The organism is Salinisphaera sp. T5B8 (assembly GCF_040361255.1).
Lineage (GTDB): Bacteria > Pseudomonadota > Gammaproteobacteria > Nevskiales > Salinisphaeraceae > Salinisphaera.
Map to the genome: position 1 here is coordinate 1 of NZ_APNG01000007.1, position 56,879 is coordinate 56,879.

At 62.8% G+C, this 56,879-nt stretch carries 55 protein-coding genes and 2 pseudogenes (1 of these 57 running past the window's edge); 40 read left to right on the forward strand and 17 right to left on the reverse strand.

The genetic code is table 11. From position 1 onward, the window contains the following. Positions 1-816: IS110 family RNA-guided transposase (locus T5B8_RS07690; protein WP_353177658.1), on the forward strand; the 816-nt coding region annotated here is incomplete at its 5' end. Between the two features lie 751 nt (positions 817-1,567). Here T5B8_RS07690 and T5B8_RS07695 read toward each other — a convergent pair. Both T5B8_RS07695 and T5B8_RS07700 read right to left on the reverse strand, forming a co-directional pair. After that, on the reverse strand, positions 1,568-2,245 hold the full coding sequence (locus T5B8_RS07695) for a DNA-3-methyladenine glycosylase family protein (protein ID WP_353177660.1): 678 nt from the start codon (positions 2,243-2,245) through the stop codon (positions 1,568-1,570). Then, complete coding sequence (locus tag T5B8_RS07700; protein WP_353177662.1) at positions 2,245-2,883, reverse strand: SDR family oxidoreductase; 639 nt, start codon at positions 2,881-2,883, stop codon at positions 2,245-2,247. Before T5B8_RS07700 ends, T5B8_RS07695 begins: the two co-directional genes overlap by 1 nt. A gap of 124 nt (positions 2,884-3,007) precedes the next feature. On the opposite strand from T5B8_RS07700, the gene T5B8_RS07705 reads away from it, so the two are divergent. The 12 genes and pseudogenes from T5B8_RS07705 (at position 3,008) to T5B8_RS07760 (ending at position 10,635) form a co-directional block, all read left to right on the forward strand. Continuing rightward, on the forward strand, positions 3,008-3,703 hold the full coding sequence (locus tag T5B8_RS07705; protein ID WP_353177664.1) for a glutathione binding-like protein: 696 nt from the start codon (positions 3,008-3,010) through the stop codon (positions 3,701-3,703). Between the two features lie 304 nt (positions 3,704-4,007). Then, on the forward strand, positions 4,008-4,637 hold the full coding sequence (locus T5B8_RS07710; protein WP_353177666.1) for a hypothetical protein: 630 nt from the start codon (positions 4,008-4,010) through the stop codon (positions 4,635-4,637). A 129-nt stretch (positions 4,638-4,766) separates the two neighbouring features. Further along, complete coding sequence (locus tag T5B8_RS07715) at positions 4,767-5,942, forward strand: AlbA family DNA-binding domain-containing protein (RefSeq protein WP_353177668.1); 1,176 nt, start codon at positions 4,767-4,769, stop codon at positions 5,940-5,942. A 121-nt stretch (positions 5,943-6,063) separates the two neighbouring features. Next, positions 6,064-6,363: a hypothetical protein gene (locus T5B8_RS07720; RefSeq protein WP_353177669.1), complete on the forward strand. Its 300-nt coding sequence runs from the start codon at positions 6,064-6,066 to the stop codon at positions 6,361-6,363. A gap of 126 nt (positions 6,364-6,489) precedes the next feature. Next, a pseudogene (locus T5B8_RS07725) lies at positions 6,490-6,636 on the forward strand (BrnT family toxin); the annotation flags it as partial. Continuing rightward, positions 6,623-6,826, forward strand: a complete 204-nt coding sequence (locus T5B8_RS07730; RefSeq protein ID WP_353177671.1) for a hypothetical protein — start codon at positions 6,623-6,625, stop codon at positions 6,824-6,826. The pseudogene T5B8_RS07725 and the gene T5B8_RS07730, both read left to right, overlap by 14 nt. 54 nt (positions 6,827-6,880) lie before the next feature. Beyond that, entirely contained in the window at positions 6,881-7,312 is a 432-nt protein-coding gene (locus tag T5B8_RS07735; protein ID WP_353177673.1) for an HNH endonuclease, read from the forward strand. Between the two features lie 130 nt (positions 7,313-7,442). Further along, positions 7,443-7,949 carry a GNAT family N-acetyltransferase gene (locus T5B8_RS07740; RefSeq protein WP_353177674.1) on the forward strand — a complete coding sequence of 169 codons (507 nt, stop codon included), beginning with the start codon at positions 7,443-7,445 and terminating at the stop codon, positions 7,947-7,949. A gap of 75 nt (positions 7,950-8,024) precedes the next feature. Beyond that, a complete protein-coding gene (locus T5B8_RS07745; RefSeq protein WP_353177676.1) occupies positions 8,025-8,342 on the forward strand; it encodes an isochorismate lyase in 318 nt (105 codons plus the stop codon). A gap of 128 nt (positions 8,343-8,470) precedes the next feature. Beyond that, positions 8,471-8,869 carry an NUDIX hydrolase gene (locus tag T5B8_RS07750; protein ID WP_353177677.1) on the forward strand — a complete coding sequence of 133 codons (399 nt, stop codon included), beginning with the start codon at positions 8,471-8,473 and terminating at the stop codon, positions 8,867-8,869. 119 nt (positions 8,870-8,988) lie between these two features. Further along, positions 8,989-9,747, forward strand: coding sequence for a type I methionyl aminopeptidase (gene map / locus T5B8_RS07755; RefSeq protein WP_353177679.1), 759 nt, complete (start codon positions 8,989-8,991; stop codon positions 9,745-9,747). Between the two features lie 144 nt (positions 9,748-9,891). After that, entirely contained in the window at positions 9,892-10,635 is a 744-nt protein-coding gene (locus tag T5B8_RS07760) for a hypothetical protein (RefSeq protein WP_353177681.1), read from the forward strand. A 29-nt stretch (positions 10,636-10,664) separates the two neighbouring features. Here T5B8_RS07760 and T5B8_RS07765 read toward each other — a convergent pair. Both T5B8_RS07765 and T5B8_RS07770 read right to left on the reverse strand, forming a co-directional pair. Next, positions 10,665-11,718, reverse strand: a pseudogene (locus T5B8_RS07765) (lipase secretion chaperone). A 3-nt stretch (positions 11,719-11,721) separates the two neighbouring features. Beyond that, positions 11,722-12,690, reverse strand: coding sequence for an esterase/lipase family protein (locus T5B8_RS07770; RefSeq protein WP_353177683.1), 969 nt, complete (start codon positions 12,688-12,690; stop codon positions 11,722-11,724). 415 nt (positions 12,691-13,105) lie between these two features. On the opposite strand from T5B8_RS07770, the gene arcD reads away from it, so the two are divergent. The 5 genes from arcD to T5B8_RS07795 all read left to right on the forward strand — a co-directional run bounded on the left by arcD (position 13,106) and on the right by T5B8_RS07795 (position 18,342). Further along, on the forward strand, positions 13,106-14,533 hold the full coding sequence (arcD, locus tag T5B8_RS07775) for an arginine-ornithine antiporter (RefSeq protein WP_353177685.1): 1,428 nt from the start codon (positions 13,106-13,108) through the stop codon (positions 14,531-14,533). A 34-nt stretch (positions 14,534-14,567) separates the two neighbouring features. Further along, positions 14,568-15,815 (forward strand): arginine deiminase, encoded by a 1,248-nt coding sequence (gene arcA / locus T5B8_RS07780; protein ID WP_353177687.1) that lies wholly within the window; start codon positions 14,568-14,570, stop codon positions 15,813-15,815. Positions 15,816-15,859: 44 nt separating this feature from the next. After that, positions 15,860-16,870, forward strand: a complete 1,011-nt coding sequence (locus tag T5B8_RS07785) for an ornithine carbamoyltransferase (protein WP_353177689.1) — start codon at positions 15,860-15,862, stop codon at positions 16,868-16,870. Positions 16,871-16,970: 100 nt separating this feature from the next. Further along, positions 16,971-17,900 (forward strand): carbamate kinase, encoded by a 930-nt coding sequence (arcC, locus tag T5B8_RS07790; RefSeq protein WP_353177690.1) that lies wholly within the window; start codon positions 16,971-16,973, stop codon positions 17,898-17,900. A gap of 4 nt (positions 17,901-17,904) precedes the next feature. Then, on the forward strand, positions 17,905-18,342 hold the full coding sequence (locus tag T5B8_RS07795; RefSeq protein ID WP_353177692.1) for a F0F1 ATP synthase subunit epsilon: 438 nt from the start codon (positions 17,905-17,907) through the stop codon (positions 18,340-18,342). Positions 18,343-18,434: 92 nt separating this feature from the next. Here the strand turns inward: T5B8_RS07795 and T5B8_RS07800 are convergent, their stop codons facing one another. Beyond that, complete coding sequence (locus tag T5B8_RS07800) at positions 18,435-19,148, reverse strand: TVP38/TMEM64 family protein (protein WP_353177693.1); 714 nt, start codon at positions 19,146-19,148, stop codon at positions 18,435-18,437. A 385-nt stretch (positions 19,149-19,533) separates the two neighbouring features. On the opposite strand from T5B8_RS07800, the gene T5B8_RS07805 reads away from it, so the two are divergent. Both T5B8_RS07805 and T5B8_RS07810 read left to right on the forward strand, forming a co-directional pair. Continuing rightward, a complete protein-coding gene (locus T5B8_RS07805) occupies positions 19,534-21,120 on the forward strand; it encodes a methyl-accepting chemotaxis protein (RefSeq protein ID WP_353177695.1) in 1,587 nt (528 codons plus the stop codon). 189 nt (positions 21,121-21,309) lie between these two features. Then, on the forward strand, positions 21,310-21,747 hold the full coding sequence (locus T5B8_RS07810) for a hypothetical protein (RefSeq protein WP_353177697.1): 438 nt from the start codon (positions 21,310-21,312) through the stop codon (positions 21,745-21,747). A 180-nt stretch (positions 21,748-21,927) separates the two neighbouring features. On the opposite strand, the gene ilvB is transcribed toward T5B8_RS07810, so the two are convergent. Beyond that, the gene (gene ilvB, locus T5B8_RS07815; protein WP_353177699.1) at positions 21,928-23,772 is read right to left on the reverse strand and encodes a biosynthetic-type acetolactate synthase large subunit; all 1,845 of its coding nucleotides are present in this window, start codon (positions 23,770-23,772) and stop codon (positions 21,928-21,930) included. A 171-nt stretch (positions 23,773-23,943) separates the two neighbouring features. On the opposite strand from ilvB, the gene ilvN reads away from it, so the two are divergent. The 8 genes from ilvN (at position 23,944) to T5B8_RS07855 (ending at position 30,857) form a co-directional block, all read left to right on the forward strand. Beyond that, positions 23,944-24,468, forward strand: a complete 525-nt coding sequence (ilvN, locus tag T5B8_RS07820) for an acetolactate synthase small subunit (RefSeq protein ID WP_353177700.1) — start codon at positions 23,944-23,946, stop codon at positions 24,466-24,468. Positions 24,469-24,534: 66 nt separating this feature from the next. Further along, a complete protein-coding gene (gene ilvC / locus T5B8_RS07825) occupies positions 24,535-25,551 on the forward strand; it encodes a ketol-acid reductoisomerase (RefSeq protein WP_353177969.1) in 1,017 nt (338 codons plus the stop codon). Positions 25,552-25,598: 47 nt separating this feature from the next. Then, positions 25,599-26,255: a phosphatidylserine decarboxylase gene (locus T5B8_RS07830; RefSeq protein WP_353177702.1), complete on the forward strand. Its 657-nt coding sequence runs from the start codon at positions 25,599-25,601 to the stop codon at positions 26,253-26,255. A 46-nt stretch (positions 26,256-26,301) separates the two neighbouring features. Next, on the forward strand, positions 26,302-27,069 hold the full coding sequence (locus T5B8_RS07835) for a CDP-alcohol phosphatidyltransferase family protein (RefSeq protein ID WP_353177704.1): 768 nt from the start codon (positions 26,302-26,304) through the stop codon (positions 27,067-27,069). A gap of 58 nt (positions 27,070-27,127) precedes the next feature. Then, positions 27,128-27,997 carry a uracil-DNA glycosylase gene (locus tag T5B8_RS07840; RefSeq protein ID WP_353177706.1) on the forward strand — a complete coding sequence of 290 codons (870 nt, stop codon included), beginning with the start codon at positions 27,128-27,130 and terminating at the stop codon, positions 27,995-27,997. Next, entirely contained in the window at positions 27,994-28,461 is a 468-nt protein-coding gene (gene rimI / locus T5B8_RS07845) for a ribosomal protein S18-alanine N-acetyltransferase (RefSeq protein WP_353177708.1), read from the forward strand. The genes T5B8_RS07840 and rimI overlap by 4 nt, the downstream gene beginning before the upstream one ends. Positions 28,462-28,471: 10 nt before the next feature. After that, positions 28,472-29,746 (forward strand): MFS transporter, encoded by a 1,275-nt coding sequence (locus T5B8_RS07850; RefSeq protein ID WP_353177710.1) that lies wholly within the window; start codon positions 28,472-28,474, stop codon positions 29,744-29,746. A 232-nt stretch (positions 29,747-29,978) separates the two neighbouring features. Continuing rightward, on the forward strand, positions 29,979-30,857 hold the full coding sequence (locus T5B8_RS07855) for a tetratricopeptide repeat protein (RefSeq protein WP_353177712.1): 879 nt from the start codon (positions 29,979-29,981) through the stop codon (positions 30,855-30,857). A gap of 212 nt (positions 30,858-31,069) precedes the next feature. Here the strand turns inward: T5B8_RS07855 and T5B8_RS07860 are convergent, their stop codons facing one another. Next, entirely contained in the window at positions 31,070-31,687 is a 618-nt protein-coding gene (locus tag T5B8_RS07860; protein ID WP_353177714.1) for a TetR/AcrR family transcriptional regulator, read from the reverse strand. A 211-nt stretch (positions 31,688-31,898) separates the two neighbouring features. Between T5B8_RS07860 and T5B8_RS07865 the strand changes: the two genes are divergently transcribed. The 6 genes from T5B8_RS07865 to T5B8_RS07890 all read left to right on the forward strand — a co-directional run bounded on the left by T5B8_RS07865 (position 31,899) and on the right by T5B8_RS07890 (position 39,047). After that, a complete protein-coding gene (locus T5B8_RS07865) occupies positions 31,899-33,188 on the forward strand; it encodes an efflux RND transporter periplasmic adaptor subunit (protein ID WP_353177716.1) in 1,290 nt (429 codons plus the stop codon). After that, complete coding sequence (locus tag T5B8_RS07870; RefSeq protein ID WP_353177718.1) at positions 33,185-36,391, forward strand: efflux RND transporter permease subunit; 3,207 nt, start codon at positions 33,185-33,187, stop codon at positions 36,389-36,391. The genes T5B8_RS07865 and T5B8_RS07870 overlap by 4 nt, the downstream gene beginning before the upstream one ends. After that, a complete protein-coding gene (locus T5B8_RS07875) occupies positions 36,388-37,806 on the forward strand; it encodes an efflux transporter outer membrane subunit (protein WP_353177719.1) in 1,419 nt (472 codons plus the stop codon). The genes T5B8_RS07870 and T5B8_RS07875 overlap by 4 nt, the downstream gene beginning before the upstream one ends. 48 nt (positions 37,807-37,854) lie before the next feature. Beyond that, positions 37,855-38,517 carry a ferritin-like domain-containing protein gene (locus T5B8_RS07880; RefSeq protein WP_353177721.1) on the forward strand — a complete coding sequence of 221 codons (663 nt, stop codon included), beginning with the start codon at positions 37,855-37,857 and terminating at the stop codon, positions 38,515-38,517. A gap of 122 nt (positions 38,518-38,639) precedes the next feature. After that, positions 38,640-38,777, forward strand: coding sequence for a hypothetical protein (locus T5B8_RS07885; protein ID WP_353177722.1), 138 nt, complete (start codon positions 38,640-38,642; stop codon positions 38,775-38,777). A gap of 18 nt (positions 38,778-38,795) precedes the next feature. Further along, positions 38,796-39,047, forward strand: a complete 252-nt coding sequence (locus T5B8_RS07890) for a RidA family protein (protein WP_353177971.1) — start codon at positions 38,796-38,798, stop codon at positions 39,045-39,047. Positions 39,048-39,099: 52 nt separating this feature from the next. Here T5B8_RS07890 and T5B8_RS07895 read toward each other — a convergent pair whose 3' ends face one another. The 8 genes from T5B8_RS07895 to T5B8_RS07930 form a co-directional block, all read right to left on the reverse strand. Next, positions 39,100-39,657, reverse strand: a complete 558-nt coding sequence (locus T5B8_RS07895) for an NUDIX domain-containing protein (protein WP_353177724.1) — start codon at positions 39,655-39,657, stop codon at positions 39,100-39,102. Beyond that, entirely contained in the window at positions 39,654-41,681 is a 2,028-nt protein-coding gene (locus tag T5B8_RS07900) for a transglutaminase TgpA family protein (RefSeq protein ID WP_353177726.1), read from the reverse strand. The genes T5B8_RS07895 and T5B8_RS07900 overlap by 4 nt, the downstream gene beginning before the upstream one ends. Next, the gene (locus tag T5B8_RS07905) at positions 41,678-42,634 is read right to left on the reverse strand and encodes a DUF58 domain-containing protein (RefSeq protein ID WP_353177727.1); all 957 of its coding nucleotides are present in this window, start codon (positions 42,632-42,634) and stop codon (positions 41,678-41,680) included. The genes T5B8_RS07900 and T5B8_RS07905 overlap by 4 nt, the downstream gene beginning before the upstream one ends. Positions 42,635-42,687: 53 nt before the next feature. Next, positions 42,688-43,587: an AAA family ATPase gene (locus T5B8_RS07910; RefSeq protein ID WP_353177973.1), complete on the reverse strand. Its 900-nt coding sequence runs from the start codon at positions 43,585-43,587 to the stop codon at positions 42,688-42,690. A 503-nt stretch (positions 43,588-44,090) separates the two neighbouring features. Continuing rightward, positions 44,091-44,594, reverse strand: a complete 504-nt coding sequence (locus T5B8_RS07915) for an FxsA family protein (protein ID WP_353177729.1) — start codon at positions 44,592-44,594, stop codon at positions 44,091-44,093. A 21-nt stretch (positions 44,595-44,615) separates the two neighbouring features. Next, positions 44,616-47,567, reverse strand: a complete 2,952-nt coding sequence (locus T5B8_RS07920; RefSeq protein ID WP_353177731.1) for a valine--tRNA ligase — start codon at positions 47,565-47,567, stop codon at positions 44,616-44,618. A 56-nt stretch (positions 47,568-47,623) separates the two neighbouring features. Beyond that, on the reverse strand, positions 47,624-48,058 hold the full coding sequence (locus T5B8_RS07925) for a DNA polymerase III subunit chi (protein WP_353177733.1): 435 nt from the start codon (positions 48,056-48,058) through the stop codon (positions 47,624-47,626). Positions 48,059-48,149: 91 nt separating this feature from the next. Continuing rightward, entirely contained in the window at positions 48,150-49,661 is a 1,512-nt protein-coding gene (locus tag T5B8_RS07930) for a leucyl aminopeptidase (protein ID WP_353177735.1), read from the reverse strand. 204 nt (positions 49,662-49,865) lie between these two features. On the opposite strand from T5B8_RS07930, the gene lptF reads away from it, so the two are divergent. Together lptF and lptG are read left to right on the forward strand one after the other, a co-directional pair. Next, positions 49,866-50,969, forward strand: a complete 1,104-nt coding sequence (lptF, locus tag T5B8_RS07935) for an LPS export ABC transporter permease LptF (protein ID WP_353177736.1) — start codon at positions 49,866-49,868, stop codon at positions 50,967-50,969. Beyond that, positions 50,966-52,030, forward strand: coding sequence for an LPS export ABC transporter permease LptG (lptG, locus tag T5B8_RS07940; RefSeq protein ID WP_353177737.1), 1,065 nt, complete (start codon positions 50,966-50,968; stop codon positions 52,028-52,030). Before lptF ends, lptG begins: the two co-directional genes overlap by 4 nt. A gap of 18 nt (positions 52,031-52,048) precedes the next feature. Here lptG and T5B8_RS07945 read toward each other — a convergent pair whose 3' ends face one another. Further along, positions 52,049-52,474, reverse strand: coding sequence for an RDD family protein (locus T5B8_RS07945; RefSeq protein WP_353177739.1), 426 nt, complete (start codon positions 52,472-52,474; stop codon positions 52,049-52,051). Continuing rightward, positions 52,474-53,967 (reverse strand): amidase, encoded by a 1,494-nt coding sequence (locus tag T5B8_RS07950; protein WP_353177741.1) that lies wholly within the window; start codon positions 53,965-53,967, stop codon positions 52,474-52,476. The genes T5B8_RS07945 and T5B8_RS07950 overlap by 1 nt, the downstream gene beginning before the upstream one ends. A gap of 214 nt (positions 53,968-54,181) precedes the next feature. Between T5B8_RS07950 and pcnB the strand changes: the two genes are divergently transcribed. The 4 genes in view from pcnB to panB are tightly spaced (at most 51 nt apart) and all read left to right on the forward strand, a layout consistent with a single transcriptional unit that may run on beyond the window. Continuing rightward, a complete protein-coding gene (gene pcnB / locus T5B8_RS07955; RefSeq protein WP_502950741.1) occupies positions 54,182-55,441 on the forward strand; it encodes a polynucleotide adenylyltransferase PcnB in 1,260 nt (419 codons plus the stop codon). Further along, on the forward strand, positions 55,428-55,952 hold the full coding sequence (folK, locus tag T5B8_RS07960) for a 2-amino-4-hydroxy-6-hydroxymethyldihydropteridine diphosphokinase (protein ID WP_353177743.1): 525 nt from the start codon (positions 55,428-55,430) through the stop codon (positions 55,950-55,952). The genes pcnB and folK overlap by 14 nt, the downstream gene beginning before the upstream one ends. Continuing rightward, complete coding sequence (locus tag T5B8_RS07965) at positions 55,949-56,590, forward strand: deoxynucleoside kinase (protein WP_353177744.1); 642 nt, start codon at positions 55,949-55,951, stop codon at positions 56,588-56,590. The genes folK and T5B8_RS07965 overlap by 4 nt, the downstream gene beginning before the upstream one ends. A gap of 51 nt (positions 56,591-56,641) precedes the next feature. Then, positions 56,642-56,879 carry the start of a 3-methyl-2-oxobutanoate hydroxymethyltransferase gene (panB, locus tag T5B8_RS07970; protein WP_353177745.1) on the forward strand. The gene runs 596 nt beyond the window's last position, so only the first 238 of its 834 coding nucleotides appear in the window; its start codon is at positions 56,642-56,644; its stop codon lies beyond the right edge, outside the window.

A 56,879-nucleotide genomic window follows, 5' to 3' on the forward strand; every position in this document is an offset into this window, starting at 1 on the left:
GAGAACCGGTCGGTGACGTTGCTGGCGCCGCATCAGGTCAAGCCGTTCAACACCGGCAACAAGAACGATGCCAACGACGCATTGGCCATCGCCGTGGCTGGCACCCAGGCCAAGATTCGCCCGGTGGCGATCAAAAGCTTCGAGCAACAGGATATTCAAGCGCTGCATCGGGTGCGCGAGCAGGTCAAGAAACAGCGCACCGAAGTCATCAACCAGGCCCGCGGCCTGCTGGCCGAGTATGGCCAGGTGCTGCCCGTGGGCGTCTCGGGTTTCCGCCGCGGCGTGCCGGAACTGCTGGAAGATGCCGACAACGGCCTGACCGATCGCCTGCGCGCGCTGGTGGCCGATCTGTACGATCATTTTCATGCGCTCGAAGCGCGCATGCAGCAATACGATCGGGACATCAAGGCGCTGGCGAATCAGATCGACTTCTGTCGCCGGGCGATGGCGGTCGGCGGTATCGGAGCCCAGACTGCGACCGCCTTTTACGCTACGGTCGGCGATGCGGCGTTGTTCGACAACGGCCGGCAGGTCTCGGCGTGGGTGGGACTGGTGCCCAAACAGCATTCCAGCGGCGATCGCCAATGGCTGGGCTCGATTACCAAACGCGGCTCGCGCTATCTGCGCACGCTGCTGGTTCACGGCGCCCGTGCGCTGTTGACCCGGGTTGAGCATTTGCCGGGTCGACGTGGCGACTGGTTACGTCAACGCGTGGCCCGCAACGGGCGCAACAAGGCGGCCGTGGCGCTGGCGAACAAGAACGCCCGCATTCTCTGGGCGCTGATGTACAGCGGCGATCGCTATCGCGCGGCCTGAGCTATGCGCATGCAGACGAACATCAAAGCCACACACAGCAATAGCCAAGGTCTGTGTATGCACTGACACCCGATCACGCGGTGCCCTGAATCGGTCACCGCCACGTGTCGGCAATCGCGACTGATGAACAACAGGTCAAACCGACGCCCTTGAAACGCCGACTAATCCGTAGGCCTGCGAGGCCGATAGGTCGATTGCGCGCTCGGGCGTACGAATACTCATCAAGGCCCGGCACCCAAGGATGTGCCATCACCGAGGCCGAATATACGGACGCCGCCTGCTCTGTTGATTATCGTGGTTGCTTACCGGAGCGGATCCATATACGGATTAGCCGAAGGCGTAATCCGACAAGAACGTAGCCGCGCGCCCTGATTTCGGTTGGTGGCCGCATCGACTCACCGCTACGGGTTACGTGCTGTATCGGCCCCGTGTGAAGCGAACGAGAAGCGCAGGGCCGAAGGGTTTCCGGCGCACGGCGCCGGTGCGCGCAGCCTGTCTGAGGATCTGTGTGCATCCCTTCGGCGCGCCGCGCGCCGACGCGTAACCCGGGTGTCTTTTCCTTTGCCTACTTTCGTTTGGACAAGCAAACGAAAGTGGGTCGCGCAGCAGCGCGAAACCTCGGGTGAGCCAAACGCGTGAGTGCCGAAAGCCCAAGGTGCTAGATTCCTTCGTGATCTGAATCGGCTATGCAGGCGAATTCAGGCTTGAGGCTTTGCTAAAGCCGGCCCGCAACAGCTCCAATCACCCCAACCTACAACTCCAACGCCCGCCACATATACCAACTGCCCACCGACCGATAAGGCCGCCAGATCTCGCACTCGCGCTCCAGCTGTTTCGGCTTGGGCAATTCGTCGCGTCCGTAGGTCATCGCATAGCCCTTGCGTACGCCCAGATCGTGAATGGGCATCACGTCCGGCCGGCCGAGGTGAAACAGCAACAGCATTTCCACTGTCCAGCGGCCAATGCCGCGGATGGCGGAATAGCGCTCGATGAGCTCGGCGTCGTCGTAATCGTCCAGGCGCGATTCGTCCGGCAGTTCGCCGGCCAGCTGAGCCGCTGCAAGCGCTTGCAGGCTGAGCATCTTGCTTTGCGACAAACCCGCCCCGCGCAGCGTGGCGTCATCAGCTGTAGCAATGCGTTCGGCACCCGGCGTATCGCCACCGCCCAGCGCCGTCAGCACGCGCCGGTGGATGGTGCCGGCTGCCTTGCCGGAGAGCTGTTGGTAGACAATGGCCCGCATCAGGGCATGAAATGCGTCGGGTGCGGCGACGGTTTGCGGCGCATACGGGCCGACACGTGCCATGAGTTCGCCCAGCACCGGGTCCACGGCGACGAGTTCGCGTACCGCCTTCGCTGCATCGAAGGCGAGCGGGGTCGGCCGGCCCGTGGTGTAGGCCGTGCCAACCGTATTATCGGGCGAATCCGCCATCAGATACCCAGCAACGCTTTATCGATCGGCGTATCGCCGGCGAGCATTTCGTAATGCCGGCCGATGGTGTTGGGCGAATCGAGCGTGAGCAGCAGCGCCTGTGCCACATCCTCGCGGGCGACCTCGCCATAGCGATTCAAGTCCTTGGCGATATCGGCGGTGCCCGTGCCCTCGTCGTCGGTCAGCCGGCCGGGGCGCACGATGGTGTATTCCAGGTCCGAGGCGCGCAGATGATCGTCCGCGGCCTTCTTGGCTTCGAAATAGTGACGCATCTTCTCGGGGCCGTTTTCCGGCGTATCCGCGTTCATCGACGACACCAGAATGAACCGACGGATACCCGCACGCTCAGCCTGGTCGATGATGGAAATCGCGCCGTTGCGATCCACGTCCTGTGTCTTCTCCGGGCCGGTGTGGGCACCCGAACCGGCGGTGAATACGACGGCGTCGCAGCCGGCGAGTGCTTCGCTGATATCACCCTCGATATCCGCGACTACGACGTCCGTGGCGCCCAGCGTCTGCATTTCCTCACGCTGGGATTCGTCGCGAATCATCGCCCGGGCGGTGTGCTCACTCTTGGCCATTTGGCGTACCAGGCGCTGACCGATCTTGCCGTGCGATCCAACAATCAATACATGCATGGGACTGTTCCGTTGACGCGCGTTCGCCGTCACACGGCGGACGCTTGAATTTATCGCTTCACTGTACAACCTTAGGTTGTGACGACGATTTACAACCAGCCGCGACCGCGGCGAAGGACACGCGATGATCGATCTCTACACCTGGACCACGCCCAACGGACACAAGATTCACATCATGCTGGAAGAAGTGGGGCTGGAATATAAGGCCCACCCGATCAACATCGGCAAGGGCGATCAGTTCGGCGAGGAATTCCTCAAGATCAGCCCGAATAACAAGATCCCCGCGATGGTCGATCAGGACGGCCCCAACGGCAAGCCGTACGCCATGTTCGAATCCGGCGCCATGCTGATCTATCTGGCCGAGAAAACCGGCCGTCTGCTACCGACCGATACGGTCAAACGCAACGACGTCATGCAGTGGCTCATGTTCCAGATGGCCAGCGTCGGCCCGATGCTCGGCCAGGCGCATCACTTCAACAAGTACGCCCCGGAGAAGATCGAATACGCCATCAAGCGCTACGAGAACGAAGCCAATCGCATTTACGGCGTCATGGATCGCCGCCTGGCCGACTTCAAGTTCCTCGCCGGTAACGACTACTCGATCGCTGATATCGCCACCTGGCCGTGGCTGCGCAGCGCCGAAACCCAGGGCGTGAACATCGACGACTACCCGAACGTACGCCGCTGGTTCGAAATGATCGGCGACCGCGAGAACGTGAAGAAGGGGCTACAGGTTCTGGCCGACCATCATACCGATCTGAGCAAGGATAAGGATGCGATGGAGAATATGTTCGGGAACAAGCAGTACGAGAAGCGTTAGTTACCGGCTCAGCGACCGCTGAGTCTTTCCAGGCACAGCGCTATCCATATATCAAAGCCCGCCGAGCACGGGCTTTTTCGTGAGTGGCATACGTGCGATATTCGAGGCTGGGACGCGAGCGGTCCGCTGCCAAAAATAGCGTGTCGATAATTTACGACGCGAATATGTGCCGATCTAATATTTCTGATCGGGCTAAGTAGTTGAATCAGATAAGACCGCTGTGGCGTTAGGTAGACCAAGCTGTTGCGTGTTAAGTAGACGAATGTCGTCGAATTGGCGTTATGTTTAATGGAAAGTGCAATAAATGACCTTACCCGAGAAAACGACTATTCCGCCGACACAGCACACTAAGCCGGAAGTTTTCATTATCGAATCTCTTCGTATAGGGGACGAAGAGAAAGATTATTTCGAGGGCAAGGTGCTATACAAAATACTCCGTATGTGCGGTAAGAACCCAGTTTATTATTACTGCCGTACAAAAGCGGAATTGGAGTTGTTGCTTCTTATGTATCGGGAGTCGGGCTATCGATATTTGCACCTGTCCTGCCACGGCGGGCCAGCGAGCCTGGAGACAACGCTAGATAGTATCCAGTATGCCGAGTTTGCAGAAATGCTCGACGGACTTCTGAAAAACCGAAGACTGTTCGTTTCAGCTTGTGAGGCCGGGAACGAGTTATTCAGTACTGTAGTCTCCGCAAGAAATAAGGGAATGTACTCAATTGCCGCGCCCCGTACACCCATTCGATTTGATCACGCGGTTGCCTTGTGGAGCGCGTTTTACGTACGGATATTTTCGCTCGGCGAGACTGCTATGCGTCGAAAGGGCATCAACAACGAGCTTAAAAAGCTCTGCGGGCTTTTTGAAGTTGAGCTTCATTTGTCTTATTACAACGCAAAATACGATAAGTGGAATCACCAAGTTATTAATGCGTGAAACATAATCGAGCGCTGCAGTTGACCGCCCAAAGCGCTGGCACGCTTTGTTGGGTTCCCTCCGCGCTTCGCGCTCCGGCGGCAACTGAGCTTCGGCGTTATATGACCCCGAGCCTATTAGGGAGCAATTGTGTCTATAGATAAGCCTGACTTTGACTCCGTTACTGAGGAAGACCTTCAGGAACTTGTCGACTCGCAAGTGCCCGAAGGTGTTCGTGTGGAGTATAAGCTCAAAAATTACGGAAACTCTGATTCGGATAAAAGAGAGTTGCTAAAAGATGTAAGTGCTTTTGCCAACTCCCATGGTGGGCATCTAATAATTGGTATGCGGGATAGCGAAGGGGCGGCAGCTGAGGTAACGGGCGTTGATCTTGATGCTGACGCAGAACTCTTGAGGATGGAGCAGATGGTCAGGAATGCGATAGAGCCATCCATATCAGGAATAAGAATGAGGGCTGTGCCTTTATCTAACGGCAACAAGGTTCTTTTGCTCAGAATTCCAAGAAGTTGGAACCCACCACATCGGGTTTCTGCACAAGGGAAGAATAAATTCTTTCTCCGTCACTCTGCTGGAGTTCATGAGCCAAGTATTGAGGAGCTGAGAGCATTGTTTAACCAATCCGCAGTGGCCTTGGAGAAAGCGAGGCAATTCAGAGACGATAGAATCGAAGCCACAATTCGAGGAGAAGGGCAGAGGCCACTTGAAGATGGAGGTCGCCTTTTTGTTCATATCATTTCCACAGCCGCTTTTTCAGGGATGGTCAATCTTGACGTAGAGGCCATCTACCAAAAACACGGGAATTTTTGGCCATTGGGCGCATCGGGAATGTCGCCTCGCTTCAACTTTCATGGATTTATCAATGAGAGAGGCGGAGACAAGAACCATGGATACACTCAGATCTTTAGGGTCGGTGCTCTTGAAGCGACTATGGCTGGTATTGCGCGAGAGCATGGGGAAAGGAAAATTATACCCGGCCTGGGCGTTGAAGAATATATCTTTAAGAATTTAACCCCTTATATCAACGGTTTGAAGGAACTTGGTGTTCCTACCCCGCTAGTTGTCATGTTTACGTTGGAAGGAGTTTCCGGCGCGAAGTACGCTGTCCTTTCCCGGAGATTTTTCGACGAGGATGCGCCGCTCACCGACGACATGTTGCGGTTGCCGGAGTGCATAGTTGAGGAGTATGGATCTGACCTCGATTACCATAAAGCTGTACGATCAGCATTCGACACTTTGTGGAATGCAATTGGCTTCTCGAAATCACAGTATTTTGACGAAGAAGGGAGATGGGTGGGAGACAGGTAATACCTTATCCGCATAACCAGTCATTCCAGTTCGTTCCGGCCCTGAAGGGCCTCCACCGGGCCGCCATTATGTTGAGCTTCAAGGCGGCCGCTGAATATCGGCGTATATCGAAGGGAGCTGAATGCCTGTGCTCATCAGAATTTTAGGAGTCGCTCTGAACACGATCGGCGCGCTTCTTCTAGCGTGGCGCGTCAAAAGCATTCTTGATGCGTTAGTGACGGCTCAGACCGCAAATGACCTGAACTTCCGGCTCCTAATCCGGATGCTCGAAGGGCGCGAACAAGTAGCGCCGCTAGTCGTTGGAATGAATGACCAAGTCGAAAATCAGCAAAAGCGTGGAATTTGGTTACTTGTGGCTGGATTCATCGCAATTGCCGCAGGAAATGTTTTGGTCGGTTGGTCGTTGTATTTAGATTCTTGAAATATAACAAGGCGCTGCAGTTGACCGCCCAAAGCGCTGCCGCGCTTCGGGTTCCCTCCACGGCCTTTGGCCGCGACGGTGTTCGGCGATCCACTCGCGTTAACTTTTTAAGACCCAGATCATTCCGCCGAAGAGGAGCGATTTTTGACCTTCGGTATATCTGGCAGCGGTAAGTTCATTGTCGTTTCGCATACCCCGCGAAACGCTAACGAGCGCATAATAAGCGCAAGGCCCATGACAGCATCCGAGCGTGGTATTTATGAGCAAGTCTGAAGAAATGCGTGCGCAATACCGCCGAGAAGATCTCGGGAAAGGTGTTCGTGGTAAATATTTAGACCGGTTTCAGGAGAGCTCGAACGTCGTTGTGCTTGATGAAGACGTCGCCAAGGCGTTTCCTAACTCTCAAGCGGTTAACGAAGCACTGCGTGGTCTGTTGCAGTTGGCTCATCGAACAGACGTGTAACGATTCGCTGAAGTCGTCCGCGCATGAGCCCTACTAAGTTTGGCGTTAGGTGCTATGTCCATAGACGAAGATTTGGTACGTCAACTTAGTGAGCAGTTGGGATTCTCGCGTTTATTGGCTGTGGCGTACGTCAACGCGGGCGGTCGCTGCGAATATTGCGGCACGGACTTGCTAATGGCCCGTCAAGGCTATGCAATTCAGGAGATCGACCATTTAGTACCCCGCTCCTCGAATCCAGCACTCGCTGATCACCCGCTGAATCAGGTGCTTTGTTGTCGCGTATGCAACGGTGTGAAAGGCCATTTTCACCCCGCTGGTGCGGGGGAAATCGAACGCGAACAGTTTAACGAACAGCAGCGACGTGAGTTTTTGTCGATTGCCCGCGAACATATCGCATCCAAAATGCATCGCTATGACGAATCGTGGCGGAAAGCCACGCAGTTGCTGCAGGAAGTATGGTGGAAGCACGGTAAATACGGCGGCTGAGAGGCCATCCGTCAAAAGCGCTGCCGCGGTTTGCCTATCAGCTGGTTGATCATGCGATCTCTCGCACAGTCAGTAGCCCTTCGCTTGGCATACTGGACTGCCGTATGAGATTCAGCCTGGTGAGAATGCGTTGAAAAGCATAAAAATAAGACACTCGGAAGCGGAAGATATACCCAAGATCAAGGCGGTCTATGAAAACCGCCAACTGTTTGCAGAAACCTTGCAGTTGCCGTTTCCGTCTGTCGAAGTGTGGCGCGAGCGGCTTATGGACCTGCCTCGCGGAACGCATAGTCTCGTTGCGTATGTGGATGATGAGCTTGTTGGCCACTTGCTGTTCGAAGCGAACCAGAGTTCACGACGAAAACACGTGGGTTCGCTGGCCATGGGCGTGAAAGCGTCGCATCAGGGCCAGGGCGTTGGCAGCGAATTGCTTCGGGCCGCGATCGATCTCGCGGAGAATTGGCTCAACATACTGCGCATCGAGTTGACGGTTTATGCGGAGAACGAGCCGGCGGTCGCGCTCTACAAGAAGTACGGCTTCGAGGTCGAAGGGCAAGCGCCGCGCTATGCGTTCCGTGACGGGCGTTATGTAAGCGCTTTGTATATGGCGCGAGTCACCGATGACGTGCCGCGGTAGGCGCATTGACCGTGCCGGTTGCTGTGGCGCTTGGGTTGCGAACCGCGCTCTTACGACGCGTTGAGATAGAGACGTATGGATACAAAAAAGCCCAGACAGCCCGCTGAATGCAGCGATATGTCCGAGATACGGGCGGAGATCGACGCGCTCGACAAGCAGGTCGTGGAACTGCTCGGCCGGCGCTACGAGTACGTCCAGGCGGCGGCCCGATTCAAAAAGGACGAAGAAGCGGTGCGTGCGCCTGAGCGATTTAGACAAGTGCTCGAACAACGGCGCCAATGGGCGACGGAGGTCGGCTTGAATGCTGACGCGATCGAGAAGTTATATCGTGATCTGGTACTGCATTTCATCGAGGAAGAGAAGCGAGCGTGGCACAGTGCGCGTGACGCTTGATCATGCGCTTCGGGTCGCTATCCGATAAGCAGGGCGATTTTGCATGGCGCAGGCTGGCGCAACTGACGACGACGGTCTTGCCGTGGGCGTACGTCGATCTTCAATATACGCATTGGGCTTGAGCGCGTATGAAACCGTTGCGATGTGCTTGCCTGGTGGCAGAGCAGGATGGAAAGCTACTCCTGGTACGTGTTCGCCAGAACGCGTACTGGTATTTGCCGGGTGGCAAGATCGAAGACGATGAATCTCCGGAAGCGACGCTTCACCGTGAGTTGCATGAGGAACTGGGGATAACGCTTACACCGGGCTCGCTACGTTATCTCTACAGTGTTACCGGCCCGGCGTATGGGCAGGCTGGCGAGGTCGAGCTGATTTGTTTCGCGGCCGCCTTTCGTGACGCCCCGCGGCCTTGCAGTGAAATTAGCGCCGTCGATTGGTTGCCGGTCGACGCGTTCGACCAATTCGCGCCCGCGGTACGGATTCTGTGCGAATCATTCCTCGGCGCCACGGGGCGGTCTGTCGAATAGCTCTGGCGACGGGCCAGCGTGGCGTCGCATCTCAGGATTGAACGCAAACTCGTAAGTGAAGGGGCCGCGCCGCGATTCCCTAGGTATCATGCGCATTTATCCAGCGCTCCAGGACGCCCATGACCATCGAAAACCAACGCGACCTCGACGGTATTCTCGCGATCGGCCGGATCGTGGCCGAGATTCGCGACGCCATGCTGGCGGCAGTGAAGCCGGGGATGACCACGGCCGAGCTGGATGAAATGGGCGGGCAGATGTTGTCGCGTCTGGGTGCCATCTCCGCGCCGATGAAGTGCTACGACTTTCCCGGCTTTACCTGCATCAGCGTGAATGAAGAGGCCGCCCACGGGGTGCCGGGCGCGCGGGTGATCGGTGAGGGCGATATCGTGAATGTGGATGTGTCCGCGGAGCGCGACGGTTATTTCGCGGATACCGGCGGCACGATGGTGGTGGCGCCGGTGGCCGATGGCAAGGCCACGCTATGCAAGGCCACGGAGTTGGCGCTGGCGCGTGCGCTGGCCGAGGTCCGTACGGGGGCGGCGATCAACCAGGTCGGCAAGGCGATCGAGGACGTAGCGAAAACGCACCGTCTGAAAATTATCAGGAATCTGGCCGGGCATGGGCTGGGTCGGTCGTTGCACGAGGAGCCCGAGGGCATTCTCGGCTTTTATGATCGTGGGGATCGGCGTTTTTTCGAATACGGCCAGGTGGTTGCCATCGAGCCGTTTCTGTCGACCCGCAGTAGCTATGTCTCGGAAACCGACGATGGCTGGACGCTGGTAGGCGATCCGGCCAGCCGGTCGGCCCAGTTCGAGCATACGGTGATCGTGACCGATGGCGCGCCGATCGTGGCGACGCGTTCGCAGACAGCCGCCTGATCTTTCGCGCCAGCCGCGCCGCAGCGGCACACATGGTGTCGCATGGCGCCGGTGCGCCTCACGCATCAAAATAGATGCTGCATACAGATAAATCCCGCGGTATAGTTCGCGCCTTTCATTTTCTTGAGGCGAGCGCTCGTAACAATGACAGATATGCGTGACAGTCATGTGTCGGCCTGGTTCTGGGTCGGCGTGCCGGTGGTGGTGTATTTCGGCCATTACCTGTTGCGCGTGCTGGCACCGGACGCGTTTTTCGACCATTACATCCTCCACGAATCGGGCGCCACGGAGCAGGGCACCATACTCGTGCTCGCATTGGCGTTGATCATGGGGCTTGTGGTGTTGCGCGAAGTTTCGTCGCTGGGCGACAAGCGCTTGTGGCTGTTCTTTGGCCTGTTCTGTCTCGGCTGCCTGTATTTTGGCGGCGAGGAAGCCAGTTGGGGGCAGCACTGGATGGGCTGGAATGCGCCGGACCAGTGGGCATCGCTCAACAACCAGAATGAAACCAACCTGCACAATTCGAACGGGCTGGCCGGTTCCCTGCTCGATCAGCTGCCGCGTAACCTGCTGTCGCTCGCTGCGCTGATTGGTGGCGCGATCGTGCCGCTGGTGCGCCGTGCACGCGGCAAAACCTATACGCCGGACAGTTTTGCCTACTGGATCATGCCCGGCATCGCCTGCGTGCCGGCGGGTCTGATTGCTGCGCTGGCGTCGATCCCGCAAAAAATCTGTAAATCCATCGCCGGCGATGTGGTCTGGCCAATGGATATCAACGCTGGCGAGGTCAAGGAACTGATGATCGCGGTGTTCCTGTTCGTCTATATCGTGACCATCTGGTTGCGGCTTCGCCATCGCAACGATGAAATCCGGCGCTTGATTCCGAAATAGCGATCGGTGCGGGGCGCGGCCCGTATGAATTATCGCTGGGCGGGCTCGGCCTGGATATGTTCCAGCGATTGGATACGGCGTCTTTCCGCGTCGTTGAAGCGGGCTTGCCGAAGGGCTTCGATGGCGCGTTCGCGATCGTCAGGGGCCAGGCCGTCGTTGGCCAGAATACGCGCGCGTTCGGCACTGTAATCGGCCACGCGTTGCTGCCACTGCGCGCGTTGTGCGTCGATTTGTTCCAGTCGCTGGGCGGCCTGCGGGCCGAGTAGCGCCTCTCGTCGTTCACGAATTTCGGCGTCGCTGGCGCCTTGTTCACGCATCTGTGCGATTTCGGCATGGGCGCGTGCGGGTAGATTCGTGCGTTCGCGCGGTTTGAATATCCGCCGGCAGTGTTTGCTCCAGCATGGCCAGGCGCTGTTCGCGTTGGTTCTCGGTCAGGTTCGGGTTTTGTGTCAACGCGCGCTTTTGCACCAGATAACGCGCCATGACGTCGTCGTCGGCAAAAAAGGCATCGGCAACTTCAAGGCCCAGGATTTCCTTTCGCAAGGCTTCGCGGCGGGCGAGTGTATCCGCTAAAGCCTGCGCGTCGGCCTGGGGCGTCCGGCGGATGTCTGCCACGCGCTGGCGATAGCTCATGTAACGGTCGTAGACCGCGAGCACCTGTGCTTGTGCGGCAGCGGGCAGGCCGAGTGCGACCAGGTGGCCCGCCAGTCGGGTACGAATTTCGGGTAGGGATGCACGCCCGATGCCGGTGAGAAAATAATCGAACAGCCGACGCAGATCGCGGGTAACGACCAGATCGCCTTCGTTGTCGAGCGTTACGCCCCCATCGACTGTGGTGCCCACATGGGAAGGCAATACGTCGTCGACAGTTGCCGAAGCCGGGGCCGCCGGGGCCGCGCTGGCCGGGGTGGTCCGGGGGTGGGTTGTGGCGTTCCGGGTGGCCGTTGGCGGCTGGCTCGCCGCCAATGCGGCCGTATCCCGCGGGGGGTGCGTCGGCGTGCCAGCGGACCACTGGGCGATTGCCCAGCAGCCCGCCAGCGTTGCCACTACGGCCAGGCCGATGAGCGCGTAACGCACGCGCATTATTTACAGGCCGGCGTTTTTCAGCCGGTTGGCCTGTTGCCGGTAGAGTGCCGGCACATCCTGGCCGATGCCCACCAGGCCCGCGACCTGATTGACCTCGTCCAGATGATTCTGGAAATAGTCGTCGCGGATCACATCGCCGAGCTTGGACGAACACTGACCCACCAGCCCATCGTTGAGCTTGCCCTTGAACGCTACCGAGGTGCCGGCCAGCAGCGAATCGCTCGGATCCACCACGGTAGTGATTGGATAAATGCCGGTCCAGGAATAGTAGCGAATACCATCGACCACCGGTTCGCCTTCACCGCAGTCCTGGGGCACGGCGGCCGGGAAGCGGCGATTGAAATCGGCCGAGCCCTCGGTGCTCAACGAGTACAGCGCGGCACGCGAATTCTGCGGATAGCCGCCGTCCGATAGCAGGTCGATAAGCCGGGACAGGGAATCGGCGGTCTGAGCGGCCACCGTGCCGGCAACGGGTTGATTACTTATCGGAACGATGAGATCGGCGACCGGGCTACCGCGGTTGACGCCGGCAATGCTGGTGACCGATGCGACAAGCTCCGGCGCCACGCCCGCGACGTAGCGTATGGTCGGCCCGCCGTGGCTATGACCGATCAGATTGACCTTTTCGGCCCCGCTGGCGGCGAGGATTTCCTGAACCTGGGCGAGCAGCTGTTCGCCGCGCACTTCGGTGTAGTTCGCCGCCGATACCTGCGCGACATACACCTCGGCGCCGCCTTCGCGCAGCGCTTCGGGGATGCCGGAGAAATAATCGACTGGCCCGATGCCGTCGAAACCGAACAAGCCGTGAACCAGCACGATCGGATACCGGGTTTCGGTATAGCCGCGTGCGTCGGCCCCCGTGTCGTGGCCGAAGAACGACCGCCAGCCACTATGGGCCGGCGCGGCCAACGCAAAACACAAGACCAGGCCGAGCACCAGTTGGCCCCGACCGAACAGAGAACGTTTCATTTAGCCCCTCCGTGGGCGCGCCGAAGGCCGCCCGGATTATTATGGTTTTATACCTCGTACGGCTTGCGCGCCCTGGCGCGCCGCCGCCCGGATAAAAGATATCAGAATTACCGGCGGTTGGCTCAGGCCGATCCTAGGCTTCGTCTCCCGGGCCCGGTATGGGTTCGCCTGATGGGGCAGCGGTCTACTGGCGTCGGCAAACTCGGCTGCAAACGCATGGCGTAGCGCACCGGCGGGCCCCGGGCGCGTATACGTTCGGGCAGGGTCTGGCGCCGGATCCGACATTCGATAATAAATATTTTCGTTATCAGTTATTTATAGCTGGCAATTAAGTTGTGCACGGTTTGATTTAAGTCAAAGCCAGCCCAGGAGAACAGCCCTACGATCTCGCCAAACCTTCTTTCGAGTCGCGTTGATGGCAGAGGAAAAACCCAAGCTTCGACTGGGCGCGCTGGTATCGCTGGTGGCCGGTTCGATGATCGGTGCCGGCATCTTCAGCCTGCCCCAGAACATGGCCGCCAGCGCCAGTGCCGGGGTGGTACTGGTGGGCTGGCTGATTACCGCGGCGGGCATGCTCATGCTCGCGTTCGTGTTCCAGACGCTGTCCAACCGAAGACCGGATCTGGATGCCGGCATCTATGCCTATGCCAAAGCCGGCTTTGGCGATTACATGGGCTTTTCCTCGGCCTGGGGCTACTGGATCAGCGCGTGGCTGGGCAACGTGAGCTATCTGGTGCTGGTGTTCAGCACGCTCGGCTACTACTTCCCGATGTTTGGCGAGGGCAACACGGTGGTGGCCGTGGTGTGCGCGTCGATTCTTTTGTGGCTGCTGCATTTCCTCGTGCTGCGCGGCATTCAGCAGGCGGCGTTTATCAATACGGTGGCCACGATCGCCAAGATCGTGCCGATCATCCTGTTCATCGTGATCGTGGCGTTTTCCTTTAAGCCGTCGGTGTTCTTCGACGACTTCTGGGGCACCGGCAATACCGATCTGGGCAGTTTCATGACGCAGCTGCGCGGCATGATGCTGGTGACGGTGTGGGTGTTTATCGGCATCGAGGGTGCGAGCATCTACTCGGCGCGGGCACGCAATCGCAGCGATGTCGGCAAGGCCACGGTGATCGGCTTCGTTGGCGTGCTGTTGTTGCTGGTGGCCGTCAGCGTGCTGTCGATGGGCGTGCTCAGCCAGCCGGAACTGGCCAATCTGCAGGACCCGTCAATGGCGGGCGTGCTCGAACATCTGGTCGGGCATTGGGGCTCGCTGGTGATCAGTATCGGCCTGCTCATTTCCCTGGGTGGGGCGTTGCTGGCCTGGACGCTGCTGTGCGGCGAGATTCTGTTTGCCGCAGCCAGCGATCACACCATGCCGGGCTTTCTCAAGTACGAAAACGCCAACCACGTGCCCAGCAATGCGCTGTGGCTGTCGAATGGCTTCATCCAGCTGTTTCTGGTGATCACGCTGTTCAGCGAGTCCACCTATCTGAGCCTGCTGTATCTGGCCACCTCGATGATCCTGGTGCCGTATTTCTGGTCGGCCGCCTATGCGCTGCTGATGAGCTGGCGCGGCGAGACCTATTCGGGACAGCCAGGGCGCCGTCGCAAGGATATGGCGATCGCGGGCGTGGCGCTGGCCTATAGCGTGTGGCTGCTCTATGCCGGTGGCATTCAGTACGTGCTCCTCTCGGCGCTGCTTTATGCACCGGGTGCGGCGTTGTTCGCCAAGGCCCGTCGCGAACAGGCCAAACCGGTGTTCGAGCCCTTCGAGCGCGTGATCTTCGGCGTCGTGCTCGTGGGTGCGGTGATCGCCGGCTACGGCCTGTACGCCGGTTTCCTCTCACTCTGATTCGTCTTTCTCGTTTTTTCTGACAGGAGTTCTCATGTCGCAATCGCTGGGCGTTTATTCGGAAATCGGCAAACTGCGCAAGGTGATGGTCTGTGCGCCGGGGCTGGCGCACCAGCGCCTGACGCCGTCCAACTGCGACGACCTGTTGTTCGACGACGTCATCTGGGTCAACGAGGCCAAGCGCGATCACTTCGACTTCGTCAACAAGCTCACCGAGCGCGGCGTCGACGTACTCGAGATGCGCGATCTGCTCACCGAGGTGCTCGACAACGCCGAAGCCCGGGCCTGGATTCTGGATCGCAAGATCACGGCCGATCAGGTGGGCATCAGCCTGATGGGCGAAATTCGTGCCTGGCTCGAGGAGCAACCTTCGCGCCAGCTCGCCGAATTCCTGCTGGGCGGCGTGTCCGCACGCGATGTGCCGCAAAGTCTGGGCAGCGCGCTGGTGCGCATGTTTGGTGAATACCTGGGCTATGCGAGCTTTATCGTGCCGCCGTTGCCCAATGCGCTGTTCACCCGTGATACCACCTGCTGGATCTACAACGGCGTGACCCTCAACCCGATGTACTGGGAAGTGCGTCGCCAGGAAACGCTGCTGACCGCGGCCATTTACAAGTTCCACCCGACCTTTGCCGAGTCGGATTTCCATATCTGGTACGGCGATCCGAACGTGGGCCACGGCATGGCCACGCTCGAAGGGGGCGATGTCATGCCGATCGGTAACGGCGTGGTGCTCATCGGCATGGGCGAGCGCAGTTCGCATCAGGCTATCGGCCAGCTGGCGCGTTCGTTGTTCGATCACGGCGCGGCCGAGCGGGTCATCGTCGCCGGGCTGCCCAAATCCCGCGCGGCCATGCATCTGGATACGGTATTCAGTTTCTGCAACCACGATCTGGTTACCGTCTATCCGGAAGCAGTGAATGCGATCACGCCGTTCAGCGTGCGCCCCGACGAATCCAAGCCGGCCGGCCTGGACGTGCGCCGTGAAGACAAATCCTTCGTGGATACGGTCGCCGAGGCATTGAACCTCAAGGAACTGCGCACCATCGCCACCGGCGGCGACAGCTACGAGGCCGAGCGCGAGCAATGGGACGACGGCAATAACGTCGTTGCCGTCGAGCCCGGCGTGGTCATCGGCTACGACCGCAATACCCACACCAACACGCTGCTACGCAAGGCCGGGGTGGAAGTCATCACCATCGACGCCAGCGAGCTGGGCCGCGGTCGCGGCGGTGGCCATTGCATGACCTGTCCGATCGTGCGCGACGCCGTCGACTACTGATCGCCTGCGGGCTGTATTCATTCGTTCAATCGGGAGTGCCTCACATGGCCTTCAACATGCATAACCGTCACCTGCTCAGCCTCATGCATCACAGCACGCGCGAGCTGGTGTATCTGCTGGATCTGTCGCGCGATCTCAAACGCGCGCGTTATACCGGCAGCGAGCAGAAGCATCTGCGCGACAAGAACATCGCGCTGATCTTCGAAAAGACCTCTACGCGTACTCGCTGTGCGTTCGAGGTGGCGGCCTATCAGCAGGGTGCCAACGTCACCTATATCGACCCCAGCTCGTCGCAGATCGGCCACAAGGAAACCATCAAGGATACCGCCCGCGTGCTCGGGCGCATGTACGACGCGATCGAATATCGCGGCGCCGACCAGCACACGGTCGAACAGCTGGCCGAATATGCCGGCGTGCCGATCTTCAACGGCCTGACCGCGGAATATCATCCTACCCAGATGCTGGCCGACGTGCTCACCATGCGTGAACACAGCGACAAGCCGCTGCATGACATCAGCTACGCCTATTTCGGCGATGCCCGCTACAACATGGGCAAGTCTCTGCTGATGATCGGCGCCAAACTGGGCATGGACGTGCGTATCGCCGCGCCCAAGGCGCTCTGGCCCGAGCAGGAACATGTCGACGCCTGCCAGAAATTCGCGGCCGAGTCCGGCGCGCGTATCACGCTGACTGAAGACGCCGCCGAAGCTGCGGCCGGGGTGGACTTCATCCATACCGATGTGTGGGTGTCCATGGGTGAGCCGATCGAGGCCTGGGCCGAGCGTATCGACATGCTCATGCCGTATCAGGTCAATCAGGCATTGATGGACAAGACCAACAACCCGCGGGTGAAGTTCATGCATTGCCTGCCGGCGTTCCACAACGCCGATACCAAGTTGGGCAAGCAGATCATCGAGCAGTATCCGCAGCTCGCCCAGGGCATCGAGGTCACCGAAGATGTGTTCGAGTCGCCGGCCTGTATTGCCTTCGATCAGGCCGAAAACCGGATGCACACCATCAAGGCGGTACTGGTATCCACGCTCGGTGATATCTAGGCACCCAGCTTCGCGTTTTTTCTTCGACCACGGCCTGGCGTCTGCCAGGCCGTTTGCGTTGTAGCCACCGGCCCTGTCGGCCGGCAAAAGGAGTTTAATCATGCGTATCGTCACCGCGCTCGGCGGCAACGCGCTGCTACGTCGCGGTCAGCCGTTGACCGCCGAAAATCAGCGCGCGAATGTGCGCGTGGCCTGTCAGCAGCTGGCCCGAATCATGCCCGATCATGAAGTCGTCATCGCCCACGGCAACGGTCCGCAGGTGGGCCTGCTGGCGCTGCAAAGCGCGGCCTATCAGGACGTCGAGCCGTATCCGCTGGATGTGCTCGGGGCCCAGACCGAGGGCATGATCGGCTACGTCATCGAACAGGAGCTGGGTAATCTGCTGCCGGCCGAAGCCGCGTTCGCGACCATCCTTACGCAGGTGGAAGTCGATGCCCATGATCCGGCGTTTGCAAAGCCGAGCAAGCCGATCGGGCCGGTGTACACGCGCGAGCAGGCCGAACGCATGGCCCAGGAGAAGGGCTGGGCGATCGCGCCCGACGGCAACATGTTCCGGCGCGTGGTGGCAAGCCCGCGCCCGCAGCGCGTCTTCGAGATACGGCCGATCAAATGGCTGCTGGAAAAAGGCAGCGTCGTCATCTGTGCCGGTGGCGGCGGTATTCCCACCGTGTACGACGACAACGGCCAACTACGCGGCGTGGAGGCGGTGATCGACAAGGATTATTGTGCTGCGCTACTGGCCGAGCAGGTCGAGGCCGATCTGTTGGTCATCGCCACCGATGTGGACGGCGTGTATGTGAACTGGGGGCAACCCGACCAGAAGGTCGTCGCCGAGGCGGCGCCCGACGCGCTCGATGCGGACGCGTTCGCGGCCGGTTCGATGGGCCCGAAGGTGGGGGCGGCCTGTCGTTACGCTTCCCGTACCGGCGGTACCGCCGTCATCGGCTCGCTGGCGGATATCGAGGCCATCGTGGCCGGTCATGCGGGCACGCGGGTGAGCACGCAATACGACGGCGTGAGGTATCGCTAAAGTCATGGCGGCGTCCGAGTCCCAAAAACAGATTCAGATCGACATCGTCTGTCCGGTGCAGGGCCCGATCTTTTCGGGCACGGCCGATATGGTGGTCGTGCCCGCGGAGTGGGGCGATGTCGGCATCGCCCCTGGCCATGCGCCCCTGCTCGCGCGCATCGAGCCGGGCGTGGTGCGCCTGCTCAGTGCTGGCGAAGACACCCGGACCTATTTCGTATCCGGGGGATTTCTGGAAGTCCAGCCGCACGTTGCGACCATTCTTGCGGATACCATCGAACGCGCGGCCGACATCGATGAAGCCGCGGCCGAGAAAGCACGGGAAAGCGCGCGGGCAAGCCTGCGTGAGGCGCATGACCGGATCGATCGCGAACATGCGGAATACGAATTGGCCCTGGCAGCCGCGCGTATCAAGGCCCTCGAAACCGCGCGAAAAGGTTACTGATACAACCTGGCGCGGCGGGCAGGGGCTCGGCTGAGCCGCCGCGCCCATGCCGATTCGCATGCCGCGGCGCGCGCCGACCAGGCGTCACGGGTCTAGTCGTCGTGATGTTGCTCGGCTTCGCGCAGCACACGGCGGCTGGTACGGGCCACGGTCCAGCCGATGAGTACGACAACGAGAACCGTCGCCACCAGGCCGCCGCCATACAACAGCCATTCGTTGCTGCCCCACTTGGCCGGGTTCGCTGCGCCCAGTAGCTGCTGACCGCTGGCGCCGAGCCAGATCAGGAAAAGCTTGATCGGCAGCATGCCCAGTACGGTCGCGACCATGAACGTCGTCCAGCGCAGCGTGCTGGCACCGAGTACATAGCTGGTGAGGTTGAAGGGCACCGCCGGTGACAGGCGAATGAGTACCGTGATCCAGAAGCCGCGGTGTTCGACGGCGGCCTCGATCTGCTGGGCAAGGCGGCTTGCCTCGACCTTGCGCGCTACCCAGTCCCGCGCCAGCCAGCGCCCGCAGACGAAGCCGACGTTGGCGGCTACGAGGGCGCCGGCAACGACCGCCGCGCTGCCGATCCAGAAACCGAATATGGCGCCGGCGATCAGTTCCACCAGGCCGGTGGGCGCAGCGAGCGCGCCGAGCGCGCCGTAAATGAGCGCGAAGAGCACCGGCCCGGCCCAGCCGAGCGATTCGAACTGACTACGCATATCGCGAAACAGCGCCCCGAGGTCGAACACCGTCGACGCGAGCACGAAAACGACGACCGCAACAGCGAGCAACGCGACGCGGAGTTTGGTGTTGTTCGACAAGAGGAATCCCTGGGGTGGCCGGTTGGCGGGGCGGGCATGATCGCACGCGCATCCGTACGGCGGGGGTAAAAGCTCGGTTTGGATGGCCCGCCCGTCAGTAGCGTTTTACGGCGCCTGCCATCCGAGGCGCATACGGCGGCACGGCCTCGCGATGGCGGGCGCTCACGCATTACACGACGTTAATAGCGTGGCGGCTGCGTAACCGAACGGCAACACTCGCTGAATGAAGCGAACAGATCATCAAAGGCGGCTAAAGAATGGCCGGACGCCGCCGTTATAACAGCACAATTTATATTGCGCGCAATTTAAACGCGCAAAATGGAATGCTATGGATACCGTCGCTTCTGTTCCTGCCCTCGCGTCGCCTTCGACGGATAGGCCCCATGTGGCGGCGGCTAAGCCCGCCGAAACCGAGCGCAAAACCCAACGGGAAATGCCGCTCAAGCACAAGATAGCCTGGGTCGCGGTGGCGTTGGCCGTCGTATTGTCCGGTGTGGTGGCCGGCATCGGATGGGATCTGCGTGGCCAGCTGTATGAATCCCGCCAACAGGCGCTACGCAATACCGTCGATACGGCCTTTCATATCGTGCAGGGGCTCAAACGCGCGGCCGATGAGGGCCAGATGAGCATGGCCGAAGCGAAAAGCCGTGCAGCGGCGACATTGTCGCGCATGCACTTCGGCACGGACGGCAACAACTACGTCTTTGCCATGAACGCACAGGCCCAAGCGGTCGCGCACCCGCGGCTGGCCGCTGGCGAAGACCTGTCCGATATCAAGGACGAGAACGGCGTGTTCATGTATCGCCGCATGATCGAAACCGGCCGCGAGCAAGGCACGGGGTTTGTCTATTACTCGACGCAGCGGGTCGCGGGTGGGCCCGAACTGCCCAAGATGAGCTTCGTGGAGCAGTTCGAACCCTGGGACTGGACGATCGCGGCCGGCGTCTATGTGGACGATATCAACGCGGCCTTTGTTCGCGAGCTGCTCAAATACGGCCTGTTGCTCGGCGGCTTCGGCGTGCTGATCGTGCTCATGCTTGTCTATCTTGCCCGGGCGATCTATCGCGATCTCGGCGGCGAAACCTATGAGGCCCGCGCGCAGATCCAGAATGTCGCCTGTGGCGAGCTGGTCCCGGCCGCCACCCTTTCCGCGGCACGCGAACACAGCCTCATGGGTAATGTCGAAACCATGCGCCGGGATCTGGCGGCGTTGATCGCGGGTATCAGTCACGGCAGTGAGTCGATCGAAGGCGCGGCCCGCGAGATTGCGCAGGCGAATGCCGATCTGTCGGCACGTACCCAGCAGCAGGCCGCCTCGCTCGAGCAGAGCGCGGCCAGTCTCGAGCAGCTCACGGCGACCGTCGCCAACAACGCCGAAACCACGCGCCATGCCAGTGCGATCGCCACCGAAAGCGGTACCGCACTGGATAACAGCCGGCAGCTGGTCAGCGACGTGGTCGATGCGATGGATCATATCCGTCGCGATGCCGACGAAATCGCTCAGATCACCACGGTGATCGACGGTATTGCGTTTCAGACCAATCTGCTCGCGCTCAATGCGTCGGTGGAAGCCGCGCGTGCCGGTGAGCATGGGCGTGGCTTTGCGGTGGTGGCCGAGGAGGTGCGCAAACTCGCGGCGCGTTCGGCCGAGGCCGCCAAGAACATCACCGGTCTGATCGAGCGCTCGGTCAAGCAGGCACGCGAAGGCGCGGAACGTGTCGAGCAGGCCCGCGCCTCCATGGCAACCCTGGGCGAGCATGTCGAGCGAACCCAGGGCTTGATGACCGATATTTCCAATGCCACCGGTGAACAGTCCGAGGGCATCGGCCAGGTCAATCAGGCGGTCGCCCAGATGGACGAAATGACCCAGCAGAACGCGGCCATGGTCGAACAGGCCGCCGCGGCCGCGCAGTCGCTGCGTGAGCAGGCCGAAGCGCTACGCCAGCGTACGCTGCGCTTTCGTCTCGCTTGAGCGTCCGCGCCCTCGGCCCGGCATGCGTATTCCGCGCGTGCCGGGGGCGAGCCTCGGCCGGCCGCGGGCGGCCGAAAATTGCGTCGGTGGTGGCGCTCATGTGACGCGCGGCGGGCCCTGACTGTGTACCCTGCATGTCGGGCGCCCCAACCCGGGCGGCCCGACACGCCAAGCAACCATCGGCCCGCTATGTCCAACCTGTCCAAACTCGCCGCTGTCGTCGGCGGCCTCGTGCTCCTGTTCGCCCTGGGGCTGATCGGCTATGTCGTGGCCCCGTATTTCGTGGATGAATCGGCCGCGGATCGCAGCGCCTTTCTCGACAAGGTATCCGAGCAGATCAACGTCGATCTGCCCAGCCAGGTGGATAAAAGCACGCGCCTGGAAAGCACCAGCGTCGATGGCGATACGCTGGCGTTCAATTTCACTCTGATGCCGCCGCTTTCCGACAATGTCGATGCGGATAACTTCATCGCGCGCTACGGCGACGGTATCGAGCAGGTCATCTGCGACAAGGCCCGCCTGCGGCGCATGCTGCAGAAGGATTATGGAATCGCCTATCGTTATCAGCTGGAAGACGGTACGAAGCTGGGCGATGTCCAGGTCGAGCGTGCGGATTGCGGGGTTTGACCCGCCAGCCGGGCGTTGCTGGGGCAGGGCGCGTACCGCAGCGCGCCACCCCGTGTGATCGCGCGTCCGACGCGTGTCCCTTGATTGCTCGCCGACCCTTTGGCCGGTATTGCGCATAAAAAAGGCGGGCCCTGGTGAGCCCGCCTCTTATTATCGTTGCGCGTTGGGCAAAGCCCGGCGCTAGAACATCTCCGAGGCGCCGATTTCGCGCTCACCGCCGGAGGGGTCGTAGCGGTTGTTGATGTGATCGCCGGTGATCATTTCCTTGTAGCTCTTGCCGGGGCCGACCATCGGGTACACGCCGGCATCGGGGTCCACCACGACTTCCAGGAAGGCCGGGCCCTGGAATTCCAGGAATTCCTTGACCACGCGTTCCATGTCGGCCGGGTCGCTCAGGCGTACGGCGTATTCGTAGCCGTCGGCTTCGGCGGCCTTGATGAAGTCCTTCTTGTGCAGCGATTTGTCGGAAGCCGACAGGCGGCCCTTGAAGAACAGCTTCTGCCACTGTTTGACCATGCCATCGCCGTTGTTGTTGAGCACGACGACCTTCACCGGCAGGTTGTAAGTGGTCACCGTTTCCATTTCGCCGATGTTCATGCGAATGGAGGCATCGCCATCGATATCGATAACGAGCTTGTCGCGTCGCGCGAAGGCGGCACCGATGGCGGCCGGCAGGCCGAAGCCCATCGTGCCCATCGAGCCCGAGGTCAGCCACAGCCGCGGTTCGCGGAAGTCGAAATACTGGGCGGCCCACATCTGATGCTGGCCCACGCCGGTCGCGATGACGGCGCGGCCGTCGGTATTGCGGTTGATTTCTTCGATCACCGCATACGGCTGGATGAGCGCGGTGTCGCGTTCGTAGTTCATGGCGAAATCGCGCTTGAGCGCGGCCACTTCCTCATGCCAGGTCGAATAGTCGGCCGAGAAACCATGCTCGCGACCATAGGCGAGCACCCGCGACAGGCTCGGCGCGAACAGGCCCACGTGATGCCAGTCCACGGCCTTCACCTTGTTGATCTCGGAGGCATCGGCATCGAAATGCACCAGCGACTTGGCATTCGGCGCGAATTTGTCCGGCACGCCGGCCACGCGATCATCGAAGCGTGCGCCCACGGCGATGAGCATGTCGCAGTCTTCGACCGCATAGTTGGCGAACGCCGTGCCGTGCATGCCCAACATATGTAGCGACAGGGCATCGGTGGTATCGAAGGCGCCGATACCCATGAGCGTGGTCACCACCGGAATACCGAATGCCTGGGCGAAGGCCGACAGCTCGCTGGCGGCGTCGGCATTGATCACGCCACCGCCGGCATAGATGAGCGGACGCTCGGCCTCGCCCAACAGCTCGAAGAGCTTGGCGCATTTGTCGTCGGTGAGCTGGCTTTCACGCAGCGCGCGCATGCGCTGGCGATAGCCGGGTACCGCCAGCAGCCCGCGCCCGCGATAGGCGCCTTCCCAGTTCTGCACGTCCTTGGGCACGTCGATTACGACCGGGCCGGGGCGACCGGAGCGGGCGATCTCGAAGGCGGTGCGCACGGTGGCTTCCAGCTTGTCCGGGTCGGTGACCATGAACACATGCTTGGCGGCACTGGAAAAGATGTTGGAGACCGGGGCTTCCTGAAAGGCATCGGTGCCCACGGCCGCCCGTGCGACCTGGCCACAGATAAGCACGATGGGCACGGAATCGGCCATGCAGTCGCGCACCGGGGTGACACAGTTGGTCGCGCCCGGCCCGGAGGTGACCATGGCCACGCCCACCTTGCCGGAGGCGCGCGCATAGCCGGCGGCCATGAAGCCCGCGCCCTGTTCGTTGGCGGGCACGATCAGCGGCATGCGGTCGTGGTTTTCGGCGTTGTAGCGAAAGATGGCGTCGTAGGTGGGCAGAATCGCGCCACCGGAATAGCCAAAAATCGTATCCACGCCTTCGTCGGCCAGTACCTGTACGATCATCTCCGCACCGGAGAGCTGGGCTCCCGACAGCGGATGAGAATCGGTCGGCGTGGCGGCAGACTGGGCGTTGCGCATGAGTGCACCCTATGACGGCGTGGAAAACAGCCGATTATAGCGCACAAAAACGGCGCATCGGCAGGCGCTTTGTACAATCGGTGCGGGGCGCGGTTGCTTCGCTCGGGTATTGGGCGTATTTTGCGCCGTTTGCACGCGCGCGAAGACGCCTGAGCACAAGGCTGAGAAGGGATGAGACACGTCATATCGGTTCTGATGGCCAACGAAGCCGGCGCGCTGGTGCGCGTGGCGGGCATGTTCTCGCAGCGTGGCTATAACATCGAAAGCCTCAATGTTGCGCCGACCGAAGACAGCACCGTATCGCGCCTGACGCTGGCTACCTCCGGTACCGAGGACGTGGTCGAGCAGATCAACCGTCAGCTACTCAAGCTGGTCGATGTCATCGACGTACTCGATATGACCGGCGATGCCCATCTCGAACTCGAGCTGGCGCTGATCAAGGTTCGTATCAAGGACAGCGGCACGTCGATCGAGGCGTTGGCCGATCCGTATGACGTGGCCGAGATCAGCCGCGACGGCGATCTGGCGACATTGCGTTATCTCGGCGACGGTGCCGGGCTGAACACCTTCGTGGCCACGCTCGAGCAGGCCGATGTGCTCGTCGAGCTCGCGCGCAGTGGCGCGGTCACCATGACGCCCGGTGCCGAAGGGCTGCACTATCAGGTGCCTACGTCCGAATCGGCCGAATATTTCTAACCCATTCAGAATATTGCGGCGCGTAGTTCGCTGTATTGTTTAAAAAGCAGGAGAAAGACCTTGAGCATGAATGCGTATTACGACAAGGACGGCGATCTGTCCCTGATTCAGAGCAAGAAAGTCGCCATTATTGGCTACGGCTCCCAGGGCCATGCCCATGCCAACAACCTCAAGGACTCCGGCGTCGATGTCGTAGTCGGCCTGCGCGAAGGCTCGTCCTCGGCCAAGAAGGCCGAGAATGCCGGCCTGAAGGTCGCCAGCATCGAAGACGCGACCGCGAGTGCGGACGTGGTCATGATCCTGACCCCGGACGAGCACCAGGTCGCGCTCTATAACGAGCAGATCGAGCCCAACATCAAGCAGGGCGCAGCCCTGGGTTTTGCCCACGGCTTCAACGTGCACTTCGAACTCATCGAGCCGCGCGCCGACCTGGACGTGATCATGATCGCGCCCAAGGGCCCCGGCCATCTCGTGCGTGCGACCTATGAAAAGGGCGGCGGCGTGCCGAGCCTGATCGCGGTGGCCCAGGATGCCTCCGGCCAGGCCAAGGACGTGGCCCTGGCCTATGCCGTGGCCAACGGCGGCGGCCGTGCCGGCGTGATCGAAACCAGTTTCCGCGCAGAAACCGAAACCGATCTGTTCGGCGAACAGGCCGTGCTGTGTGGCGGCACCATCGCCCTGATCCAGGCCGGTTTCGAAACGCTGGTTGAAGCGGGCTACGAGCCGGAAATGGCTTATTTCGAGTGCCTGCATGAAGTCAAGCTGATCGTGGATCTGATCTACGAGGGCGGTATCGCCAACATGCGTTACTCGATTTCCAACACCGCCGAGTACGGCGACATCACGCGCGGCCCGCGTCTGATCACCGAAGAAACCAAGGCCGAAATGCGCAAGATTCTGTCGGAAATTCAGACCGGCAAGTTCGCGCGCGAGTTCATCGGTGAGCATCAGGCCGGCAATCCGACCCTCAAGGCCAGCCGTCGCCTGGCCGCCGAGCACGAAATCGAACGCGTGGGCGACAAGCTGCGCGGCATGATGCCGTGGATCGCCAAGGACAAGATCGTCGACAAGTCGCGTAACTGATACCGACGATCTTTCTGATTCGGCCACACTGAAACGGGGTCCGGCGCATGCGGCGCAAGACGCTCTTTCATCTCGTGCCGGAAGGTTGGGCCGTTTTGGTCGGTCTGGCCACGGCGTTCTTCGTATTGAACGCCGTGGCCGGCTTCTGGGCGGCCTGTCCGATCCTGCTGCTGCTGGTGCTGGCCGGGCTGTACTTTCGCGATTCGCCGCGCAATGTACCGGCCGAGCCGCTGTCGATCGTTGCCCCGGTCGACGGCACGGTGATCCACCGCCGTGAATGCTACGACCCCTTTCTCGACCGCGAGGCCATCAAGCTGTCGTTGCGGGTCGGCCTGTTGGCCAATTACCTGATCCGATCGCCGGTCGAGGGCACCGTCTTCGAACTTTCGGGCGAATCGGTCGAAAACCTCGACGGCTGTGCCTCGCATATCCGGACCGACGAGGGCGACGATGTCATCATCGTCATTCGCGAAGGGCGGCTGTTCGGTCTGCGCCCCTGTCGCAGCAATTACGGCGAACGCGTCGGCCAGGGCCGCTGTTGCGGCATGCGCCGGTTTGCTCGGCGGGTCGATTTGTATCTGCCGGTGAATTCGCGCGTGGAAGTCGAACTGGGCGACAGTGTGCGTGGCGGGGCCTGCGTGCTTGCCAAGCTCGTGCACAAATCCAGCACGCGTCGCGATAACGGTGAACAAACGACCGACTGACGCGGTGCCTATAGGTCTATGCCACGCGGTGCTTTAGACTTGTCCCATGAGTGATACCGAATCCGGGCGGGAAATCCGCCGCAAGCGGGGCATCTATCTGCTGCCCAATCTGTTTACCACCGGCACGTTGTTCGCCGGCTTCTACTCGATCATCGCGGCCACTCAGGGCCGGTTCGTGGTGGCGGCCGTGGCCATTTTCGTGGCCATGCTCACCGATATGCTCGATGGGCGCGTGGCACGACTGACCCATACCGAGAGCGATTTCGGTATTCAGTACGACAGCCTGGCCGATCTGGTGTCCTTCGGGCTGGCGTCGGGTTTTCTGGCCTATGTCTACAGCCTGGAAAGTCTGGCCTATTACAGCGATGTGGCCGGCAAGCTGGGCTGGCTGGCGGCGTTTTTCTATACCGCAGCCGCCGCGTTGCGTCTGGCACGTTTCAATATCACCCGTGGCGGGGCGACCGAGAAGAAGATATTCCTGGGCCTGCCGAGTCCGGCTGCTGCCGGTCTGCTGGTCGGCTTCATCTGGGCCGGCGCGGATTTCGGCTTCGATGGCAGCCATCTGGTGCTGGTGGTGTTCGCGCTGACGCTCGCCGCAGGCGCGTTGATGGTGTCGAACGTGCGCTATGCCAGTTTCAAGGATCTGGATTTCGGCGAGCGCGTGCCGTTTCGCTATATTCTGATCATGCTGGTGGTGTTCGTGGCGATCGTGATCGATCCGGCACGTATCCTGTTTCTCGGTTTTCTGATCTATGCATTGTCCGGGCCGGTGCAGGCACTACGCCGACGCCGGCGTCGTCACACGCCGGGCTGAATACCGGCGCCTGTGCTCGCGGGCCCGAATACGGTAACGCTCATGGCGGCAGCGGATCATGACCCCCGACGCTCGTAAACGTCTGCTCGACGGCCTCGGTCTGGTCGATTGGCGTATGCGCCCCGATCGCCTGGCAGCTGCGCCCACCGCGCCGGCGGATCATGCCCCGGCCCTGCGCGAACCGGCGCCGCCTGCGACTGATCCGCAGCCTGATGTGGCGCCCGCGGCATCGTCCGCCGGCGAACCAGCGGCGGCGGCGACCGCGCCAGACCACGATACGCAGACGGTTGCACCCAATCCGTCGGTCGACGCGCCGGCACCCGCAGCCGCGCAAGCGCCAGCCGAGCCGGCCGCGCCAGCGCAGGCGTCCGACGTATCGCGCATGGATTGGGACGAACTCGAAGCCTGGCTTGCCACCCGCGATCATCGCGGTGCGAGCCGACCGGTATTCGGCATCGGTGCGCGCGATGCGGATGTGCTGATTGTGGGCGAAGCGCCGGGCGCGAACGAGGATGCCCAGGGCGTGCCGTTTGTCGGGCGTGCCGGCAAGCTGCTCGATCGCATGCTGTTCGCGATCGGCTGCTCGCGCGATACCAATGTCTATATCACCAATATCTGCAAGTTCCGCCCGCCCAACAACCGCGACCCCAACGCCGACGAAGTGGCCGCGGACTGGCCGGTGCTCGAACGCCAGATCGAGCTGATGGACCCGAAGCTGGTGGTCGCGGTCGGGCGCGTGGCGGCGCAGACGTTGCTCGACAGCACGCAAAGCCTCGGCAAGCTGCGGGGCACGCTGCATCGCTACCCGCGCCGCGAGCTGGATGTACTGGTGACCTATCACCCGGCGTTCTTGTTGCGCAGTCCGGGCCAGAAGGCCAAGGCCTGGGCCGATCTCAAGCAGATCGCACGGCGGATCGCCAGCGCATGAGCGTCGAGCCGCGCCAGCTCATCGAAGTGCGGGGTATGCGTGCCCGCGATGTGCCGGCGGTGCTGGAAATCGAACGGCTTTCCTACGGTTACCCCTGGAGCGAGCGTATCTTTCACGACTGCCTGCGGGTGGGCTATCGCGGCTGGGTGGCGACCGATCTGGATGCCCGTGTGCTTGGCTATACGTTTTTGTCGGTGGCGGTCGATGAGGCGCATGTGCTCAATCTGTGTGTCGCACCCGAAGCGCGTGGCCATGGCGTGGCCGATCGCCTGCTCGATGCGTTGATCACCCAGGCGCGGCACGACAATGCCGAGCGTGTGCTGCTGGAAGTACGCCCATCCAACAAGGCCGCGCGCCGTCTGTACAAACGACGCGGTTTTCAACGCATTGCCACCCGGCCGGGCTATTATCCGGCGCCGGACGGGCGTGAAGACGCCTTGCTGCTCGAACTCACGCTGGTCTGACGGAAAAAGTATGAGCCAATCGCACGATCGGCGTGCCCAGTTCGGCTGGGCTGTCTACGACTGGGCCAATTCGGCGTTCTCGACCACGGTCGTGGCCGGCTTTTTCCCCATCTTTTTCAAAAGCTACTGGAGTTCGGGCCACGCCATGGAAACCAGTACGCTACAGCTGGGCGTGGGCAGCGCGCTGGCCAGCCTTGTCGTGCTGTTTCTCGCGCCCCTGCTGGGGGCGATCGCCGATCGCAGCCGGCGCAAGAAACCCGGGTTGGCGCTGGCGACCGCGATTGCCGTCGCGGCGACGGCCGGCCTGTTCTTCGTGGGTGAAGGCCAATGGTTGGCAGCCCTGGCGCTGTTCGTGATTGCCTCGGCTGCATTCTTTCTGGCCATGGTCTTCTACGACAGCCTGATCGTGGATGTGGCCACGCCGACCGACTACGACCGTGTGTCCGCGCTGGGCTATGGGCTGGGTTATCTCGGCGGCGGTCTGCTGCTCGCGGTCAATGTGGCCATGACGCTGTGGCCGGAGGTTTTCGGCCTGGCTGACCGCGCGGCCGCGGTGCGCTGGTCGTTTCTGAGTGTGGCCGTGTGGTGGGCGCTGTTTTCGTTGCCGGTATTCGTCTGGGTGGATGAGGCCCGCGAGCACGACACGCCTGGCGCCGGCCAGGCCCTGCGCGAAGGTTTGTCCGAGCTCAAACAGACCGCGTGGCGCATTTTCAGCGAAAAGCCGGTGCTTACCTTTCTGGTGGCCTACTGGCTGTATATCGACGGTGTGCACACGATCATCCGCATGGCGGTGGATTTCGGGCTCAATCTGGGCTTTGGCCAGACCAGTCTGATCACCGCGCTGCTGCTGGTGCAGTTCATCGGTTTTCCTGCGGCGGTGGCCTTCGGCTGGCTGGCCTCGCGCTGGGATACGAAAAAGGCGATTTATCTCGGCCTGGCCGTGTATGCGGCGGTGACTGCCTGGGGCTATTTCCTGGCTCACGAATGGCAGTTCTATGTCATGGCCATGGTCATCGGGCTGGTGCAGGGCGGGGTGCAATCGTTATCGCGTTCCTATTTCGCCCGTCTGGTGCCCGACGGTCGCGCGGGCGAGTATTTCGGTATCTACAACATGATGGGCAAGTTCGCGGCGGTCATCGGCCCGCTGCTGGTCGGGGTGACGGCCGCTGCCACCGGCAGCGCGCGGCTGTCGATTCTGTCGGTATTGGTACTGTTCGTCGCAGGCGGATGGCTGCTCACCCGTGTGGATGCGCGCCAGGCGCCGAGCGCTGGCCGAGGGCCGTAACCGACCCCGGCGTGATCGTTCGCGCTAGCGCCGAAAATAGCCGACCAAGGGGGCGGTTGTAGTCCTGAATTAATAATAGGCACATAGCGTATAGGCGGGCAGGCCAGGTCGGGACCGATAACTGCGCTATGCTCGGGGTAGGGGGAATTCACGGGAGACGTCGATGTTGCGCCGCCGGCTGATAGCCAGTGTCTTGTTAGTGGGCGCGCTGTGCTCCGTGCCATTGTTAAGCTTGGCCCAACCGCAACAAATACGCTTTGATGCGCTGCGTGCGCGTATCGACCACTGTCATTTCCGCCATAGCGACCAGACGTTGGACTATCAGAGCCAGGCGTTGATGGTGTCGTTGGCAATGCAGGATATGACGACGCTGAACGACGGCCAGCGTCTGGCGAATCTGACCCATGACTTGATGGTCGCCTACCAGCGTCTGGACCTGTATGTGGTGGCGTTGCCGATGTCCGAACTGCTCACGGTCATGGCGCCGGACAACAGCCATTATTGGCAAGACCATGCCTTTGGCCTGGCGCAGCTAGGCCGTATCGATGAATCGTTCGAAGCCTTGCGGCGTTCGCTCGCACTCGCCCCCGACGATCGCTTTTCCCTGATGATGCTGGGTGATCTCAAACTGCGTGTCGGTGAAGACGAACTGGCCTTGCCGGCCTATCAGCGCGCCTACGAAAAAAGCGCGACCGATGCCGATCGACTGTATGCGTTGTTGTCGCTCTACCCGCTCTGGCGCAGCGCGGATCGCGCGAGTGCTGACGACAAGCTCGCCGCGGCACTCGACGATATCGAATCGCAGGTATGGCCGCGCGCCCTGGTCGAGGTGCTGGGCGGGCAACGCGCCAGCGCAGGGCTGGCCGACGAGCTATTCGATAGCGAGCGGGTAAAAACCTGCGCGTTTAGCCGCAACAGGCTGTTCGAAACCTTTTATCACGCGGCCAATCTCGCGTTGGCCAACGAGGATTCCCAGACGGCACTCACCCTGTACGCGCAGGCGGCCGAGCTGGTGCCGGTCGGCGCCAATCGTGAATTGTTGCTGCTGGACAAACGTCTGTACGACCTGGGCGCTGGCCCGCCGCCGGTGGCGATCGACGCCACCGAGTGAGCCGTGTATTTGGCGCCTATCAAGAACCACGCGAACGCCGGCGCACTGCGACCGTAGCCACGCGTAATCGGCGGCGGCTTGCATGGGCCTATCGCTGTCGTCGATGAGCCAGCAAGAATGTACGGTTTGCAGCGATAGTGCGGTCGTATCGGTACGCGCAAGGCGCGTCGGGCCATCGGCGTGCACCGCCGATTGACGTCTGTCTGCGCGTGCTATATCTCGCTCGCGCTTTCGGGACTGGGAACGAATGCCTTGATCACGGCCTCGGCCGCGCTCACCACATTCTGGGCCGGGCCGCGGTGATCGAAGAACGTCAGCGGCGACAGATAGGCGCCTTCCCACAGCAGCATCAACGTATCGCCGAGGGCGTCCGGCGTGGGCGCGCCCAATTCGCGGGCCAGCTGGCGAAAACGCTGGCGCATTTCGGTTTTGTATTCCTCGATGATCGCCTTGGCCGGATGGTCGGTCTCGGATAGCTCGACGGCGACATTCGAAAGCGGACAACCGCGGGATGATTCGGCACAGGTTTCGATCAGATGCGCCTTGAACAAGGCGCGGGTCTGGGCCAACGGGTCGCCGCGATAGCTTTCGAGCGTGGCCTCCCAGTGGGCAATCCCTTGCTCGACTTCGTGGCGGACATATTCGGCGACCAGCTCGTCCTTTGAACCGAAGGCCCGGTAGAAGCTCATCTTGTTGGTGTTCGCGGCCGACACGATCGCGTCCACGCCGACCGCGCGTACCCCCTGTTTGTAGAACAGCTCACAGGCGGCCGCGAAGATTCGATCGCGTACGCGGGGCTTCTTTTTTTGAGAAATAACTTCTTCGTTCACAGCGGCTTATCACTCTGCGTGCACTTCGGCACACTATTTTTCTTGAAATGTTACTGACCGGTAACTAACATCAGGCTCAAGACGTTACCGGTCGGTAACATGTCGCAAGAATCGGCTTGTTGCCGAACGATGTCAAGCCGCCAGGGTGCGCTACACGATGGCCCGGCGCTACCGGTTTCGAGCCCGCTCGTCACCGTCCAAGGGAGTTTTCATGGGTAAGTGGAATATTCGGTCGCCCCGGGCGATCGCAATGGCGGTGACCGTGGCGGTTGGCGCCGGTATAGCGCTCATGTATGCGCTGTATCAACCCGGCGCAGCCCAGCCGCAGGCCGAAGCGCCGCCGCCGGCCGCGGTGACCGTGGCCCCGGTGGTGGTGAAACCGCTGCACGCCTGGCAGGAATTCACCGGTCGTTTGCAGGCAGTGGACAGCGTCGAAGTACGCCCGCGCGTGAACGGGTATATCGATCGCGTCGGGTTTGCGGACGGCGCCGTGGTTGCCAAGGGTGACCTGCTGTTTCAGATCGATCCGCGGCCGTATCAGGCCGAGGTCGATCGACTGGCCGCGCAAAAGCAGCGGGCCGCCTCGGATCTGGCCCTGGCACGGGCCGATTTTCAGCGTGCCCGGGAATTGCGCCAGGCCGAGGCGATCGCGAGCCAGGATTACGACCAGTTCAAGGCAGCCGAGAGTGCAGCCAAGGGTGAGCTGGGCGCGATCGAGGCCATGCTTCGTGCCGCGCAGCTGAACCTGGCGTTCACCCAGGTGCGTGCGCCCATTGCCGGGCGTGTATCGCGGGCCAACATCACCGCCGGCAATCTGGTGGATAGCACAGCCGTGCTCACGACCGTGGTATCGCAGGACCCGGTGTATGCCTATTTCGATGTCGACGAGCAGGCATTTCTTCGTTACACCCAGCTCATGGGCCAGGGCGCCGCTACGGATGTAACGGGTGTCTCCATGGGGCTGGTCGATGAAAACGGGTATCCGCATGCGGGTACGCTCGATTTTGTCGACAATCAGGTGAACCCGGATACCGGCACCATCCGTGCACGGGCCCGCTTTGCCAATGCCGACGGGCGCTATACGCCAGGGCTGTTCGCGCGCATGCGCCTGGTCGGCGGCGCGGCGGCCGATACCGTGCTTATCGACGATCGCGCGGTCGGCACCGATCTCGACAAGCGCTTCGTGCTCAAGCTGACTGCCGATAACGAGGTGGTCTATCAGCGTGTGGAAATGGGCCCGGCCATTGGCGGACTGCGGGTCGTGCGTTCCGGGCTCGAGCGCGGGGATGTGATTGTCGTCAACGGCTTGCAGCACGTCATGCCGGGCCAGCGTGTTGCCCCGCAACGGGTGTCGATGACCGCCGACAGCGATGCACTCGAACAGCTGGCCCAGGTCACGGCGCATGGCGAGGATCTGGCGCTGGTCTCGGAGGAGAGCTTGCCGGCGCTGTATATCGATCGCGCACGCGGTCTGGTGGCGCTGGCCGGGCGTAACCAATGAAACTCTCCCAATTCTTCATCGAACGCCCGATATTCGCGGGCGTACTGTCGACGATTATCCTGCTCGTCGGCCTGCTGGCGCTGCCGTTGCTGCCGATCAGCGAATACCCGGAAGTGGTGCCGCCGACGGTCGTGGTCAAGGCCAGTTATCCGGGCGCCAACCCCAAAGTCATTGGCGATACCGTGGCTGGCCCGCTGGAGCAGGCCATCAACGGTGTCGAGGGCATGCTCTATCAGTCGTCGCAGTCGACAGCGGATGGCGTGATGACGCTGACCATCACCTTCGCCCTGGGCACCGATCCGGACAAGGCACAGGTGCTGGTACAAAACCGGGTGGCCCAGGCCGTGCCGGAGTTGCCCGAAGAAGTTCAACGCCTGGGCGTGACCACCAACAAGGCCTCGCCCGATCTGACCATGGTGGTTCACCTGGTTTCGCCCGATGCACGCTATGACCGGCTGTATCTCGCCAACTATGCGCTGGTGCGGGTCAAGGACGAATTGGCGCGTCTGGATGGCGTGGGCGATGTCCAGGTATTCGGCGCGGGCGAATACGCGATGCGCGTCTGGCTGAATCCGGACAAGCTCGCCAGCCGGCACATGGCCGCGGGCGATGTGGTGGCCGCCATTCGCGATCAGAACATCCAGGTCGCGGCGGGCCAGCTGGGCGCGCCGCCTACGCGCAGCAGCGCGGATTTTCAGCTCCTGATCAATACCCAGGGCCGGCTGACCAGCGCCGAGGAGTTCGAGAACATCGTCGTCAAGACCGGTGAATCGGGCCAGATCACGTACCTCAAGGATGTCGCGCGCGTGCAGATGGGCGCGGATACCTATGCACTGCGCGCGCTGCTGGACAACGCCCCGGCAGCGGCCATTCCCATCTTCCAGCGCCCCGGCAGCAACGCGCTCGAGATTTCCGAGCAGGTGCGCGCCAAGATGGCCGAGCTCAAGAAGCGTTTTCCGCAGGGCCTGGATTATCAGATCGTCTACGACCCGACGGTGTTCGTACGCGAATCCATCCGTGATGTGGTGCATACGCTGTTCGAAGCGATCGTGCTCGTCGTGCTCGTGGTCATTCTGTTTCTGCAGACCTGGCGCGCGTCGGTCATCCCGCTGATCGCGGTGCCGGTATCGCTGATCGGCACCTTCGCGGTGATGTATCTGTTCGGCTTTTCGTTGAACGCGCTGTCGCTGTTCGGGCTGGTGCTGGCGATCGGCATTGTGGTGGACGACGCGATCGTGGTCGTCGAGAACGTGCAGCGTAATATCGAGAACGGCCTCAAGCCGGTGGAAGCGACCCGCCAGGCCATGCGCGAGGTCACCGGGCCGATCGTCGCCACCGCACTCGTACTGTGCGCGGTGTTCGTGCCCACCGCGTTCATCAGCGGTCTGTCGGGTCAGTTCTACAAACAGTTTGCGCTCACCATTGCGATCAGCACGGTCATCTCGGCGTTCAATTCCCTGACCCTGAGTCCGGCGCTGTCGGCGTTGTTGCTCAAGGAGAAAGGCGCCGCGCCGGATGGGCTCACGCGCGTTATCAATGGTCTGTTCGGCTGGCTCTTCAGGCCCTTCAACCGATTCTTCGCGGCAGCGTCCCATGGTTATGTACGTGGGATCGGCCGGATCTTTCGCATGGGCGGCATCGCCGTGCTGATCTATGGCGGCCTGATCGCACTGACCTGGCTCGGCTTCACCCAGACGCCGACCGGCTTCGTGCCGCAACAGGACAAGCAGTATCTGGTGGCTTTCGCACAATTGCCGGATGCGGCCACCCTCGATCGCACCGAAGCCGTGATCCGTCGCATGGGCGATATCGTCGCCGAGCAACCGGGCGCCGAGAGCGCGATCCAGTTCCCGGGGCTCAATATCAACGGCTTCACCAATAGCCCCAATACCGGCATCGTATTCGTGTCGCTCGATCCGTTCGAGGCGCGTACCAGTGACGCACTGAGCGCAAACGCCATCGCGGGCGAACTCAACCAGAAGTTCGCCGCCATTCAGGAGGCTTTCGTGGCCGTCTTCCCGCCGCCGCCTGTCAACGGGCTCGGCACGATCGGCGGTTTTCGCATGCAGATACAGGATCGGGGCGATCTGGGCTCCGAGGCCCTGTATGAGCAGACGCAGAAACTCGTTGCCGCCGGCAACGCCGACCCGGCGTTGGCCGGGCTGTTTACCGGTTTCCAGCAAAACGTGCCGCAGATCGATGCCGAGGTGGACCGCGACAAGGCCATCGCCCAGGGGGTGAACCTGCAGCAGCTGTTCGACACCATGCAGGTGTATCTGGGTTCGCTGTATGTAAACCAGTTCAACCGTTTCGGGCGAACCTACCAGGTGAATGTCCAGGCCGAGCCGGACTTCAGGCTGGAACCGGACGACATCCTGCACCTGAAAACACGCAATGCCGATGGCCACATGATCCCGCTGGGCGCGTTCGTCACCCTCAATGCGTCCTCCGGGCCGGATCGGATCATGCACTACAACGGCTATGCCACGGCCGAGATCAACGGCGGTCCGGCACCGGGTTTCAGTACCGGGCAGGCGCAGGCCGCGATGGCGCGGGTAGCCCAACAAACGCTGCCCAATGGCATGAGCTTCGAGTGGACCGATCTGACCTACCAGCAGATTCTGGCGGGCGATACCGGCATGCTCATTTTCCCGCTGGTGGTGGTGCTGGTATTTCTGGTGCTCGCCGCCCAGTACGAGAGTCTGGGCTTGCCGCTGGCGGTGATTCTGATCATGCCGATGGTGTTGTTCTCGGCACTGCTGGGCGTGCAGATCTCGGGCGGCGACAACAACATCTTCACCCAGATCGGGCTGATCGTGCTCGTCGGTCTGGCGAGCAAGAACGCGATTCTGATCGTCGAATTCGCCCGCGATCGTGAGGCCGAAGGCGAGGGCCCGCTACGCGCGGTACTCGACGCCGCCCGGCTGCGGCTGCGTCCGATCCTGATGACATCCATGGCGTTCATCATGGGCGTGGTGCCGCTGGTTACCTCGACCGGCGCCGGTGCGGAAATGCGCCGTGCGATGGGCGTGGCCGTGTTCTCCGGGATGATCGGCGTGACCCTGTTCGGGCTGATGTTGACGCCGCTGTTCTACCTGCTGGTGCGCAAGGCCACGCGTGCGCTGGTCGGCCTGCGTGCCAGGCGCCACACGACCGCGCCGGTTGCTGATCGCCTGGCTAGCTCCGGCGGAGAGCGTCCATGAAATACGCATTCGCTGTTCTGATGGCGCTGGTATTGGCCGGCTGTGCGGCGGGCCCGGACTATACGACGCCGGCGACGCCGCCGGCCCAGCTGCAATCGCTGCGTGAGGGAGGATTTGTCGAACGCAGCCCGGAGGCTGCCTGGTGGCAGCAGTTCGACGATGCCGAACTCGACTCGCTCATCGCGCGGGCATTGGACGCCAATCTCGATCTGCAGGGCGCGCTGGCCCGGGTACGCGCGGCGCGGGCCGTATTCACTGGTGAAAAATACGACTACGCGCCGCATGTACCGCTCGATGCCCGCTATACGCGCAGCGATCGGCAGCAGCCGGGTTTGGGCGATCGCCCGGTTGATACCGAGCAGTACAGCCTGGGTTTCGATGCGCGCTGGGAGATCGATCTGTTCGGCCATGTACGACGCTCGGTCGAAGCCGCGCATGCCGATCTCGAAGCCGAATGGCAGGCGCTGCGATCGGTACAGGTCACGGTCGCGGCGGAAGTGGCGCGCAACTACTTCGAACTGCGCGGCGCCCAGCGCCGCATCGCGGTGGCACGGGACAATCTCGACAACGCGCAACGCACGCGCGAGCAGACACGCACTCGTTACCGGATCGGCACGATCTCGCCGATCGACGTCTATCGCAGCCAGGCCCGCTACAAGGCCATCGAGGCGAGCATTCCGCCGTTGCAGGCCAGCGAGCAGCGTGCGGCATTGCGTCTGGCCGTGTTGCTGGGCCAGCGTCCGGGCACGCTCGATCGCGAATTGAAGCCCGCACGTGTTGTCCCCTATGCCAAGGCGTTGCCGATCGGCGATACGCGCCGGCTGCTGCAGCGCCGGCCCGATGTGCTGGCGGCGGAGCGGCGGCTGGCCGCCGCGACGGCACGTGTGGGCGTGGCCAGCGCCGATCTGTTCCCGCGGGTGAGCGTGAACGGCTTCGTCGGCTTCATTTCCGGCAGCACCGCCGACCTGTTCGACTTTAGCGCCGATGGAGCGCGTGCCTGGTCGGTGACGCCGACGGTTAGCTGGGCCGCGTTCGACTTCGGCTCGTTACGGGCACGGCTCACGGCGCGCAAGGCCCAGGCCGATGGTGCACTCGCCGATTATCAAAAGACCGTGCTCGTCGCCCTCGAAGAGACCGAAAACAGTCTGATCACCTATGCCAAGCAGCAGGCGCAGCTGTATCACTTGGTCGAACAAGCCGTGGCTGCCGGGCGTGCCGCCGAGCTGGCGGGCGTGCAATACCGGGCCGGCAGCCTGGATTTTCTCGACCTGCTCGATGCCCAGCGTGAGCAGCTGGCCGTGGAGGACGCGGTGGCCGTTGCCCAAACCGCGGTCAACGTCAGTGTTGCCGGCATCTACAAAGCGCTGGGCGGCGTGGGCCAGCCCGAACACACCGAGATGGTGGGTCTGAGATAAGCCCGGTATGCCGGCGCTGCGAATTTTTCAATCGACGTGGAGATTCTCATGAAAAACGAACGCGTTACCGTATTGGATCATGCGGGTGATCGCACGCCATCGGCCGACCCGGCGCGATTGGCCGGGTCGCCGATTGGCCGTCGTCTGCACGGCGATATGGCGCGTCTGTTCGGGCGCGGCGATGACAATCCGGCGCGCACAGTAGCCCACCGACGCCTGCGATCGAGCGCTTGTCGTATGCTCAATCAATCCATTGCCGATTGCCTGGATTTGCAAAGTCAGGTCCGTCAGCTCGGCTGGTGGCTCCGCGGCGCCGACTATCGGGCGCAGCGCGTGCTCCTGGCCGACGCCGCGGCTCTGATCGAGCGGCAGGTCGGGCGTCTGGGCCAGCGTATCGCGGCGCTCGGTGGCACGGCCGAGGGTAGCGTTCGTCAGGTCGCGGCACGCTCGGGGCTTAACGACTACCCGGACCCGGACGCGGATTCGACAGCCCAGACCGATGCGCTGGTTCTGGCCTTCGGCCTGGTCAGCCAGGCGATGTGCGACGACGCCGTCGAACTGTCGGAACGGGGCGATGAGGTGAGTGCCCGTTTGAGCCGGCGTATCGCGGCGTTGCTGGGCGGATACCATGCGCGGCTGCAGCCGTTGTTGGACAGGCGCTCCGACATCGAGACGCGCGCGCCGAGCATCATGTGCGGTCAGCGCGGGTAAGCAATCGGCCATGTGATGACCGGCCTTGGGGCAGTCGCAACGCGTTCGAGTTGTTGCGACTGCCGCCATGCTTGACCTCAACTTGGCTTGAGGTCTTAGTCTTTGTCGGCCAACTCACAGCAATGCCTTTGAAGCCGATGGACAAGCAATACAGCCCCTGGAACCGCGATCTGTTCGCCGATTGTGCGGTCTGCAATATCGGCACCGCCGATATGATTTTTATTTCCGGGATGGGCTCGGAAGATGTGGATAGCGGGTAGATTCTGCATGCGGGCGATATCGAAGCCCAGGCGCGCTACGCCTACGATCGCATCGTGGCCATTCTCGAGAACAACGACGCGGGTCTGGGCCATGTCGCCCGGGTCGTGGCTTATCTGACCGATATGCGCCACAAGGATATCTACGAACGGGTTCAGGGCGAGTATTTCGCCGGCCTGGACAGGCCCGTGCATTCATTGGTGGAAGTCAGCGCGCTGGCCTGGCCGGGCATGCTGGTCGAGGTGGAAGTCACCGCCGTACGCCCGCACTGAGCCACTGCATTGGGCCACGTGTGGCGATGCAGCAGCGCGCGCAGGCGCAAACTCAGGGTTGGTCGGGCGGTGCGTTCATCCAGGCCTTGACCGCGGCCGGCAGTTCGCGTGGCTGGGGATCGTAGCCCTGACTGCGCAACCAGTCGCGCACGGCCAGGCCGGTGCCGCCCGGCCAGTATTCGGCCTTCGCCTTGTCGACATGGAAATAGTCGACCAGCTCCGGGTCGAGGGTGATTTCGCCTTCGCCGATCACGTGATAGGCCAGTAGCAGCTGGTTCTTGCGGGCAAAGCCGTAGGCGCCGACAAAGCAGGTGACGCGGGTGTCGATGCCCAGTTCTTCGGCGACTTCGCGCACGATGCCTTCTGCCGGGGTTTCGCGCGGTTCCAGAAAGCCGGTGACCAGGCCATACATGCCTTCCGGCCACAGGGCATTACGCGCGAACACCAACTGGCCCTCGTGTTCGACGATACCCGCGACCACCGGCACCGGGTTGTCCCAGAACACATGGCCACAGTCGGCATCGGCACAGATCAGACGTTCGAAGTCGTTGACCTCGCGACGCGTCAGCGGTCCGGCACAAACAGGACAGAAACGGCGGGGCTCGTTCATAGGGCGTTTCTCGATGAGCGTGGTTCGGGCGCACGCCGGCGCGGGCGAAAGGCGCGGGCGGCGGCGATGAAGGTATCGCGGTCTGCGGCCGCGCTGACCTGTTCGGGCGCGTAACGCAGCCGGGTGTATTGCTGGGCCAGCGATTCGATATCGGCGGCCATATCGGGACGCAGGGCGGCGATACGACGGGCATAGGCACGGGCACCCTCGTCGCGCCGGCGTGGATAGCCGATGCGCGCCAGGCGCGTGCACACGCCTCGCCAGGCGGCCACGACCGCGTCGGTATCTAGCGTACGCCGGCCGCGCCAGGCAATGCCCACCGACACCAGCGCGAGCAGGGCGACCACGCCCGTGGTCAGCGCCAGCAACGGCCGGCCCCAGCCGCCACCCAGGCCCAGCAGATCGAGCATGCGCTGCTGTAGTTGCGGGCCGTAGGCCAGAAACCAGCGGTTCCAGCCGGCGTTGATACCATCCCAGAGCATCTGCACGCGATACCAGGCATCGCCGCTGGCGCGCGCCATATAGGGCAGCGATCCACGATCGGCGATCGAAGCCGCCACGCCAGACTCGATGCGCTCGGGCGCGACCGCGGCGGTCGGATCGACACGGACCCAGCCGCGCCCGGCCAGCCACACCTCGGACCAGGCATGGGCATCGGAATTGCGCACTACCCAGTAGTCGCCCACCGTCGCGCGTTCGGCGCCCTGATAACCGGTGACCACGCGCGCCGGGATGCCGGCCGCGCGCATCAGAAACGTGAATGCACCCGCATAGTGTTCACAAAAACCCGCCCGGGTTTCGAACAGGAAGTCGTCGATGCTGGCCGCCTCGCTGGTGGCGGGTGGGCTCAAGGTGTAGCGATAGGGTTGTTGACGAAAACGGCGCAACGCGGCGTTGACGATCTCGGCCGGTTGTCGATACTGGGCATACCAGCGTCTGGCCAGTTCGCGTGCGCGCTCGTTACCCTCGACGGGCAACAACAGCGCGCGTCGGCGCATGCGCGCATCCAGATCGCGATCGAGCACGCCGCCGAGCAGCGATGTCGCCTGATAGCGGATACGCTCGTTGACATCGTCTGCCACGCGCAGCGTGGCCCCGGCGGTCAGCCGGCTCGGCCGATCGGCTGCTACGGGCACATCCAGTGCGATCAGCCAGTCGTGGCGTGTGGGTTCGAGGGTGATATCCACCTGCCGACGGCGCCCGCTGCGGGCGTCGAGCCGGCCGCCGGTCAGACGCTGGTCGGCATCGTTACGCGACCAGGTGCGACCGTCGAAATCCCAGAGTACCGGCCCGCGCCAGTAGCGCTGGGCCGGCGGCACCGCGCCATCGATGAAACGCGCCCGCAGGGCCACGCCGCCGTCGAGGGCGAGATTGGTGAGACTGCCCGGCGACATGCTGTCCGACAGTCCCGTACGCGCGCTGGCGCCAGCATCGGCGGGCAGGCCCCAGATCGGGCCCGGAATACGGGGAAACAACACGAACAGCAGCACGGCCACGGGCAGCGCCTGGACCAGAAGACGCGCGCTTTCGCCCAGCGTGGCGCGCGGCGCGCCGGCACTGGCGACATCCACGAAGGCCGCCACGATCACCCAGGTACCCACTACCAGATACACGGCCATGGCCAGGCTTTGCGAAAACAGGAACTGGGTCGCCAGCAGGAAACAGGTCAGGGTGAGAAACACCATCGCGTCGCGATGCGTACGGATCTCGCAGAGCTTGAGCGCGAGCAGCAGCACCAGCAGCGACACGCCGGCTTCCTGGCCGTTGACCCGGCCGAAACCGGCAAAGACGGCCGCGAATGCGGCCGCCGCCAGGGCGAAGCGTACCCAGCGCCCCGGCAGCGGCCAGCCGCGCAGGGCCGCTACGAACTGCCAGATCATGATCGGCACCGCCAGCCCGAGCACCCAGATGGGCAGATGCAGGGCGTGGGGGATCGCGATCAGGCTTAGACAGACCACCAGCCGCAGGCGCTGGCCGGCGTCCGGCGCGTTGTCGAGCGCGCGTTTGCCGGTGGCCGCTGTCATGCGATCGCCAGTGCACGCAGGCAGGCCAGCCGATGGGCCGGGCCCTGATCGGGGCCGAGTTGCGCGTCGTTCACGCGTAGCGCATAGCGGTGCCCGCTACGATCGGCGACAACCACCCAGCGCGCGAGCTGCGACAGCCGTGTTTCGCGATCGGCGGCCCCGGTATGGCGGTCGTCGAGCCAGATGGTATCGCCGTGGCGGTCGGCATATTCGCGAATACGCAGATCGTCGCTGCGCGCGCTGGCTTTCCAGTCGATATGGCGCGGCGAATCGCCGGGCACATACTCGCGATGGCCGAGAAACTCCTCGCGGCCCAGCGTGCTCAGCCGGCGTCCTGCCTGTTCGTCCCGGGCGCCGGCAGGCAGGCGGTCGTGGCCGCTACAGCGCGGGTAGACCAGCACTTGCGTGTCGGGCTGTATCCAGGTCCAGGCCCGAAAAAGCCCCACGGGATACAGGCTTTCGACGCGCAGGCGCGGGCAGCGGCAGCGCCCGCGTACGGTCGTGACGTGTTCGATACGCACGGTGTGGCTTTCGCCGGGGCCGATATCGAAACGGCTCGCGGCCGCCTGGCCGTCCGCACTCACCCGCAGCGCGCGGCGTGTACGTGTACTCGCCTGATCGAGCGTGATCTCGAAGATCAGCGGGTCGCCGGCAAATACCGGCGCGGCGTGTACCGCGAGCACGCGCAGGCCCACGAGATTGGCATGGGCATGATGCATGGACACGAGTGCGATGGCTGCCAGCCAGAAGGTCAGCGCAAAGGCTAGGCTGTTGCTGTAATTGGTCGCGCCCAGCAGCATCACCAGCAGCAACAGGGCGAATATTGCGCCGTTGCGGGTGGGCAGAATATAGACCCGGCGGCGCGAAATGGTCAGCGGCAGGGCGCGCGGCAGATTGCGGCGCTCGATAAAACGCGCACGCAGGTCGCGGCCCGGTCGGCGAACACGCGCCATGATCAGCGATCGCCTGATCGCGTCAAAGACGAAAAGCTGCTGTGCGCCACGGGCTAAATGACGCCGACCTGTTCGCGCATCAGTGTCGAAGCCGGGGCCTCGCCCGCGTCGCGACGGGCGAGGCGGTGGTCGACCACCGCGGGCAATACCGCCTGGATGTCTTCCGGGATCACGTAATCGCGGCCATCCTGAAGCGCCCAGGCCTGGGCGGCACGGCGCAGCGCCAGGCCCGCGCGCGGCGACAGGCCCTGTTCGAATACGCCGCGGCGCCGGCTGAAGGCAATCAGTTCGAGCAGATAATCGAGCACCGCATCGCGCGTATGCACCGTGCGCGCAGCCGCTTGCCAGCGCCCGAGCTGTTCGGCGTCGGCGCATGGCGCGAGCGGTTCGCGATGATCGCGTTCGCCAGCGAGCAAACGCCGCTCCGCGCTCGCCGGTGGATAGCCCAGCGCGATACGCATGAGAAACCGGTCGAGCTGGCTGTCGGGCAGGGCAAAGGTGCCGCTGTGATCGAGCGGATTCTGGGTCGCGATCACGGTAAACGGTTGCGGCAAGGCGCGGGTCTGGCCCTCGATGGTGACCTGGCGCTCGGCCATGGCCTCGAGCAATGCGCTTTGTGTGCGCGGGCTGGCCCGGTTGATTTCGTCGGCCAGTACCAGCTGCGCGAATATCGGCCCGGGCTTGAAGGTGAAACTCGCCTGGCCACGATCATAGACCGATACGCCCAGAATATCGCTGGGCATGAGATCGCTGGTGAACTGAATACGGGCAAAACGCAGCCCGAGCGCATCGGCCAGGCCGTGGGCGAGGGTGGTCTTGCCCACGCCGGGCACGTCTTCGATCAGCAGATGGCCGTCGGCCAACAGGCAGGTCAAAGCCAGTCGAATCCGATCGTCCTTGCCGAATACCCGCGTTGCGACCGCGCTGCGCACGTCGGCAAGCCGGTGGGCGATATCGGCAGTCTGGCCCGGGGTGGGCGCAGTGGAAGCAGCGTCGGCTGGTACAGTCGGCGGCATGGGCGAACAGAGCTCGAAAAAGCGCAATGAAATTCAGACTACCGAATAAGCGCGCATCGCGACACGATTGCCAGGCGCCGCGGCGTGCTTGAATCGGTTACGCGCGCGCTCCCGGCTGCGATGCGGACAGTGTCGGGAAACCCAATCAAGAGACTGTCCGCGAATGAACGCGAATAACGCAAATAGGGCGGAAGCTCAGTAGAGACGCGGATATGCGTCGGGCGCCGCACTGCTTGCGCTGCATAATGGCGGATGTTGGTCGACTCCGCAGCCTGTTCGCGCCCCGAAGCCGCTACGCCGAGAAAGTACCGCCGCATCTGCGCGAATCTGCGTCGATCTGGGGATAGTCTTGTCGCGCGAGAACCAAGCCTGGCCGCACCAGAGGCCAGCGCACAACCGACTGCCACGACTCGTGGGCCTGCGGGTTTCGCAGCGCAGGCTCAGTCGCGCCGGTCGTTTTCGTCGTTGCGGCTATCGGCGTTCTTGCGCTCGTAGTCGCCCTCGATCACCGAGTGCGGGTCACGCCGGGTCGACGAGGTGCCGGGGCCGCGACCGGCATAGCGCTCGTTTGCTGCGCCGGCGGGCGTCATCACGACCACGCGCGAGAGCAGCCGGCGTGCGATCTGTTGCCGCAGACCCGGCACGAGCAGCACGAAACCCAGCGCATCGGAGATGAATCCGGGGGTGAGCAGCATGAAGCCCGCCAGCAGCAGGGCGGCGCCATCGAGCATGGGCAGGGCCGGGGTTTCGCCGCGCGCCTGCGATTCGCGAATACGGGCGAGCACGGTCAGGCCCTGGCGCCGGACCAGCTGGCTGCCGATCACGGCGGTCAGAATGACCAGCGCGATGGTCGGAAAAAAGCCGATCACACCGCCGATCTTGATGAGCAGAAACAGCTCGATGATCGGCAGGGCGATGAACAGGATCAGAAGTCGCAAAGCCATGGCATATCTCCGGTGGACGCGCTACAAGGCCGCGATGCGCGCGCGTTGTTCGGCGAGCTCGCTGGCCTCGCGTTCGACGCTGGCCTGTTGTTCGCGGGCCTTGGCCACGACATCGGCCGGCGCCTTGGCCACGAACGACTCGCTGGCCAGGCGGTTGCGAATGCCGTTGAGGTCTTTTTCCAGCTTGGCGAGGCGTTTGTCCAGCCGGGCCAGTTCGGCTTCCTTGTCGATCAGACCGGCCAGCGGCACCCGAAGTTGCATTTCGCCAACCAGGGCGGTGGCGGAATCGGGCGCGTCTTCGACCGTGATTTCATCGATGGATTCGACGCGGGCGAGAAAATCGATCGCCGCGCGATGGTCGGACAGACGCTGGCGATCGCTGTCGCTGACATTGGCGACCATCACCGGCATGGGCTGGCTGGGGGCGATATCCATTTCGCCGCGAATCGTACGCAGGCCGGCGATCACATCGCGCAGCCAGTCGATTTCGGCTTCCGCTTCGGTGTCGATACGCGTGTCATCGGCGCGCGGGAACGGCTGCACGGAAATACTCTCGCCGTCGCTGGCGAGCGCTTCGCCGCGTGCCAGCGGGGCCACGCGCTGCCAGATCTCCTCGGTGATGAAGGGCATGAGCGGATGCGCCAGCCGCAGGGTGGCTTCCAGCGTACGCAGCAGGGTGCGGCGGGTGCCGGCCTTGGCTGCCTCGCTGGATTCGCCCGACAGCACCGGCTTGATCAGCTCCAGATACCAGTCGCAGAAGTAGTGCCAGATGAAATCGTGGATCGCCTTGGCGGCGAGATCGAAACGATAGTTATCGAACTGCGTAGTGACCTCGCGCTCCACGCGCTGCAGGCGCGATACGATCCAGCGATCGGCCTGGGAGAGTTCCACCGCATTGTCGTCCGCGGGCGTATAGCCTTGGGGAATCTGCATGAGGGTGAAACGCGCGGCGTTCCACAGCTTGTTGCAGAAGTTGCGATAGCCCTCGACGCGCCCCAGGTCGAAACGGATATCGCGACCGGGAGAGGCCAGGGCGGCAAAGGTAAAGCGCAACGCGTCGGTACCGTGGGCGGCGATGCCGTCCGGGAAGGCCTTGCGGGTGGCTTTTTCGATGGCCTTGGCTTTTTGCGGCTGCATCATGTTCGCGGTGCGCTTGGCCACCAGCGATTCCAGATCGATGCCGTCGATCAGATCGATCGGGTCGAGCACGTTGCCCTTGGACTTGGACATCTTGGCGCCGTCCGAGTCGCGCACCAGCCCGTGCACATAGACCTCGCGAAACGGCACGTCATCCATGAATTCCAGGCCCATCATGATCATACGGGCGACCCAGAAGAAGATGATGTCGAAGCCGGTGACCAGCACGGAGGTGGGGTAGAACGTCTCCAGTGCCTGGGTCTGCTCGGGCCAGCCCAGCGTGGAAAACGGCCACAGCCCCGCGGAGAACCAGGTATCGAGCACGTCTTCGTCCTGGGTGAGCGTGACCTCGGCGCCCAGTGCGTGTTTTTCCCGAACGTCGGCCTCGGACTTGCCGACATAGATCGTGCCGTCGGCGTCATACCAGGCGGGAATACGATGGCCCCACCAGAGCTGGCGCGAGATGCACCAGTCCTGGATGTTGCGCATCCATTCGTAATAGGTCTTGTCCCAGTTGCCGGGCACGAACTTGATACGCCCGGTTTCGACGGCCTCGATCGCCGGCTTGGCCAGCGTCTTGGCGTCCACGAACCACTGGTTGGTCAGCATCGGCTCGATCACGTCGCCGGAGCGATCGCCGTAGGGCTGCATGATCGGCTTGTCTTCGACCGTGATCATCAGGCCTTCGCGGTCGATGGCCTCGACGATCCGCCGGCGGGCTTCGTAGCGATCCAGCCCGCGATATTCGTCGGGCACGAGGTTGATCGCATCCACGTCGACCGCGTTCGGTGTGGTGCCGCTGGCCACGATCTCGGCCGCGCGCGCGGCTGCCTGTTCGTAGGCTTCGCCGTCGAGGCGCAGCGCGGCCTTGGTGTCCATCAACCGATACATGGGAATGGCGTTGCGCTTGGCGACTTCATAGTCGTTGAAGTCGTGTGCGCCGGTAATCTTGACCGCGCCGGAGCCGAAATCCGGGTCCGGGTATTCGTCGGTGATGATCGGAATCAGGCGCCGCTGGGCCTTCGGGCCGACCGGGATTTCACAGCGCAAGCCTACGATCGGGGCATAGCGTGAATCGTCCGGGTGTACGGCGATCGCGCCGTCGCCGAGCATGGTTTCCGGGCGGGTGGTGGCAATCGAAATGTAATCGCGGGTTTCGCGAAAGGTTTCGTTGCCGTCTTCGTCGGTTTCTACATATTCGTAGGTGGCACCGTTTTCCAGCGGATACTTGAAGTGCCACATATGGCCGGCGACTTCGGCGTTCTCCACTTCCAGATCGGAGACGGCGGTATCCAGCACCGGGTCCCAGTTCACCAGCCGCTGGCCGCGATAGATCAGGCCCTTGTCGTAGAGCGCGACGAAGGTATCGCGCACCGCCTCGGACAGGCCCTCGTCCATGGTGAAGCGTTCGCGCGACCAGTCCACCGAGGTGCCCAGGCGGCGCATCTGGCGGGTGATATGACCGCCAGATTCGGCCTTCCAGTCCCAGATGCGATCGGTAAACGCTTCGCGGCCCAGCTCATGGCGCGACTCGCCCTGGGCTTCCACCTTGCGCTCGACGAGCATCTGGGTGGCGATGCCGGCATGGTCGGTGCCTGGCTGCCAGAGCGTCGGGTCGCCGAGCATGCGGTGATAGCGGGTGAGCGCATCCATGAGCGTGTGCTGGAAGGCATGGCCCATATGCAGGCTGCCGGTGACGTTCGGCGGCGGCAGCATGATGCAGTAGGGCTCGCCCGGCGCGTTGTAATCGGGCGCGAAATAACCGCGCTCTTCCCAGACGGGGTACCAGCGCGCCTCAATGGTATGGGGGTCGAAGGTCTTGTCCAGCTCTGCCATCCCAAAAGCCTTTAGCCCGCTATCCGGGCCTGTCGTTCGTTGGTTGAAAAAAAGCGCTAGCCCGCGGCGATCTTGTGCGTGGTCAGGGCGTAGCCGCGATCCTTGTAGAAACGATACCGCGCGCGCGCGTGATCGACATCCGCGGGGGCGACGATTTCGTTGTGGCGGGCAAAACGCGAAAAGAAACCGCCGACATCGCCGCCGAGATTGACCAGCATGTCATCGAAACCTGGCGGCGGTTCACCGCTGCCGATGACCACGGGGGTGAGTTCGTCGTCGCTTTCAAGCGTGGCCGTCGTGGCATGCGGAACGAAACTGCCCTGACGAAACACCCAGAGCAGGGCGTCGAGCGCCTGGGCCGCCTCGTCGTCGGCCACATGCAGATACACGCGGTGGCCGTTTTCGTGGGCCTTCTCGGTCAGGCGACAGGCAAAACGCGCACTCGCGTCATCGGCTTCGTCTTCCAGAATATAGAAGAAGACTTCGGTCACGAACAAACCCCGGCGTCGCTGGTAGAGCCGGCGCGCTCAGCGCCGGCTGTTTTCGTGCTCGGAAAACAGCCGGCCGCTCGCCGGGCGCCGATCAGGCGCTGCCCGCATTCGCGCGCTCGATCAGATACTGAACCAGCAGGCCCACCGGGCGGCCGGTCGCGCCTTTCTCCTTGCCGGATTTCCAGGCCACGCCCGCGATATCCAGATGCGCCCAGCGCAGCTTGCGCGCGAAGCGATGCAGGAAACTCGCCGCCGTGATGGAGCCGGCTTCCTTGCCGCCCACATTCGCCATGTCGGCAAAGTTGGAGTCCAGCTGCGACTGATAGTCTTCCCAGAGCGGCATCGGCCAGGCGCGATCGCCGACCAGGTCGCCGGCATCACGCAGGCTGCGGCGCAACGGGCTGTTGTTGGACCACAGGCCGGCGGCATGCGAACCCAGGGCGACCACGCAGGCGCCGGTGAGCGTGGCCATGTCGACCACGGCATCGGGCTGGTAGTTGCGCTCGACATAGGTCAGCGCATCGGCCAGCGCCAGGCGGCCTTCGGCGTCGGTGTTGAGCACTTCGATGGTCTGGCCGGACATGCTGGTGAGGATGTCACCGGGCTTGTAAGCGTTGCCATCGGGCAGGTTTTCGGTCGCCGGGATTACGCCCACGACGTTGATCGGCAGGCCCAGTTCGGCAGCCGCCTGAACCGCGCCGAATACGCTGGCCGCGCCGCCCATGTCGTATTTCATTTCGTCCATGCCGGCACCCGGCTTGATGCTGATGCCGCCGGCATCAAACGTCACGCCCTTGCCCACGAGCACGATCGGCTTGGCGTTCTTCGGCCCGGCCATGTATTCCATGACGATCAGCTTGGCAGGCTGGCGGGAGCCGCGGGATACGCCCAGCAGCGCGCCCATGCCCAGCGATTCCATGTCGGCTTCTTCGAGCACGTTGGTCTTGATGCTCTTCTGCGCATCGGCCAGGGCGACCGCCTGTTCGGCGAGATAGCTCGGCGTGCAGATGTTGCCCGGCATGTTGCCGAGATCCTTGGCGAACTTCACGCCATTGGCCGTGGCCACGCCTTCGTCCACGCCGCGTTCGGCCGCCGGCAGATCCGAGCGCCGCGGCACCTGGAACACGATACGCGAGAGCTTGCGGCTGTGTTTTTCGTAGCCGGGCCCACGACAGGCTTCGAAACGATAGAAGCCGTCCTCGAAGGTCAGCAGCGCCTGCTTGACCTGCCAGGCGAAATCGTCACGACCGCGCACGTTGAGCTCGGTCAGATAGATGGCGGCATCGACGCCGCCCATCGCATCCAGTTCCTTGGCGGCGGCCTGACAGGCCTTGCGATAGGAACGCACGTTGAAGTCGCGTTCCTTGCCGCATCCCACCAGCAGGATACGATCGCAGAACAGATCGTCGAGACCATGCAAAAGCGTGGTCTGGCCGAGTTTGCCGTCCATGTCGCCGCGGCGCATGACGGATGCGATCAAGCCGCCGCTGGCCTCGTCGAGCGCCTCGGCTTGCGTTGAAGGCTTGCGGCGATCGAAGATACCGACCACCACGCAGCCAACACGCTGTTTTTCCGGGCTGCCACTTTTGACGAGATATTCCATGGACTACTCCTGCAAGGCTGTAAGTTCAGACTGCGCAAAGCGTCTGCGGTTCATGCACGTTCAATGGTTGTGTACGGCATACGCTTTGGCGCTCGGTAATCGGGTGGCCGCGCAGTTTACAGAAAGCGGCGAAAAAATCACCCCCGCCGGGACGACTACCGCTAATACTAAACTATTGCGTCAGCCAAACCGTTCGTGCCTGTGATGCCCGGTATAATATTTCGTTATTTGTTCGCCGAGGTCAGCCGCACCTGGCTGGTCGTTGCCGGCGTATTGGTATTTCTTACCCTCGGCCTGGGCTTCGCGCGCTTCATCGCCGACGCCGCGGCAGGCGAGCTACCGGTGAACACGGTTCTTGAACTGGCGCTGTTCAAGCTGGTCGAAAATCTCGAAATCGTTCTGCCGGTCTCGGTACTGCTCGGCGTGCTGCTAACGCTCGGGCGCTTGTGCCGCGATAACGAAATGGCGGCATTGTTCGCCGGTGGTGCCGGGCTGCGCGTGCTGTATGCACCATTTTTGGTCGGCGCGGCGTTGGTGGCGGTGTTTGCCGGTGTAATGTCCATTGTTGCCGCGCCCCATGCCGAACGCGCCCTGGCGCGCGTTGGGGCCGAAGGCGCGACCACGGTGCTTCAGACCCTGGAGCCCGGCCGCTTTCGGACTTTTCTCGATGGCGATGCCGTGTTCTACGCCGAAAAACGCGATGGCGATGACAATCTGCGCGACGTGTTCATTCGCGTACTACGCAAGTCCGAGCAGGGCCCGCCGAGTCAGACCATTGTCACCGCCGATCGCGCACGCCAGCAAATCGACGATGATACCGGCGCGGTCACACTGATTCTCGACGACGGCTGGCGCTATGAAGGCAACCCCGGCGCGGCCGACTATCGGGTAATCCAGTTCTCCGAACACGGCGTGCAGCTGGCCCCGCCCACCGGCAAGCAAAGCGACGATGTCGATACACGCGCCACGATAGCGCTCATGCAAAGCGACGACCCCAAAGCCGTGGCCGAGTGGCAGCAGCGCCTGTCGGTACCGTTGTCCATACTCATTCTCACCCTCATCGCGCTGCCGCTGGGCCGGGTGCCGCCGCGCGCGGGCCGCTACGGGCGCGTGATTGCCGGTGTGCTGGTTTATGTCATCTATATCAACGCGGTGCATCTGGCGGCCGTGGCTGTCGAGGACGCCACGCTGCCGGCGGCGCTCGGCCTGTGGTGGGTGCATGCGCTCGCTCTGGCGGCCGCGCTGGTGATGATCGCGCGTGAGAACGGCCTGTTCGCGCGGCGCCGGGGCCTGGAGACAAACCCATGAAGCTGATCGATCGCTATATCAGCCGCACGATTCTCGTGGCCACCGCCGTGGTGGCGCTGGTGGTGGCCGCGCTGGTTGCGCTGTCGGTTTTCATCGGCGAGGCCGACAATATCGGTGACGGCAATTTCGGCATTTTGCAGGCCGTGATCTATACCCTGCTCAAGATGCCGAGCGATATCTATCTGGTTATGCCAGTGGTGGCGCTGCTGGGTGCGCTGCTTGCGCTGGGCGCGCTGGCGGCGGGCAGTGAATTGATCGTGGTGCGCGCTTCGGGCATGTCCATGCGCAGGTTGGCGGTGTCGGTATCGATCGCCGGGATCGTGCTGGCCTTGTTGTCGCTGGCGGTGGGTGAATACGGCGGACCGGCCGGGGTGCGCGCGGCCGATGCATTACGCGAACAGGCACGCCATGGCCGCATTGCGGACTCGATTGAAGACGGCCTGTGGCTGCGCCAGGACAATATCGTGGTCCGTATCGACGGCACCTTGCCCGGCGGCGGCATCGACGGCATCGACGTGTTTCGCATGGACAGTGAGGGCCGCCTGCAGCAGGCGCTCACAGCGCCGCATGCGACCTTGCGCGATGGCCAGCTCGTGCTCGATACGCCGAAATTCACCACGATCAACGAAGATTCCACCGAGACCGGCACGCCGAAGACGCTGGCGATCCCCATTGATATCGATGCCGACGTGCTCAAGCTGGCGGTGACCGAGCCCAGCGAGCTATCCAGCCCCGGGTTGTGGCGCTATATCGACTATCTCGACCGCAACGATATCAATGCCGAGGACTATCGGCTGGCGTTGTGGCGCAATATCGTCAACCCGATCACGGTGTGGGTGCTGGTGGTGTTCGCGCTGCCGTTCGCCTTCGGCTCGCTACGCAGCGCCAGCGCCGGCCAGCGCCTGTTCGTGGGCGGGCTGATCGGCCTGGTGTTCTTTCTGGTCAACGAGATCGTGGCGGCGACCGGCCCGGTTTATGGCGTGCCGCCCTGGTTGGCCGCGAGCCTGCCGACCGCGTTGCTGGCGATCGGCACGTTCGTGTGGATGCGGCGTCTGGATTAGAACCTGTGCCGGCGGCGTTCAGTCCGGCTTGGGCTGAACGATGAGCTCGGTGCGGCTGACGATATCCTGCAGGCTGCGACGCTGCGCATCGACCAGACACCAGAGCATGCCCACGATCGAAAGCCACGACACCCAGGCGGCGATATAACGCAGAATCGCCTGATGCCAGGCCACCGGGCCGCCGTCGTGGTTGCGCAGCTGCATGCGCCAGGCCTTCATGCCGAGTGTCTGGCCGCCGTGCATCCAGAACCACGAGAAGAACAGATAGGGCACGAACAGGAAATACAGCCGTACCCAGGGGTTGGTTCCGTCCACGGCATGGCCGTGATTGAACGGCAGCAGGGCGAGCCCGGCCAGCAGCAACAGGCCGACCAGAAGGAACAGATCGTAAACGCCAGCGGCGATACGCCGGATCAGCCCGGCAGGATAGGCCGATAGCGCCATCACCGCCCTCCGACAGCCGGCAGGCGATCGAACCAGGGTGCGGCGGTTTCCAGCTGGGCCGCCAGGCGCAGCAGCAGCGCTTCGCTGCCGGGTTCACCCACGAACTGGCTGCCCAGCGGCAGGCCCTGCGGCGTCATGTGTAATGGCACCGACATGGCCGGCACGCCGGTGAGATTGGCCAGCTGTGTGAACGGCACATGCTTGAGGTTCTCACGCGCGATCTGTTCGACAATGCCCGAGCGAATCAAGGCGCGGGCGCTGGGCAGGCGCAGCAGCGGGCGGAGCGCGATCTGCTGCCACTTGGGCGTGGCTGCTTCACCGATACGCGCCGGCGGGTTGGCGAGCGTCGGGGTAAGCAGCAGGTCGTATTCGGCATGAAATTCGGCCAGCGCATGGCGATAACCGCGCCAGCGCTCGAACGCATCCATATACTCGGTGGCCGAGAATGCACGCCCAACATGGGCCATGGCACGGGTGTCCAGCTCGAATTCGTTGGCCGCCGCGCCCGTACGCGCACGCACGTCGTCCATCTGGCGGGCCATCTGCACGAACCACATGGATAGAAAATCGCGCCCGAGTTGCAGGCCATCGATGGCGGGGGCGGCCCGTTCGACCGTGTGGCCGAGCGATTCCAGCAGTTCGGTGGTGGTTTCGAGCGCAGCCAGTGCTTCTGTATGCAGTGGTATATCCAGCGGCGAGCTATCGAGCACACCGATTCGAAGCGGCCCGGGCGGGGTTTCGATCGCGGCCAGATAGCCGGCCTCCGGCTCATGCAGGCGCACGATCGCGCCTTTTTCGTAGCCGGCGATGGCATCGAGCATGGCCGCGCTGTCGCGTACCGAGCGGGTGAGTACATGATCGACCGCTGCGCCGTGCATCAAATCGCTGCGCTCGGGCCCACCGGGTACGCGCGCCCGCCCGGGCTTGAGGCCGAACAGGCCACAACAGGCTGCAGGGATACGAATCGAGCCGCCGCCGTCGTTGGCCCCGGCCATGGGCACCACGCCGGCCGCCACCGCTGCGGCCGAGCCGCCCGACGAGCCGCCGGGTGTGTGGTCGCTATGCCAGGGGTTGCGGGTAATACCGAATGCCTCGGGTTCGGTTACGCCCTTGGCACCGAACTCGGGGGTATTGGTCTTGCCGAAGATATTCACGCCGCTGGCGATGAAACGCCGCGTGATCTCGGCATGTTCGGCGGGTTTGAAACCGGCGCGCTTGAGCGCGGCATTGCCGTAGCCACTGGCCACGCCCGCATAGTCCTGGAACAGATCCTTGATCAGAAACGGTACGCCCGCGAATGGCCCGTCAACCGGCGCCTGCGCGCGCTCGTCGGCGATCGTGTCCATGCGATGGATCACCGCGTTTAGCGCGGGATTGATCTCGGCCAGGCGTGCGCGGGCGAGCGCGAGCAGATCGGCCGGCGAGACCTGGCGCTCGGCGACCAGGCGGGCCAGGCCCAGGCCATCATGTTGAACATATTCGCTGTATTTCATGGCGGTTCGAGCCCATTGACAAGCGGCAACAGCCGCCGAGCTTAGCAGCCCGCAAAGCAGGCGGGCGCGCAACCGTTGTAAACTAGGCAGCCAAGCACTATTGATGTCTCGCGCGCACGACACATCATCCGGCCCTTGGGCCAAACCAATTCCAGTCTTTTAACGGGGCGATATCATCAACGAGTTACGCGTTATCGAAGCGCACGAGCACGGCATCGCGCGTGAACAGATCAGTCGAGCGGCGCTCGACACGCTCGAAGGCTTGCACGCGGCGGGTTTTCGGGCCTGTCTGGTCGGGGGCGCCGTACGCGACCTGCTGCTGGGCGTACCGCCCAAGGACTTCGACGTGGCCACCGACGCCGAGCCCGAACAGGTAGTGGAAGTGTTCGGTCGCAAGGCACGGTTGATCGGCCGGCGTTTTCGTATCGCCCATGTGCGCTTCGGCCGCGAAATCGTCGAAGTGTCGACGTTTCGGGCCGATCCCGGCGCGTCCGATCCCGATGCCGATACCCGCGAGCTCGACGACGCCGGACGGGTGCTACGCGACAACGTATTCGGTTCGATCGCCGAAGATGCCCGCCGGCGCGATTTCGCCATCAACGGTCTCTATTACGATATCGCCGACGATTGCGTACACGACTATGTCGGCGGCATGGACGATGTCGCGGCCTGCCGGCTACGCTTGATCGGCGACCCGGCCGTGCGCTATCGCGAAGACCCGGTGCGCATGATTCGGGCAGTGCGTATTGCCGCCAAACTGGGCCTGACCATCGACGAACCCGCGCGCCCGCCGCGCGAGCTGGTGGGTCTGCTGGCCGATGTGCCGGCTGCACGCATGTTCGACGAAGTGCTCAAGCTGCTCATGAACCCGGCCGGCGCGCGCGTGTTTCGCATGCTGCGCGAATACGGGCTGTTCGCGCCCATGTTCGCTCAGACCGCGGCGGTGCTGGATTCGCCTTCGGGCGCGGCCAGCGAAGCCCTCATCGAGCAGGCGATTACCAATACTGCCGCGCGTATCGAAGCCGGCAAGTCGGTTACGCCCGCCTTTTTGTTCGCGGCGCTGCTGTGGCCGGCAGTACGCGAGCATGCGGCCATGCTCGAACGCGACGGCATGGCGCCTGCGCCGGCATTGGCCAGCGCCCAGAGCGAGGTCGTGGGCCAACAGATTCAGCGGGTATCGATTCCCAAGCGCTTTTCTATTCCCATGCGCGAAATCTGGCATCTGCAGCCGCGTTTTCACCGCCGGCGCGGCAAGCAGCCATCGCGGCTGATCGCGCATCCGCGTTTTCGTGCTGCCTACGATTTTCTATTGCTGCGCGCGGCGGTCGGCGAAGTCGAACAGGAACTGGCCGATTGGTGGACGCTGGCTCAGAACGACCCGTCCACGCCGGCTCCGGGCTCCGGTGGGGCGGCGCCGAGCAAGCCGCGCAAACGCCGCCGTGGCGGGCGTCGCCGTCGTAGTGAAACCGCTTGAGACGAGCCGCGATACGCCACGTGTGAGCGTGGCCTGGATCGGGCTGGGTAGCAATCTGCAATCGCCGGCCGATCAGCTGACCCGTGCGCTCGATACGCTCGGCCGTACGCCGCAGGTACACATTCTGGCGGTGTCGTCGTTCTATCGCACGCTGCCGGTGGGCGGGCCACCCGGCCAGCCCATGTTCTGTAATGCCTGCGCGGCCCTTGCGACGACAGTCAGCGCGCGCGCGTTGCTCGATCGGATGCATGCCATCGAGGCCGAACATGGCCGTGTGCGTGACGTGCGCTGGGGCGCGCGTACGCTCGATCTGGATCTGCTGGCCTACGACGATATGCGCTGTCACGATCCCGCCCTGCAACTGCCGCATCCGCGGGCTTTCGAGCGTGGCTTCGTGCTCGTGCCGCTGGCCGAGATCGCGCCCGCGCTGGTGCTTGAAGGCTACGGGCGGGTGGTCGATCGGGTGGCCGGCGTCGATCGCCAGGGTGTCGAACGCTGGGACTGCGCATGAAGGCCGGTGCCTATATCGCCATCGAAGGGCCGATCGGCGTCGGCAAGAGCACGCTTGCCGCCCGTCTGGCCGCCACGCTGGGCGCGCGCGAACTGCGCGAGGCCCCGGAAGACAATCCTTTCCTGGCGGCCTTCTACGACAATCCGGCGGCCAACGCACTGGCCGCCCAGCTGTCGTTTCTGCTCCAGCGGGCGCGCCAGATCGATACGCTGCGTCAGGTTGATCTGTTCGAGCGTGGCTGTATTGCCGATTTCATGTTCGACAAGGATCCGCTGTTTGCGCGCCTGACGCTCTCGGGCGCGGAACTTGCGCTCTACGAGGAGATTTATGCGCGCCTGGCCTGGGCCGCGCCCACGCCGGACTGCGTGGTCTATCTGGATGCGCCGGTCGCGGTGCTCACCCGGCGTATTGCCAAGCGCGACCGCCCGGCCGAGCGCGGACTCACCGAAGATTATCTGTATCGCGTGGTGGCGGCCTATCGCGACTTTTTTGCCCAATACGGGGCGACCCGCCTGATTCGTGTCGATGCCGCCGCGCTCGACCTGGTGGCCAGCGACGGCGACTATCGCGCGCTGGTGGATGCGCTGACCGGCGATCAGCGCCATGTGGTGCTCGATCAGGCCGCGTCCAGCGGCTGATCGGCGCGGGACTCGACGCATGTCAACCCGTCTTTGGTATAGTCCCGCGCCATGAAGACCAGTCCTTATCCGCATCTGCAACAGCGTGACGCCAAACCCGTCACGGTTTCCGATTTGGCGCGCATGAAGGCCGAGGGCGAGAAGATCGCCTGCCTGACCGCCTACGACGCCAGCTTCGCCGCGCTCGAGGATCGCGCCGGTGTGGATGTCGTGCTGGTGGGCGACTCGCTGGGCATGGTGGTACAGGGCAATTCCACCACCGTGCCGGTGACCGTTGACGATATGGTCT

Coding starts and splice junctions, on each gene's coding strand:
- T5B8_RS07895 (WP_353177724.1), bottom strand. CDS start 39,657: ATGAACGAGCCCCGCCGTTTCTGTCCTGTTTGTGCCGGACCGCTGACG.
- lptF (WP_353177736.1), top strand. CDS start 49,866: ATGCCCGGTATAATATTTCGTTATTTGTTCGCCGAGGTCAGCCGCACC.
- ilvB (WP_353177699.1), bottom strand. CDS start 23,772: ATGCGCAACGCCCAGTCTGCCGCCACGCCGACCGATTCTCATCCGCTG.
- T5B8_RS07945 (WP_353177739.1), bottom strand. CDS start 52,474: ATGGCGCTATCGGCCTATCCTGCCGGGCTGATCCGGCGTATCGCCGCT.
- T5B8_RS07830 (WP_353177702.1), top strand. CDS start 25,599: ATGCGGCGCAAGACGCTCTTTCATCTCGTGCCGGAAGGTTGGGCCGTT.
- T5B8_RS07850 (WP_353177710.1), top strand. CDS start 28,472: ATGAGCCAATCGCACGATCGGCGTGCCCAGTTCGGCTGGGCTGTCTAC.
- T5B8_RS07930 (WP_353177735.1), bottom strand. CDS start 49,661: ATGGAATATCTCGTCAAAAGTGGCAGCCCGGAAAAACAGCGTGTTGGC.
- arcC (WP_353177690.1), top strand. CDS start 16,971: ATGCGTATCGTCACCGCGCTCGGCGGCAACGCGCTGCTACGTCGCGGT.
- T5B8_RS07880 (WP_353177721.1), top strand. CDS start 37,855: ATGAAAAACGAACGCGTTACCGTATTGGATCATGCGGGTGATCGCACG.
- T5B8_RS07745 (WP_353177676.1), top strand. CDS start 8,025: ATGGATACAAAAAAGCCCAGACAGCCCGCTGAATGCAGCGATATGTCC.
- arcA (WP_353177687.1), top strand. CDS start 14,568: ATGTCGCAATCGCTGGGCGTTTATTCGGAAATCGGCAAACTGCGCAAG.
- ilvC (WP_353177969.1), top strand. CDS start 24,535: ATGAATGCGTATTACGACAAGGACGGCGATCTGTCCCTGATTCAGAGC.
- T5B8_RS07915 (WP_353177729.1), bottom strand. CDS start 44,594: ATGGCTTTGCGACTTCTGATCCTGTTCATCGCCCTGCCGATCATCGAG.
- T5B8_RS07730 (WP_353177671.1), top strand. CDS start 6,623: ATGAGCAAGTCTGAAGAAATGCGTGCGCAATACCGCCGAGAAGATCTC.
- T5B8_RS07710 (WP_353177666.1), top strand. CDS start 4,008: ATGACCTTACCCGAGAAAACGACTATTCCGCCGACACAGCACACTAAG.
- T5B8_RS07700 (WP_353177662.1), bottom strand. CDS start 2,883: ATGCATGTATTGATTGTTGGATCGCACGGCAAGATCGGTCAGCGCCTG.
- T5B8_RS07875 (WP_353177719.1), top strand. CDS start 36,388: ATGAAATACGCATTCGCTGTTCTGATGGCGCTGGTATTGGCCGGCTGT.
- T5B8_RS07965 (WP_353177744.1), top strand. CDS start 55,949: ATGAAGGCCGGTGCCTATATCGCCATCGAAGGGCCGATCGGCGTCGGC.
- T5B8_RS07920 (WP_353177731.1), bottom strand. CDS start 47,567: ATGGCAGAGCTGGACAAGACCTTCGACCCCCATACCATTGAGGCGCGC.
- T5B8_RS07720 (WP_353177669.1), top strand. CDS start 6,064: ATGCCTGTGCTCATCAGAATTTTAGGAGTCGCTCTGAACACGATCGGC.
- T5B8_RS07705 (WP_353177664.1), top strand. CDS start 3,008: ATGATCGATCTCTACACCTGGACCACGCCCAACGGACACAAGATTCAC.
- T5B8_RS07695 (WP_353177660.1), bottom strand. CDS start 2,245: ATGGCGGATTCGCCCGATAATACGGTTGGCACGGCCTACACCACGGGC.
- T5B8_RS07810 (WP_353177697.1), top strand. CDS start 21,310: ATGTCCAACCTGTCCAAACTCGCCGCTGTCGTCGGCGGCCTCGTGCTC.
- T5B8_RS07865 (WP_353177716.1), top strand. CDS start 31,899: ATGGGTAAGTGGAATATTCGGTCGCCCCGGGCGATCGCAATGGCGGTG.
- T5B8_RS07785 (WP_353177689.1), top strand. CDS start 15,860: ATGGCCTTCAACATGCATAACCGTCACCTGCTCAGCCTCATGCATCAC.
- T5B8_RS07870 (WP_353177718.1), top strand. CDS start 33,185: ATGAAACTCTCCCAATTCTTCATCGAACGCCCGATATTCGCGGGCGTA.
- T5B8_RS07905 (WP_353177727.1), bottom strand. CDS start 42,634: ATGGCGCGTGTTCGCCGACCGGGCCGCGACCTGCGTGCGCGTTTTATC.
- rimI (WP_353177708.1), top strand. CDS start 27,994: ATGAGCGTCGAGCCGCGCCAGCTCATCGAAGTGCGGGGTATGCGTGCC.
- T5B8_RS07770 (WP_353177683.1), bottom strand. CDS start 12,690: ATGAAACGTTCTCTGTTCGGTCGGGGCCAACTGGTGCTCGGCCTGGTC.
- arcD (WP_353177685.1), top strand. CDS start 13,106: ATGGCAGAGGAAAAACCCAAGCTTCGACTGGGCGCGCTGGTATCGCTG.
- T5B8_RS07840 (WP_353177706.1), top strand. CDS start 27,128: ATGACCCCCGACGCTCGTAAACGTCTGCTCGACGGCCTCGGTCTGGTC.
- T5B8_RS07835 (WP_353177704.1), top strand. CDS start 26,302: ATGAGTGATACCGAATCCGGGCGGGAAATCCGCCGCAAGCGGGGCATC.
- T5B8_RS07735 (WP_353177673.1), top strand. CDS start 6,881: ATGTCCATAGACGAAGATTTGGTACGTCAACTTAGTGAGCAGTTGGGA.
- T5B8_RS07760 (WP_353177681.1), top strand. CDS start 9,892: ATGACAGATATGCGTGACAGTCATGTGTCGGCCTGGTTCTGGGTCGGC.
- T5B8_RS07900 (WP_353177726.1), bottom strand. CDS start 41,681: ATGACAGCGGCCACCGGCAAACGCGCGCTCGACAACGCGCCGGACGCC.
- T5B8_RS07885 (WP_353177722.1), top strand. CDS start 38,640: ATGCCTTTGAAGCCGATGGACAAGCAATACAGCCCCTGGAACCGCGAT.
- map (WP_353177679.1), top strand. CDS start 8,989: ATGACCATCGAAAACCAACGCGACCTCGACGGTATTCTCGCGATCGGC.
- lptG (WP_353177737.1), top strand. CDS start 50,966: ATGAAGCTGATCGATCGCTATATCAGCCGCACGATTCTCGTGGCCACC.
- T5B8_RS07750 (WP_353177677.1), top strand. CDS start 8,471: ATGAAACCGTTGCGATGTGCTTGCCTGGTGGCAGAGCAGGATGGAAAG.
- T5B8_RS07950 (WP_353177741.1), bottom strand. CDS start 53,967: ATGAAATACAGCGAATATGTTCAACATGATGGCCTGGGCCTGGCCCGC.
- ilvN (WP_353177700.1), top strand. CDS start 23,944: ATGAGACACGTCATATCGGTTCTGATGGCCAACGAAGCCGGCGCGCTG.
- T5B8_RS07795 (WP_353177692.1), top strand. CDS start 17,905: ATGGCGGCGTCCGAGTCCCAAAAACAGATTCAGATCGACATCGTCTGT.